Origin of the sequence: Rhodococcus sp. G-MC3, from assembly GCF_030063335.1 — a bacterium.
Classification (GTDB): domain Bacteria; phylum Actinomycetota; class Actinomycetes; order Mycobacteriales; family Mycobacteriaceae; genus Rhodococcoides.
Window position 1 is genome coordinate 227,706 of record NZ_JASISW010000007.1, and the last position, 55,263, is coordinate 282,968.

The window sequence follows — 55,263 nt, forward strand, 5'->3', positions numbered from 1 at the left end:
CCCGCCGCGGTGCCACTGAGCTCGGCTGGGACCGATGCGAGTGCTTCGCCATCGACGAGACCGATCGGCAGTCCGAATCCGAGCCCGACGAGCGCCATCGGCACCAAGATCCACCACAGTGACATATCCGGCCGAAGCGCGAGCATGCCGAGATCGCCGACCACCAGTGACGCGAGGCTCAGATGGACGACCGTCGTTGGGTGAATCCTTCCGGTGCTGACCGCTTTCGCGACGACGGCCGGAGCTGCCAGAACCGGTGCAGTCATGGCGAGCATCAGCAGGCCCGCTGACCCCGGCCCCATTCCTGCAATGCCGCTGAGCGCGCCCGGCAGGTAGGTCAGCAGTGTGACGAAACCGATCGCGCCCGCAACCGGCACGAGGCAGAGGCCGAGGAACCTCGGGTTGCGGAGCAGGGAGAGGTCGAGGATCGGCGTCTTTCCGGTTGTGTTGTCGCGCGGGGGTTTGATCGCGGGTAGCGCGGCGGTTCCGCCGAAGGCGACCGCCAGCACCGCTGCCTGGGCGAGAAATACTCCACGCCAACCGATTCCGCCGACAAGCGCACCGGCGATGGTGGGACCTAGTGCGAGGCCGAGTCCGTTGACAGTTCCGAAGGCGGCGAATGCCTTCCCTCGCGCCGCGCCGGAGTAGGCGTTCGACAGGATCGACGTGGAACCCACCAGCACCGCCGCTGCTCCGACGCCTGCCAGGATCCGGGCGCCGTCCAGGACCGCCAGCGAGGGCGCCGCTGCGCTGAGAACGCCGGCGATACCGGTCACCGCGATCCCGATGCAGAACGCATTCTTGTGCCCGATCCGATCCGATGTCGCGCCCCACACGATTGTGAACAGAGCGAATGCGAGGTTGAACCCGTTGACAACCCACTGCAGCGGTCCCGGGCTCTCGCCCAGGTCGCGCGCGATCTCCGGTAGTGCGATAGCGGTCCCGGCAATCGACATCGGGATGACGAACTGCGCCGCCAGTACGACGGGCAGGATGAACTTGGAAGGCCGAGAGTCTGTAGGACGCTGAGTAGGCATCGGTTCCCCCTAGGTACGATGAGTGTCGTATCTAGAAGAGCAGAGATCCAGGTATGATGCAAGTCGTACCTTAATGCGGCTGCGCCGCACGTGAGCGGAAATACGTCCCAGGCGACGTATTTCCGCTCACATGCGACGACGTCGCCCGTACCGAACAGGACCGACATGGCAGACGAAAACGGGCATCCCGAGCTATCGGAAATGGAGCTCGGCAAGGTGATGTCGGCGCTCGCCGACCCGCTTCGCCGAAAGGTCGTCACCGAACTGGTGGGCGATGCCGATGGCGCCGAGCGTACGTGCATGTCCTTCGAGCTCGGAGTCACCAAATCGACTCTGACGCATCACTTCCGGGTCCTACGCGAAGCGGGCCTGGTGTTCCAGGTCGACCGCGGGAACAGTCGGAAGGTGACTCTGCGTCGGCGCGAGCTGAACGACCGTTTCCCCGGGCTGTTGGATCTGATCGCGAACGAGAGCCCGTAAATCGCTGGCGCCGTTCTCGTCCCCCGGTTAGCGTCGAAGCCGTGCACATTGCCATGATCGGATGTACCGCGCCGAGCCACATCTATCCCTCGCTCGGACTGATCGCCGAGCTGGTGAAGCGCGGGCATCGAGTCACCTACGCGGTGGGCGCGTCGATGGTCGATGTCGTAGAACCTGCTGGTGTCGAGGCTGTTTCGTTCGACTCGATATTGCCGCAGGGTGAGTCCGCCTGGCCCGAGGACCCAGCATCGGCAATGCGTGTGTTTCTCGACGAAGCCATTGGATCGTTCCCGGTTCTCACTGCGTTCTACGACGAGAATCGCCCCGATCTTCTCTTGTACGACATCGGCGGCCTCGCTGCTCCGGTTCTTGGAGTTCGGTACGACCTGCGTGCAGTGCAGCTATCGCCGACCTTGGTTGCGTGGGATGGTTACGAGGTGGACATGGGCGAGATGCTCGTGTCGATTCGTGAGTCCGATGCGGGCCGCGCGTATCACTCCGCGTACGCACAGTGGTTGCAGGACAATCGGATCGAAGTAGATCCTTGGGACTGGATCTCGCACCCGAGTGAAGTGCTGTCGCTGATTCCGCGGGCGATGCAACCCAACGCCGAACGGGTTCCCGATTCCGTGCAGTTCGTCGGACCATGTCTCGACCCTGCGCGGCTGGCAGATTCGTGCTGGACAGCTCCGCCTGGTGAGAAGAAGGTTCTGTTCGTCTCGTTCGGCACCGGTTTCAACGAGCGGCCGGACTTCTACCGAACGTGTATCGCGGCCTTCGGGGAGTCGAGCGGTGCGGCCAGTTCATGGCACGTGGTGATCGCAGTCGGACACCGAGTGGATATCGGCTCGCTCGGCGAGATCCCGCCCAACATCGAGATCTATCCGCAGGTCCCGCAGCTGGCGGTGCTCGCGGCGTCGTCGGCGTTCGTCACACATGCCGGGATGGGCGGCTGCACCGAAGCACTGTGGTTCGAGGTGCCGACCGTCGCTGTACCGCAGGCCGTGGACCAGTTCGGCAACGCAGCACTGCTCGAAGAACTCGGCGTCGGTGTCCAGTTGGCAGACGGCGATGTCACTGTCGACGGCCTCCGCGGCGCTGTGCAGACGGTCGCGAATTCGGGGCAGATCAGGGCACGGCTCGCCGAGGTGGGAGCCGAGGTGCGTAGCAACGGCGGGATCGAGAAGGCCGCCGATGCTGTCGAGCTCAGGCTTTCAGCACGCTGACGCTCAGTTTTCCAGAACGCTCACGCTGAGACCGTAGGGGAGGAATCGCACCTTGCGGGCAGTGTCGGTGTTGTCCTTGTGAGCCCGCAGCGCGTCGAGTTCGGAGGCGAAAACCTGATCGATGGTCGCTGTCCCTGCGTCGTCGACGATGTAGATCGCCCACACGCCGTCGCCCTTCGCGCCCGTCGTCTCGGTTTCGGGAGCTGCAGGGGATTGCTTCGGCTTGGGAGCGGCAGCCTCACCGAAGAAGGCGCCCCATGGCCCGATGGCGCCGGATTGCCCGATGAATTTGCCTACCTGATCGACGACGTCACGGAGTCCGTCGCTCGCTTCCTTGGCGATGCGATCGAAGTCTTCGGGGTCGATGTTGAACGGTCCGTTGTTGGTCATCACTCCATAGTGCGCCTGCTCGCGCTTTATTGCTTTCGATGAACTCGCTAGTGCTTTTGATGAACTACTGCTGCAGCCGGGAGCCGATGGTGGTGTGCAGGGCCCGCAGGCTGTTCTGCCCGAGACTCACCGTCTGGGACTCGATGTGCCGCAGCAGGTGGCCGTCGTCGAGTACCTTCTCGCTGGACTGAATGAGTACGGTTCCGGCGCCGGTGAAGTCGAACTGCCGTTCTTCGCCGCTGTTGGCGCCGAGGAATCCGCGGGCCGCGCCGAGGAAGTTCTGCATCCAGCCCGCGTCGAAGTGATGGCTCGGTGACGGGCAATCCGCCCAGCCGACGAGAGCCTCGGGGTCGATTCGCAGCGGCGGCTCGGCGAACATCACCGTACCGTTCGACGACGCCAGGAACTTGCCGGTGCCGAGGAGTGTCAAAAAGCCGGGAACGATGGACTGCTTGAGATCGAGGGTGGGCTCGAAGGCCAAGAGGTTCGAGGCGCGAATCGTCAGGTTCCCGCTGTCGAGGTCGTAGGAGTTGATGTTGAACCCGCGGTCGCCGAGGATCAGCTTGCCTTGGCCCTGCGCGAGTACCCAGTCGTTCGAGTACAGCGGCGACGAGAATCGAGCCGCGACAATGGCGGGCATCGACGTCTGCCCGAGCGGTTCGAATCGAACGTTGCCGTAATAGGCGATCATTGCGCCCTTGGATGTGAACCAAGGCTGACCTGCGAGTTCGACGCAGAAGGCGTAGTCGTTGCCCGGGACGTTGTCATTGATCGGCAGCGTGTGCGGGGTGTGGATCTCCACAGGAGTAGCGCCTGCGGAATGACCGGAATTCAGGCTCATTCTTCGTCGTCCCTTCAGAACTTCTGCTCGGAGGCTTGGACCCACACGGTGCCCACACCGGTCATCTTCAGCTGGATCGCTTCGCCGCTACCGCGACCGACAGCCTCACGCCAGCCGACGTTTGCCGAGATGTCGACAGTGATGTTGCCGAGGTGGCAAACGTAGGCCTGCGGGTCCACGACGACCTGTGGGTGTTCGGGCCCGACCTGAAGCGCAATCGCTCCGCCGTGGGAGAGCACCGCGACGCTCCCCTGGCCGGTGAGCTGTGTTGTGAACAGACCTTGGCCCGTCATCGCGCCGCGGACCGCGCCGCGCACACCCCCTTGCGAGGTGAGAGCGACGATCGAACTCTGCAGGTAGCCCTCGTGCACCAGAAGCCGATCGGCCTCGACCGTCAGCATCGACGAACCATCGAGTTCAATCACCTCGACGTACAGACCGGCGTGACCGTAGAAGACCTCACCCTGACCCTCCGCGGCCATCATCGCGACGTGTTCACCGGACATCATCCGGCCCGCCATCCCCGCGACGCCACCCACTGTGACCCCCGACCGCCCGCCGGGCGCAGCGCCTGCGGATCCCCCCATCGAATGCGGGATGAAGTGGACGTCGCCGGTGTAGTAGAGCATCGACCCCTTGCGTGCCAACACGTTCTGACCCGGCGCGAGAGTCGACTTGACGACTTTGCTGTTGACGAGTTCGAGCGGCATGTCAGCGCTCCTGGGGTTGGATGTAGACGACGCCTTGGCCGTCGAAACGGAGCGAGAACGCCTCGCCGCTGCCGCCGCCGATGGCGGAACGCCACGTGACATCGGTGACGAAGCTCTGGTTCAACTGACCGCGGTGCGCGACGAATGCGTCGGGGTCGACGACGAGCGGGTACTGCGGATCGACGGCGAGCGCGATCAGCGGACCACCCGCCGACAGCAGAGCAACCGAGCCGCTGCCGCTGACCACGGTCGTGAACAGTCCCTGCCCCGAGGTCGCACCGCGGAGCCCGGAGAATTTGACCTCCGTTTTGAGCGCCCCGGTCAGCGCGAGAAGCTGTGATGCTTCGACGTGCATCGAATCGTTGGCGAGTTCGACGATGGTGATGTCCTGCGCGTCGACGGCGAAGTAGACGATGCCCTTGCCGGAAACCTCCATGAGAGAGAGGGATTCGCCGGTAGCCCTCTGTTTGAGGGCGGCGCGCAAACCTCCGCCGCCGCCCATTCCTGCGTGTTTGAAAGCAACATCGCCTTCGTACGCGACCATCGATCCAGAAATCGCACGCAGCGAATCGCCCTGCGGTGATCCCTGGTTTAGATTCGCGACGAGCACCCGGTGCCCGTTGGTTGTCAGCTGAGCCACGGGGGAACTATGCCACGCGTCGCACGAGTGTGCCAGGTTGATGATGGCTGGGCGGAAAACGGACAGGGCGGAAAATCGGACAGGGCCGCAGGGAACGGATGAGTTCCCTGCGGCCCGGTCTGCCCAGCGATCAGACGAGCGGCTTCAGAGCCTTACCGGCGAGTTCGACGACTCCCGGCTCGTGGCCGTTGGTGATCAGGTTGATGATGATGCCGTCGACGCCCTGATCGAGCACGCGCTTCTGTACCTGCTCGGCGACATCGTCCGGTGTGCCGCAAAAATGCCGGTCGGTGGCCTTCGCTCTGTCGTCGTCGGACAGGTCGGACAGGTTGACGCCGTTGGAGAGCAGGTAGTCGCTCTGCAGCTGCTTGGCCTTGTCGCCGTCCTCGTCGAGAATGACGAACGCGAGGAAGCTGGTCTCTAGGTCCTTCGGGTCTCGGTCGACTTCCTCGCACCGAGCTTCGAGCGCCTTGATCTTGCGCGGCAGTTCGCTTGCATCGCAGATGATGTTGAGATGATCGGCGAACTGTGCCGCCAGACCGAATGTCTTCTTCTCGCCGCCGCCGCCGAGCATGATCGGCAGATCGTCACGGATGCGGGGCTCGTTGATGGCGTCCTCGACCTGGTACCAGAGGCCGTCGAACGTCGGGCGCGTGCCGCGGAGCATCGGTTCGATGATCTGCAGCGCTTCGTCGAGTCGTTCGAACCGGTCGGTGAAGGTGCCGAACTCCAGGCCGAAGCTCTTGTGCTCGAGCTCGAACCAGCCTGCACCGATACCGAGGATCGCGCGGCCTCCACTGACCACGTCGAGGGTGGTGACGGTCTTGGCGAGGATCGCGGGATTGCGGTAAGTGTTTCCGGTGACGAGGGCCGAGAGCTGGATGGTGTCGGTGGCCGTGGCCAGGGCGGACAGCGCCGAATAGGCCTCGAGCATCGGCTCGTCGGGCTTGCCGATCCCGGGCAGTTGGTAGAAGTGGTCCATGACGAACGCGGTGTCGAATCCCGCGGCTTCGGCCTCGCGCGCCTGCGCGATGACCTTGGGGAACAGGTCCTTTACGGAGCCTGAGTAGCTGAAGTTGGGCATCTGGTAACCGAGACGAATAGTCACCTGGTCAACGCTACTCCCGTCGGTGATGTGTGCCACCTGGACGTAGTGACTATGCCGCGCTAAAGTCAGGCTAGCTATAGTTTACTGGAGCCAGAGGAAGGGATCTTTGCTCATGTCTTCGAATATTGGACGGTCACACACATTCGGACGCGACGCGGTCATCGTCGAAGCAGTACGGACGCCGGTCGGCAAAGGCAAAGCGAGCGGCGCACTGCACGGTGTACACCCCGCGGATCTGCTCGCGCACAGTCTGCGGGCCATCGTCGAGCGAACCGGAATCGACCCGGCGCTCATCGACGACGTCATCACCGGCGCGGTAACCCAGGTCGACGAGCAAGCGTTCAACATTGCACGTACAGCGTTGCTCGCCGCGGGATACCCGGAGTCGGTGCCGGGCACCACCGTCGACCGGCAGTGTGGAAGTAGCCAGCAGGCAGTGCATTTCGCGGCACAAGGGGTAATGTCCGGTGCCTACGACATCGTCGTCGCGGCCGGTATCGAATCGATGGGCAGGGTGCCGATGGGTTCGAACATCAGGCCCGGCGCAAACCCTCGTGGCGTTGCGTTCGCCGAGCGATACTCCGAAGGATTGATCGCCCAAGGCCACAGCGCCGAATTGATCGCGGCCAAATGGGGATTCGACCGAACGGCGCAGGATGAATTTGCGCTGAACAGTCACGCCAAGGCCTACGCCGCTGCGACCGGAGGAAGGTTCGTCAAGGAACTCGCGCCGCTGCTCGAACTCGATCACGACGAGATCATCCGCAGCGGTGGGACTCTCGAGTCGATGGCTGGTTTGACACCTTCATTCGTTTCCGATGCTGTTGCACAGCGCTTTCCGCAGATCGACTGGTCGGTCACCGCGGGGAACAGTAGCCCCCTCAGCGACGGGAGCGCCGCCTTGTTGATCACCACCAGTGACGTCGCGGCTCGGTTGGGTCTGCGCCCGTTGGCGCGTTTGCACAGCTTCGCGGTGGTCGGATCGGATCCGCTGTACATGTTGACCGGCGTCATCCCCGCCACCGAGAAGGTGTTGCAGCGTGCCGGTCTGCAGCTGAGCGACATCGACCTGTTCGAGGTCAACGAGGCGTTCTCATCGGTGGTGCTGGCGTGGCAGAAGGAGACCGGCGCCGATCCGACGAAAGTCAACGTCAACGGCGGTGCCATCGCGATCGGGCATCCGCTCGGTGCCAGCGGCGCACGCATCATGACCACGCTTGTCAACGCAATGGAACAGAACGACGCGCGGTACGGGCTGCAGACGATGTGTGAAGCAGGTGGGCTGGCCAACGCGACGATCCTCGAACGGATATAGCTCCAGCGGATCAAGATACCCGGTGCAGGGTTGGGGAATCGGGTGAACAATCGGCCTATGCCGACACTCGATCTGACCCGCCCACCGTTCTCCGGATTTGCCGTCGACGATATCGACGCAGCGCGAGCGTTCTATGCCGACACGCTCGGGCTCACTATCGTCGACGGCGAGATGGGGCTCCTCCACCTCACGCTCGACGAGTCCCACGAGGTGCTGATCTACCCGCGCGATGGACACGTGGCCGCCCCGTACACAATTCTGAACTTCCCCGTCGCCGACATCGAGACCGCGGTGGACACGCTCATCGCGAAAGGCGTTGTATTCCAGCAATACCCGGACATGGGCACCGACCAGAAGGGGATCTTCCGTCACGGTGGACCACTCATTGCCTGGTTCACCGACCCAGCAGGCAACGTGTTGTCGGTACTGCAAGCCTGATCAGGCCGTCGGAGTTCCCTGTTCGAGCGTGACCGTCTGTTCCTGGCGGTCACCTTCTGTGGTCACCCACTGCAGGCGGACGATGTCCCCTGGTTCGCGTCCGACCATTTCCTCGGCGAGTTCGTCGGACGTCCGGACCGGTCTGTCGTCGAACGCCACGATCACGTCCCCGCTCTCGAGGCCGGTGCGCATGGCCGGCGAACCGTATTCGACGGATGCGACTGCTGCGCCCTCGGACGGACCCGCGCTCCGGAAGGTCGAGACGTCTCGCACCGAGACGCCGAGATAGGGCGTCGGGCCGACATGTACTGTTCCGTCGGATCGACCCGTTCTGACCTGCGCGACGACGGCCATAGCGGCATCGATCGGGATCGCGTACGCCTCGGGAGCCTGTGTCTGTCGCGCGTCGTCGGAGAGACCCGCTGCGTCGACGCCGACGACGTTTCCCCAGGCATCGACCAGCGGTCCGCCCGAATCGCCTGGCCGAACGTCGGCATCGATCTGGATCACCCCGGTCAGTTCGTTCGTCGATCCGTCGACCGAGTTCTGTGCGGTTATGGTCTTGTTCAGCGCAACGACCTTGCCTGGCGCCGGCACCAGAACTCCCCCGCCCGAGGCATTTCCGATTGCCGTAACCGAATCCCCGACGCCAAGTTCCGTCGAGGCACCGAGCGTCGCCACCGGCAGGTCGGATGCGGTGGCGAGTTGGAGAACCGCGAGATCGCGAGATTTGTCGTACCCCAGAACCGAAGCGTCGTAGATCAGGCCGTTGCCCATGTGTACGGCTGACACTGCCGCGGCCTGCTCGACCACGTGAAAGTTGGTGACCACGAGACCTTCCGGTGCGATGACGAAGCCGGTCCCGGCGACACCGGTAGGTCCCCAGTCGGCGGAGATTGTCACGACGATCGGATCGACCTGCTCCGCTATCTGCTCCGGGCTCAGCGGCGGCGGAGGGGGTGGGGGCAGCGCGACGACTGCAGGTGCAGGAGTCTCGACGAGCAATCCCGGCGCAAGAGGTACGAGGGGCGCAGCCAGCGCGGACACAGCAAGCGTCGCCGCTACGAGAAACGCCGCCCGGCTGGTCGCCTGCATAGGTACCGATTATTGCCTGCGGCCCGCAGTCCTGTGTAGATCGGGGTGATCCGGGAGCAGCGGATGGTCTGCGCGCCTGCGCCGAGACGTGGGTCAGGCGGCGTGGTCAAGGTCTCCGCGCGCGAGATGCCACCCTGGACATGGCTGTGCGTCGCCGCAGGTGTGTCTTTCTGCGTCGCAGCTGGCCGGTGTAGCTGTGTGGCTGTGATCTGCCGGCATGCGCCGGTTCTAGGGCCCTCCGGGCTCGGGTCCGCCGGTATCGCCTGGCCCTGGTGATTGATCTGCAGGGCTGGGGTCAGGGCTAGGGTCAGGACTAGGGCCGGGGATGCCTTCGGTGCCTGGTGCGGCGGGGTAGATGTATTCGTTCGGGTGGTGATAATGGTTGACCACACCAGTTCTGGTGGGATCCAACGTCACCGGTGGATGCCACAGTGTCCGCCCCGGGTAAGGATGATCAGGTCCGGCTTTCGTGGTCGCCCAGTCGTTCTCGGATGAGCCGACGAGTCGGTGGTGCATATCGCAACCGAAGGTGAGCGAGGCGATATCGGTACCGCCCCCAGCACCCCATTCATCGATGTGATGAACCTGCGACCAGGTCGCGGGACGGGTGCACCCCGGGAACGTGCAGCCACGGTCGGAAGCGATCAGCACGATCCGCTGATCCGCGGAGGCGATGCGTCGGGAACGCCCCAAGTGCAGCGCCCTGCCGTCGTCATCGAAAATCGCCAGATAGTGATGAGCATGCGCAGCCATCCGGATCGCATCACGCATCCGCACCAAAGACCCGGTCGCGGTGACGGCGTACCCGGTGGCGGCTTCGAGATCGGCGAGGGTCATCGTGAGCACCGCGGTGACCGGTAATCCACGGTGGGTACCGAGCTGCCCGGAAGCGAGCATCTGCCGGACGATGACTTTCAGAGCATCGTGCTGACGCCGTCCTTGGCTGCGGTGATCACGTTCGGCGCGGCGTGCAGCATCGGCATCGGCGTCGTTCACCGAATCCCGATCACTGTCAGGGTCGCTCTCACCGTCAGTGTCAGTGTCATCCGGACTGGGGCTGTCGCTGTCGAACAACGACGGATCCGGTAGGTCGGCGCCGGTGTTCCCCGAGCCCGAACCGCCAGGCTCACCCGGACCTGAACCCGAGCCGCCGGTCGCCCCGCCGGTCGCCCCGTCCGCTGGGCCGTCCGCGGGGTTCTCTGCTGGGTCATCGGCTGGATCATCGACGACAGGCTTGTCGTCAGCGGGATTGCACATCCCTGGTTTCGCCCACTTCGCGAACGCCGCCTCCAGATACGCCCGCGTCTCGGCGTCGACGACGAACGTGCCCTTCGACAACCCGTCCTCGCCCTGATCGCTGAACTTGAAGAAGCACCGATTCGCGACCTGCTCCTCGTCGACAAGCTTTCCGTCGGGATCGAGAGTGTCGAAAAGCCGCTTGGCGGCCGCATCGAACTCCTCCGGACCCAACTGCCGCGCCAACTCCGCCAACTGCCGATCGGCGTTCTCCCGGGTCTCGATGTCGATGTCGCGGCTCAGGCTGGTGAAAAACTTCTTGACGATGATCTGATGTTCCTCGTCGAGGACACCATCCGCGGCGGCAGCGGCGGTCGCCGCATGCTCCGGGGCCAGTCGCTCCCCGGACATCGCCGAGCGGTGACCGAAGTGGTTCGCAAGCCGGATCCGCTGCCCCGCACGTTTCGAGGAAAACCGCATCAAACTCGACAGTGCATACGGGACCGAACCGGGGATGTCGTCGAGACCGTGCTGGGCGATGACATCAGCGATCCAGGTGTGCGAAAACCCGAACAGGGCCCGGTGCACCGCCTCGGCACGTACCAGCAGAGCACGCCGATCGGAATTGCACAGTACGACGTTGTCGATGCGGCCGAGGATCTCGACCTGCTCCTCGATGATCGCGACGACCTTCGCGAGATAGGCAGCCTCGATCACCGGCACCGACGGATCAACCGCCTCAGCCGGTTCGACACCCGAATCATGCCCGGCGGCAGTGTCGAACGGATCGCACGCCAACGGAAAGCTCTCGAACCACCGCGCGAACTTTTCTACCTCGAACTCGGCATCGGTCGGCGACAGTTCGCACGGCGAATGCAGATTCTCGAACCAATCCTCGGAATCGCCCCAGTGCCGTTCGGGATCGAGAATAGACAACACAGCATCCGCTGTGTCGGTCACCCCTGCGTGCTCGTCCCCCGAATCCATACGACAAACATAACCCAAATCCAGGCAAATGTCGAACACATGTTCGAATAAATCTGAGCTACGAGGACAAGCGCTCCGGTGTCTCGCGCTCGATGCCGTCCAATGGCTGGTTGATCTCGGCCCACACCGCGTCGAGCGAGAGTCCAACAACAGCGGCGATGGCCGCGATGGTCGGGAAAGCTGGGGTGGCAACGCGGCCCGACTCGATTTTTCGGAGTGTCTCCGGCGAGACTCGGGCGTCGAGCGCAATTTCGAGCATCGTCCGATCGCCTCTGGCGCGACGCAGCAGGGCGCCGAGGCGTCGTCCGCGCTCGACCTCGGCAAATGTGAGTGGCAACCTGACCATGAGTCCGATACTAGTACGGGATAGTTTGGCCGGTATAGTTATTGGATCGCTACAACAGACCGAGGAAGGCACCGCATGATCGAGATTCTGAACCCCGCCCAGCTGGACCGAGCACGGGAGACAGGTGCCCTGGTCGGTCATATCCTTCACACTCTGAAAGAGAAGTGCACGGTCGGCACCAACCTCCTCGAGATCGACCGCTGGACCCAGGAAATGATCGTCGACGCCGGCGCGACCTCCTGCTACGTGGACTACGCACCGTCGTTCGGCCGCGGCCCGTTCGGCCACTACATCTGCACAGGCGTCAATGATGCAGTGCTGCACGGGCTCCCGCGCGACTACTCCCTCGTCGACGGCGACCTGCTGTCCCTCGATCTCGCCGTAGTCCTCGGTGGGGTTGCGGCCGACTCCGCGATCAGCTTCATCGTCGGCGACACAAAGCCTGCAGAGAGCGTCGCGATGATCGACGCGACCGAACGCGCGCTTGCTGCAGGGATCGCAGCAGCAGGCCCCGGAACTCGCATCGGCGACATTTCCCACGCCATCGGATCGGTTCTGGGCGAGGCGGGTTATCCGATCAATACGGAGTTCGGTGGCCACGGCATCGGGTCGACGATGCATCAGGACCCGCACATCTCCAACACGGGACGCCGAGGCCGTGGGTACAAGCTGCGCCGCGGGCTGATGCTGGCATTGGAGCCGTGGGTCATGGCTGATACCGCTGAGCTCGTCATCGACGACGATGGTTGGACGCTCCGAAGCGCAACCGGCTGCCGTACCGCGCACAGTGAGCACACGATCGCTATCACCGACGACGGAGCAGAGATCATCACCGCCGCCAAGCGCTGAAAGCAGCCGATGCGCGCTGCTCATCCAGGGAACAGGGTGACGGACTCGATGTCGAGACCACTTGGCGCGAACCGAACGAAGACGACGCCGTTGCCCGTGGATCTCTCGACGGTCGCACTCACCGTCCGGCCTGCCGCGATGAATTTGCGGTAGGACCCGCTCAGGCTCTCGCGCGAAATGGGCTCGCCGGAAGCAAGTTCTACTTCCAGCGTCCCGTCGCCGTCGAGAGCCGACTGTGCTGCACGCTTCCCTTCCTCGCCGACGCCTTTCAGTCCGCGCATGAAACCGAGCGCCCCGCCGAATCCTTGGTTTCCGATCAGCTGCGGCGTCAGCTTTGCGGACGCGGTCAACCCCGCCATTCCTGCGCCGAGCAGCCCTCTGATCATCTTCGCGAGTTCCCAATGTGCTTCGAGGCGGGCGATTTTCAACACACCATTTTCGTCGACGAGGTCGTAGCGCAGGTGCATCGGTACGTTCAGCGTGGCCCCGGTGGACATGATGGTCTCGAGCGTGAGATCTCGGACTATGGACATACCGGAGACGATGTCGTTCTCGACGTGGAAATTGATGGTGTTGGGGGCGATGAACGTGTCGTAGAACCGGGCGATCGCCGCCTTTCCGACGTGTGGCTTGGAGCCCACCGGATCGTTGACGATGCCTTCCGCGGAATACAGATCCACCCATGCGTTCCTGTCGCCCGCTGCAACAGCATCGGGTGATCCTTGGACAGTGGCCAGCAGTTCCTCGGCGGTACGCACGACTTCGAAGCTACTGCGTGTACCGGGCGTCGGTTGGCAGTTTGCGCCGACTGCTCGCGGCACATCCGAGCGCGGGGTGAAGTCGGTGACGAACTCGCCGTACTGGGTCGAACTGCAGTAAACGGCGAAGCTGTTGCGTCTTCGTCCTCGAAGTGATGGAAGTCGGCCAGCACTTGCTCGGTCCTCCTCATCACCGACTCCGGAAGGTTGTAGCCGATGTAGAGCATCAGGAATTTCGCGCCGGCGATATCGAGCAGGTCGTGGTGCATGTCCGCACACGAACACGTGCAAGGTGAGATCGTTCGTGTTGACCGATATTCCCTGCCAAAGCAATTCGGCCGAGTGGACGGCTGGGGGCGTCGCTGTGTAGCAAAGGTAGGGATAGTCGTCCCGCCCTGATGTCAGGGACTGCGCCGCAGAACTCTCGGCACCTCGGGTGACGCCGTCTCCAGATATACCGCTACTCACGCCTGCCGGCATGTTCGATGTGGGTCGGCCACGGCATCGGTGCCGACGAGCCCGCGGGCGAGAACTACAGGTCCAATTGTCGGCGCGGCCTTCGCTCTGCCCAGAGGTAGCGACGCAGTAACGGGTCGTCAGTTTTGACGTTGTAATGCCTCTGCTGCTCGTGTCAGCCGAGCCGCTGCGTCCCTGACCCGATCGATCTTCCGTGTCAGCGCATCTCCCTCGAACGCCTCGGTACGTCCACCGATGCTGATCGACGCGACGACTGCACCTCCTCGGCCCAGAATCGGCGCGGCCACCGCCGCTACGCCGGAGAGGTAATCGGAGTTGCTCACCGAGTATCCGAGGGCCTTGACGGAGTCGAGATGTTTTGTGAGGGCGGCTGCGTCGGTCAATGTCCGGTCGGTGTAGGTCGTGAGGTCGTCCCGAATCCAGCGTTCGCGCAACCTCTCGGAATGTGCGAGCATCACTATCGGACCAGCTGCAGCGTGGTAGGGCAGTACCGAACCGATATTTATGCCCGCGACCACCAGAGGGTTGTTTCCTTCCACGCGGTCTATACAGACTGCACCCTCGTCGGCAGGGACCATCAAATACGCTGTGTCGCCGAATGCTTCGGCGAGTTGCGCCATGTATGGCCGTGCTGCCGTCCGGATGTCGAGGTGTGCGAGGGCAGCGGAGCCGATCTCGAAAACAGGCATTGCCACGCGGTACTCCCCGTCCGAGGTTCGATCGATCCACCCGGCGTGGATGAGCGTCGTCATCAGACGATGCACAGTAGTTTTGTTCATTCCGCTTGCCAACGTCAGGTCGTTCAAGGTCCAAGCAGAATTTGCGGCATCGAAGTGCTCGAGGAGACTGCATGCCTTCAGTACGGCTCCGACGATGTCGCGGCCCGACTGGACCACTGCCTGATTTTCGGGCTCGATAGGCGCAGCCACAGGTCCCCACTTTCAAATTCGATGCCCGATCGGTCCAGTCATCATACGAAGCCGGGTCTTGGTGAAGTCGCCTTGACATGTGACTCGTGCCACTCTACATTCCGAATGACGATATGCGGAATGAATTCCGCAGTGCGAAACGCGGTGCTGTGAAATGGATGGGGTGAACATGTCAGCTTCAACTCTCAAGGAACTCACGGAAGGCGGTCTCGTGTATGCGCCGGGCGTGTGGGACGGACTCACCGCACGACTTGCCGAACAGGCTGGATTCAGCGCGCTGTGTGCGTCGGGGTTTGCGGTGTCAGCCGCTCTCGGCCTGCCGGACGCCGAGCTCTACACGATGACCGAGAATCTGACCGCGGTTCGAACTATCCGTGAATCCTCGAAGCTCCCGCTCGTCGCGGATATCGACACCGGCTACGGCAATGCGGTGAACGCCGCGCGGACCGCGTCCAAATTCGTTGATGCCGGTGTCCAAGGAATGTTCATGGAGGATCAGGTGTCTCCGAAATCTTGCCCGATATGCGTCGGTGACCCCGTGGCGCTGGTCGACATCGCCGAAGCAAGCGGCAAGATCCGAGCGGTGCGCGACTCGATTCCCAGTTCCATCTTGCTGATCGCACGCACCGACTCCATGGGCGACGATGCGATCCGCCGCGCCCATGCCTATGTCGACGCCGGTGCAGACATGATCATGCCGGTGACCAAGACGTTCGAGACGATCGAGGAATGGGAACGATGCCACGCCGAGGTGGGAGTTCCATTGATGGCTACCCTCACTGCGTCGACGTGGACCGAGCGCGATTTCACCCCCGAGGTGCTCGATCGGATCGGAGTTCGACTCGCACTACTTCCGACCCAGGTGCTCATGGCGGCCACCGGAGCCGCACAGGAGGCGTTGCGACGACTCGCCGGCGGGGAGGCGCCTGCGTCTGTCAGTGCGGACGCGCTCTCTCATCACGAGTTCGTCGACCTCATCGGATTCTCTGAGGTCGAAGCGAAGCAGCGCAAATATCTTCCCGCCGAATCGGTTCGGTGACCGGTATGGGATACACGATGACCGAGAAGATACTGGCCAGAACATCCGAAGCGGCAAATGTGCGAGCCAGGGAGAACCACGCCGTGCGCCCGGCTCGAATGATCGCCTATGACTTTCCCGGGTACACCGACGTGATGTTTCGTCAGATGCGGGACGATTTCGGCATAACCGAGTTGTCCGATCCCAGCCGCTACGTGGTGTTCATCGATCATATGCTGACCAAGAACGACGAAAAAGAAGCCGAAGTTCATCGGGTCACCCGCGACTGGTGCACGTACTACGGAATCGAGCTTCACGAGGGCCGCGGGATCGGGCATCAGTTGACTGCCGAACTGGGACTCGCCATTCCAGGGGACTTCCTCGTGCACTTCGACGGCCACATCAGTGGCATCGGAGCCTTCGGCGCGCTCGGCTGGGGAATTCGTCGTGACCTTATCGAGGCATGGGTGACCGGCCAGGTGCACGTCGATATTCCCGCAACCACTCGATTCGACCTCGTCGGTGACTTCTCGCCAGGAGTCGACAGCCGCGACCTCGTTCACACAATCATCGATCTCGTAGGTGCAGACGGATGCGCTCATCAGGTGATGGAATTCGGCGGCCCCGGTGCACGGTCGATGAAGATCGATCACCGCCAGGGCTTGTGTGGCATGGCGATGTTCACGGGCGCAGTCTCCGCGGTTTTCGAGCCTGACGAGCTCTCTCTCGCTTACTCGAATAATGTTGTGCGGCAACGATTCGATCCGGTCTACCCCGACGCTGACGCCGAGTATGTAGCTCGTCACACGATAGATCTGGCGACGGTGGTGCCTCGCGTCGTGCAGCCGGGGTCGGCTCGTGCAGCGAATACGAAAACCGCGTCCGAGGTCTCCGGTACGCCTATAACGAAGGCATTCATCGGATCCTGCGCCAGTGGCCGAATCGAAGACCTCAGAGCTGCAGCATTGGTTCTCGACGGACGAACGATCGCACCCGGCGTCGAACTGAACGTCGTACCGACGTCACAGAAGGTGCACGAGCAGGCCGAGAGCGAGGGCATTCTCGATGTTCTGCGTGCTGCCGGTGCGAACATCGCTGTGTCGAGCTGCGACTTTTGCTTCGGGTACCAGAAACCTTTGCAGGCAGGCGAAAATTGCATTTCGACAGGTGTGCTGAATATCTCGGGAAGAATGGGAAGCTCGGATGCCAACATCTACATGGGATCGCCGTACACGGTCGCGGCCAGCGCGCTCGCCGGCGCGCTACATGAGTGGACACAGTCGGAGGTAGTGCGGTGAGCGCATATCCCCCACCGCCGGACGTCATCGACGGTACTGTCGCCTGGATCTTTGGCGACGACTTCGATATCGACCTCGTCGTCGGAGTCTCCAACATCAAGTCTTACGATCCGATCCATCTTCGTTCGGCGTGCATGACTGCATACGACTCGACATTCGTCGACCGGGTTCGACATGGAGACATCATCGTCGGCGGCCGCAACTTCGGGTACGGTCATCCGCACTATCCGCCGATGGTCGCGCTTCGCAATGCTGGAATCGCCGCAATCGTCGCCGAATCCTTCTCTCCCGGTTTTTGGCGGGGTGAAACTTTCAACGGTATGCCGCTCATCGCCATTCCCGGTGTGGCCACAGCGGTGGCGATCGGAGATGCCGTGAAGCTGGACTGGCGTGCGGCGTCGCTTCGCACAGCCGGAGACACCGAACTGATCGGCACACCACCGAACGCCAGAACTGTCAAGGTCATCGAGGCCGGCGGTTCCTACGAACTTCTCCTCGCCGAACACTCACTCGCACAGCAAGGACAGTCGACATGACCAACGTGGAACATCCTTCCGCCAAGCCGACCACGAATATCTCCGAAGGTAAGGCCGCCAACACCACGGCGCGGCGTGCCGCGATAGCAGGTGGCGTCGGAACGCTCATCGAGTACTACGACTTCGCGGTGTACGGATTTCTTGCCGTCGTCATTGCGCCGCTCTTCTTCCCCTCTACGAGTCCCGGCGTTTCCATTCTGGCCACGCTCGCCGTATTCGGAGTCGCATACGTGGCGCGCCCGCTCGGTGGAATCTTCTTCGGCCGGCTCGGTGACCGACGTGGACGCAGATCTGCGCTCGTCATCACCGTCGTGTGTATGGGCATCGCCTGCGGCGTGCTGGGTCTCCTTCCGACACATTCGTCGGTAGGCTTCCTGGCTCCCATTCTGCTGGTAATAATTCGACTGGCGCAGGGCTTCTCGGCCGGCGGAGAGATCGGCGGTGCCGCGACGTACATTGCGGAATCGGCACCGCCGAATCGTCGGGGATTCTTCGGCTCGTTCACGCCGATCGGATCCACGCTCGGATTCGCTGTCGCTGCAGCGGTGGTCGGCCTCGTGGCTCTCGGAACTACCGACGAGCAGATGTCGTCCTGGGGTTGGCGCATTCCGTTCCTTCTGGCCCTTCCACTTGCTGCGGTCTGCCTTCGGGTTCGTCTGAAGCTCGAGGACACCCCGGAATTCGAGGAGATGGCCGAGAAGAATCAGGTCGCCGAGAGTCCATTGTCGGATGTCGTCAAGAAGAATCCCTACTCGGTGCTTCGGGTCATCGGTATCGCCATTGCAATGAACGGCTCCGGGTACATCGGGCTCACCTATTTCAGCGTGTACCTGATCAACGATCTCGGGTTTTCCAAAGATTCGGTGTACTGGACATCGGCAATCAGTATTGCGTTGGCGTGCGCCACGTTCCCGCTCAGCGGCATGCTGACCGATCGCTTCGGACGTAAGCCCGTGCTTCTCACCGGCTACCTCGCGTACATTGTGATTGCGTTGCCCGCGTTCATGATTCTGGGATCCACGGCCAGCATCGTGGTGGTCGGCGTCGTGTATTTCGTGTACATGGTTCTGAACGGCATGGTTCAGGTTCCTGCATTTCCGTTGTTCACGGAGCTGTTTCCCCGTTCGGTTCGGTACACCGGGGTATCGCTCGGATTCAATATCGGCACTATTGCAGCCGGTGGCACAGCACCCTACGTCGCTGCTCAGTTGGTCGAATCAACAGGCAACAGCATGTCCCCTGCGTACTGGGTGATGGGAGTTTGTGCGATCGGCGTAGGCACCGTGCTCACGATTCGCGAGACTGGAAATTCCTCGCTCCCTGTGTGATGCGGTTGCCGTCAGATCTGGTGAATCCACGAGACGAACAGAATAACGCCGCCCACGCTGAGCAGGATGGAAACGACGGTGATCCACCAGGGACAAGTCCGAGAGAAGAGTCGCTCTCGAAGTCTGGCGATCAGTTGTAGCAGGACGACGGCGACCGGCAGCAGCAGGATGCCGAGTAGATGGACCGCCCACGCACCTACGAGAGTTGGACCGCCCCAAGAATACTCGTAAGAATCGTCGGTGATCAAGCCGTAGAACAGCGCCCGAAACATAGCCACTGCTGTCAATCCGAGGAGTAACCAGGCAACGAGAACGACGGGGACGAACAATGCGACCTTCGTAGGCGGGCCCGCCGGGCACCACAGCGCGTTGCTCGCTCGCCGGAGATGTTCTCGCACGTTGGGTGTGAACCGCATGACGATGACGCTACGACACGATCTCGCCTGTGTCGTAGCTCCACGGGGTGACTTCGTACCCCTACTGGGGTATGGCGACACTGGGGTATGGCGACACTGGGGTATGGCGACCTAGGCTGTTCCGCATGTCACCGCTCCGTCCTTCGTCATTGCGTTCGTCAGCAGCAGGAAGGCGAGCGCCCGAGCGCGCGGCACCGGAAGTCAGGGTCGGCATCTCGGGTTGGACCTACGCCCCATGGCGTGGGGATTTCTACCCGAAGGGACTGCCCCATCGGCGGGAGCTCGAGTACTCGTCGGAGCACCTGACCTCCATCGAGATCAACGGCACGTTCTACGCCATGCAGAAGCCGTCGAGCTTCGTGAAATGGCGCGACGAGACGCCGAAAGATTTCGTGTTCTCCATCAAGGGCGGTCGCTACATTACCCACGTGAAGAGGCTTGTCGGTGCCGAACCTGCGCTGGCCAACTTCTTCGCCACCGGGGTGTTGAGTCTGGGCTCGAAGCTCGGCCCGTTCCTGTGGCAGCTCCCGCCCAACTTCCAGTTCGACGCGGCAAAGCTCGAAGCGTTCTTCGATCTGCTTCCCCGAACAACAACGGAGGCTATCGAACTTGCCGAGCAGCGCGATGACAAGTTGGCCGAGGATCGCGTCAGTCTCGTTGCGGACGTTGACAAGCCGCTGCGTTATGCACTCGAAGTGCGGCACCCAAGTTTTGACACACCGGCAGCCGTCGAACTGCTTCGTGAGAAGGACATTGCGTTCGTCGTTGCGGACAGTGCAGGCAAGTACCCGTACGTCGAGACGCCAACATCGAACTTCATGTACGTCCGGCTTCATGGCGCCGAGGAACTCTATGCGAGCGGATACGACGACGATGCACTGACGGTGTGGGCCGAGCGTATCGCCGAATGGACGACGCAGAAGCTCGATGTGTTCGTGTACTTCGACAACGACGTCAAGGGCTACGCGCCGCATGACGCTATGCGCCTGATCGAGCGTCTGTAACTCTTTCTAGAGTTAACTAGCGCCAAGCAAAGAGTGCTGTAGATGATGCAATCGACGGCACATCATGCTTCCCTGCTCCCGTTCATGATCGTCATGAGCAACTCGCGCGGCAGCGCCAACGGGGGCATCGAATCCAGATGTATTGCGTCGTCGCCCTGGTCGCTCTTGAACTCGGCAACCTCGTCATGCAGGCGTTCCATTGTCACGTCCAGCTCGTTGGCCTTGGTAGCGGCCTCGGTGAGCTCGGTCAGCAGCGGCGCAGGAATGGTGCCGTCGTATTTGTAGAAGATCTTGTGTTCGAGGCTGGCCCAGAAATCCATTGCGATCGTTCGGATCTGGAGCTCGACCGGGACTGGTTGTACACGATCGCTCATGAAGACCGGTATCTCGACGATGACGTGAAGGCTCTTGTAGCCGTTGGGCTTCGGGTTCGCAATGTAGTCCTTGACCTCCAGAACTTTCACGTCAGACTGACTGCTCAGCATGTCCGCGATGCGGTAGGTGTCGGAGATGAAACTGCAGGTGATTCGGATACCGGCGATGTCGACGATGTTGGTGCGAATATCGTCGAGCGTAAGTGGGCAGTTCTTACGTCCGGCTTTGGTGACGATGCTTTCCGGCGTCTTGAGTCTGGAGCTGACATGCTCGATCGGGCTGTACCGATGGATGTGAGTGAACTCCTCTTTCAAGATGGTGATCTTGGTCATCAGCTCGTCGATACCGAACTTGTAACTCATCATGAAGCGCGTGAAGTCGTTTCGTAACTGCGCGAAATCCATCGCCGCTGGGTCGATGCTGTCCATAGTGAAAGATTCTGTACCAATGATCCGACTTGGCTGCATCAGCGCTGGTCACCGGCCGCTGGGTCACTGCCGGCTGGGTCACTGCCTGCTGGCTCACGTCCGGCGGCTGCGCCGCCGGCACGCGAGTCGAAGCTGGCGTCGGAGCACCGGGGGCCGAGCGGCGGCGTGAAGGTGATGTGCCCGCATGTTCTGCAGGCGTGAGTGCGGTGGTGTCCGCGGCCGCAGGAACATGCCCTCGACCCGACCAGCACGGTTCGCGGGACGAGGGCATGACCGCGAGCGCACGTCTCCGGTGCGCTCTCGACCCATCGATCGCCCAATCGATGGAGCGTTGCTGGGGTGTCGGGAACATCCACGTGCGACACCTGCCTGTGAGGTATGGACCGTCCGGTGCCGGGGGAGGTTCCGGACGGCTCGATCAGGTTAACACGTATTCGAACGTATGTTCCCATCGGACCGCCCGCTCTCTGGGTTTGCGCTGATCCAATCTTTCTAACGCTGTTTCGCAGGTGCGGTGGCTCATCGATGGTCTCGACGCGGACCGGTATCAGGCCGCGATGAGTTCTCGCGTCGAGGCGTGTCGATACAGGCAAGTACGTCCACCCCTTGAACATCGGAGAATGCCATGACCGCACCGACCGCAACAACTGCAAGGACCAACTCTCGCATCGCAGCCCGCATCGGCTGGGTGCTGACGGGGTTGATCGCAATCTTCCTGATCATCGACGGAGTGTCCAAGCTGTTGAACGTCGACGACGTCAAGAATGCCACCGTCGAGCTCGGTCTGCGGGACGAGATGACGCCGGTCATCGGCATCGTGCTCCTGGTGTCCCTAGCGCTGTATCTGGTGCCGCGCACCGCATTTCTCGGTGCTGTTCTGCTGACCGGTTACCTCGGCGGAGCGGTGCTGACCAACTGGCGAGTCGACAAGCCGCTCTTCAGCACCGTCCTGTTCGCCGTATATGTGGGCATCGTCGTATGGGCTGCGCTGTACCTCCGCGAACCGAAGGTGCGCGCAGTCATGCCGTTCGTACGTTGATGTCCGGATAAGCCCTCATATATTTCGACGGCATACGTCACCGGTAGGGGCCGAAGCAACGATTCAGCCGAGGCGCTGCCCGTACACGTGGTCGACCGTCATCTTCATCAGCACTCGGCGGTCGGTGACCATGACGGATCGGTACTCGTCCCAATCGGGGTGTTCCCCGGCCGCGGAGCGGTAGTAGTCCACCAGAGCGTTCACCTCGGGACTGTCGGGGCCCGCGCCGGGACCGACGAGGGTCGCTTCGCCTTCGGCTGTGGCCCAGGACCTTCCGTCCGCACTGGTGACCTCGAGCGTCGCCCGCGGATCGTTGCGCAGATTCTTCGTCTTGGCGCGTCCGTCCGTCATCGAGACGTAGATGACGCCTTCGGCTCGGTCGTAGAACGGCGTAACCGGCGACAGCTGCGGCCGACCGTCGGACTTGATGGTGGCCAGGACGCTGACCCGGCCCTCGGCCAGCAGGGCGTATGGGTCGAATTCTTCGCTCATGGTGCCTCCACGTCTTGAATTGCTACTTCACCGGTCGTATCGCTACTTCTCTGCGCGAGCTGCGAGGAACGCCTCGGGATCGATCAGGTCGGCCTGTCCGACTATAGAACCCAGATCTGCGATCCGCTCGATCCCGACGAGCACCATCTCCTCCTCGACGGTGCCTTCGGCGTAGCCGTAGTAGCAGGTCGACGTTGTGTGGTTGTGGTCCTTGTCGATGCGATTGGCGCGACCCTCGATCTGACGGATCTCGATGGGCGTCCACCGTGGATCGTGAATCAGCGTCACCCGCGGCGCGGCCGTGGACACTGCCAGGAGCGGAGCCTGCGGAGTGACCCCATTGCGCGACTCCGGCAGCAGTAGCTCGTTGGAGTGCAGGTTGATGGCGCTGGTGGTCGTCGAGATGATGACGCGGGCAGCGCCGGTCTGGAAGCGTCGGATCTCGGCTTCCTGCGCGGGACTGCTCATGCCGCCGTCCACGACGGCGACATCCTGACCTTCCTCGCGCAGTGTCTTCGCCAACGCAGCGACCGATTCACGGTAGAACATCGAGACGAACACCTGGTTGCCGTCGCGCACCCACGCACGGACCTGATCGGCCGAGGACTGAATGCGCAGGTAAGAACACTTCTGTCGAAAACGAAGGGCGGCAGCCCTCGTGCTCGGGTTCTTCTGCAGGACCCGTCTACCGCCGACGGACTTCCACAATGGCAGACCGACTTCCTTGCGGTAGTCCACCCAGGCCGAGTTGTAGAGGCGTTTCTCGGCAGCGGTGAGTTCCTGGCCGAGTGGCTCGCGCGGAGTCGGCGGCGACGGACGCGAGATAGACCACGGCACAGCCCCGCCGGCCAGCCACCGGTGGATGGTGCCGATGTCTCGTTCGCGTCGCGCAGCATCTTCCGGTTCCCATCGCCAGGTCTTGAGCCCGGTGCCGGCTTTGCCCTCCTTGATCGCGAAGCCCGACTCCTCCAGGAAGCTCGCCCACTGAGTTGTGACGGCGTAGCCGAGGGCATCTTCGCCGGTGATGATGTCGCCGTCCGCCCTGCTCTGCTCGATGGCGCGTGCCATGTACGCGAAGTGCATCGGCTGATAGCCGGGGGTTGCGGACATCCATACGACGGCCCGCGCCGCTTCTTGATAGCGCCACAGAATCTGCGACTGCTGCGACTCGATGTTCATCAGAGCGTGGGACTCGTCGGCGACCACGATGTCGATCTCGAAGCGCAGCTCACCGAGGGTGATGGTCCGTTTGTTCTGCGTTTTCTTTCGTTTCCCGAGATCGGTGTCCTCGGGGACAGTCAGCAGCTTCTTCGTCGACTGATAGGTGAGCAGCAGCCAGCGCTTACGATCGGTCGGATCAAGGTCGGCCTCGGAGTCAGCGATGGTACGACGCCAGCCTGGGAGCGCCCCTTTGGGAGCAACGACCAACACTGTGGAGATGGCGGGATCGTCCATCTGGCGAACCGCTTCACAGACGGCGAGGGTCTTGCCGAGGCCCGTCGAATCCATCTGGGCGAAGTACGGAAAACCGTTGTCCATGGCGCCCAGCTGCCGACGCACCGATTCGAGCTGCGTCTCACGCGGCGTCATCGACCGCTCATGAACCACCTCGGAGCGCCAGGTGTCGTTGGCGTCGTCCTCCACCCACCGCTGCAGGCTGTACGGCATGGACTCGAACGAGGCGAGACCGACCGGAAGCTCGGTGCCGTAGAACGCGAACACGCGAGGCCCCGGATGCCAGCGAGCGCCCGACGCCGATGCCAGTGCCCGATCCTCGAAGGGAACGTCGAGAACCCACACCCGTTCCCCCGGATCGGGTAGCCGCAGCTCGGGCGAGGCGGTCTTGCGTACCGGCTTCCGGCGCGTCGTGGTGCGCTTCTTCGCCGTGGCTGTTGTCTTGGAAGCTGTTGTTTTGGAAGCTGTGCCGTTCGAGGCCTTGAACTTTCGTGCCGCTGCGCTCTTGCCCGCGCCGACGGTTCGCGCGGTGGTGGTGGGTTTACGTCTACGGGGAGGCACGAAAACACCGTAGAGCACCTCACCGACACGTCGCCTCACCGACACAAGTGGTCAGGCAGGCGGTGCGAAGAACTCGAGAGCGATGTTGTCGGGATCGCGGAACGAAATGCCCGACCCATAGTGCGCGTTCTTGATTCCGGTGTGCGCGATGCCGAGATCGTCGAGTGTGCCCGGCCACTCCGCAAGCTCTTCCTGGGTACACGCGAATGCGATGTGATCGAGGCCGATCCGGCGTTCGTCGAAAGGCCCCTCCCCCGCTGACCCCTTGTGAGTGTGCAGACCGAACAGCATGCCACCGGCCAAGGCGAAGACGGAGTGGTGGAAGTTGCCCGATTCCTCGTCCTCGTCCAGCACTGGTTCGGTACCGAACAGGGCGGAGTACCACTGCGTGCTTGCGCCTAGATCGGACACGGTGACGGCCACGTGGGCCAGCCCGGGAAATTCGGTCATGTCGGAACCTTCCTTCGGCAACATCTCTCGTGAATCAGGTTATTCCTCATGGTCTTTTCATATCGGTGCTTCGTGCCGTATCCGTCCGTTCGGGTAGTGGAGAGTCGCCGCCTCTAGATGCCGCTACAGCGCACCCGCCGTACTGTTCGACTTACCTACGTAGAGCAAGAAATGACGGGAGCACAGTGACCGAGAGCAAGAGCCGGGCCGTGGTGCTCGTGCACGACCGAGACCCCGACCTGGGCTACCGCAACATCGGTACCCTCGTCCCCGAACTGAGGGGACGTGGCTACCAACTCGACGTCCATTCCTTCGACTACGGACTCGGTACCGAACCGCCGCCGCTCGATGGTGCCGCGATGGTTGTGGTCATGGGGTCGCCCGACGCCGCCTATGACGAATCGCCCTGGATCACTCCGGAAATCGAGTACCTGGAGAGCGCCATCGAGCTGGACGTCCCGATCCTCGGTGTCTGCTTCGGCGGGCAGTTGCTGGCGCGAGTGTTGGGAGGGTCCGTCGCGAAGTCCCGGTACCCCGAACATGGTTTCACCGAGATCGAGACGGCGGAACCTGCGCTGGAGGGGCCGTGGATGGAGTATCACGGCGATACGTTCGTCGCTCCCGAGACGGCGACGGTGATTGCGCGGAACGGTGCAGGTCAGCAGGCGTTCGCGCATGGTCCGCACCTCGGGCTGCAGTTCCACCCGGAAATCGACCCGGATGTCTTCGAATCCTGGGCCGATGCCTGGGTACGCGATCATATCGAGCAGGACGAGGAGCTGGTCGAGGAAATCACACAGGACCTGAAAACGGGTGCGGCCGCGGCTCGGGCCCGCTGCAGCGCGCTGCTCGACGCCTGGATTGCAGGAGACCTGGCCAAACGAATAGGCGGGTAGATCGCTACGGCCCCGTACTACGGTGGGGTGATGAACTTCAGTGACCATCAGATCGGCATTTATGCGCAAGGCATGTTCACCGATCAGAGGCCGCAGATCACCACGAATCTAGCGAAGCTGGAAGAGCAGGCTGCGGCGACTCTGACGTCGGAGGCGCTGGGCTACATCGTTGCCAGTGCAGGCAGTGGTTCGACGGCCCGTGCGAACCGAGCGGCGTTCGACGAATGGGCCATCGCGCCGCGGATGCTCAGAAGCGCCGCGGAGCGCGACCATTCGTGCACGGTCCTCGGCACGAGAATGCCCGCGCCGTTGCTGATCGCCCCGGTGGGTATCCAGACGTTGGCGCATGAGGAAGGCGAGCTCGCGACCGTCCGCGCTGCGGCTGCGCTCGGAGTGCCGTACATCCACTCGACGCAGGCGTCGCACTCGTTCGAGCAGGTGGCCGAAGCAGGTGGTGATGCACCGCGGTGGTATCAGTTGTATTGGCCCACCGACGAATCCGTTCTGCTGAGTTTCCTGGAACGTGCGAAGAACACCGGCTTCACCACGCTCGTGCTCACTCTCGATACGACACTGCTTGGCTGGCGTCCGGCGGACCTCGATCGTGGGTACCTTCCCTTCCTGGCGAACCTGGGGATCGAGAACTACCTCACCGATCCGGCGTTCAAGGCCGGCCTGGAGCAGTCCGCCGAGGCCAATCCGGTTGCTGCAGCGATGCACTGGGCTCAAATGTTCCCCAATCCAGGGTTGAACTGGTCGCAGTTGGAATTCCTGCGCCGGCATTGGGACGGCCCGATCGTGCTGAAGGGCGTCTGCACCGTCGGCGACGCCCAGCTCGCAGCCTCGCATGGTGTGGATGGCATCGTGGTCTCCAACCATGGCGGGCGCCAGATCGACGGCGCTCGTGCGTCGTTGAATGCGCTGCCGGGGATCGTCGATGCCGTCGGAGACCAGCTGACGGTGCTGTTCGACTCCGGAGTCCGCACCGGTGCGGACATGGTCAAGGCGCTTGCGCTCGGCGCCGATGCAGTGCTGCTCGGGCGACCGTTCCTCTATGGCCTCGCACTCGATGGACAGGCAGGCGTCGAGCACGTACTGCGCTGTCTACTCGCTGAATTCGATCTTGTCACCAGCTTGTCCGGGCACACGTCAGCGTCGGAACTGAGCCGGGAATCGCTGCTGGAGGTGCGGCCATGACGCCGAGATGGACCGAGCACGCAATCTGGTGGCATCTCTACCCACTCGGGTTTGCCGGCGCGCCGGTGCGGGACTGGGACGGCACTTCGCTTGCCGGCGAGCACAAATTACTCAAAGTGGTCGAATGGCTGGACTATGCAGTCGAACTCGGCGCTTCGGGAATAGCACTCGGACCGATCTTCGCCTCCGAAGGACATGGATACGAGAGCGTCGATCATTTTCACATCGACTCCAGGCTCGGCGCCGACTCGGACTTCGAGACCCTCGTCGACGAGGCGCACAGCCGTGGCATGAAAATCATGCTCGACGGTGTCTTCAGCCATGTGGGTCAGAAGTTTCCGAAGTTTCAGGAAGCGTTGGCCGGCGACGCCGATGCTCGATCATGGTTCCATCTCGATGGAGAGGGCAAGCACCGCAGCTTCGAGGGCCACGATGAATTGGTCGCCCTGAACCATTCCAGCACAGCAGTACAGCAGTACGTCGTCGACGTCATGTCGCACTGGCTCGGTCTCGGTGCCGACGGTTGGCGTCTCGACGCGGCCTACGCTGTGCCGCTGCGCTTCTGGGCATCAGTCTTGCCGAGGGTCCGTGAAAAGCATCCGGACGCATACTTCCTGGGCGAGGTCATTCACGGCGACTACTCGCAGATCGTGACGGGAAGTTCGCTCGACTCGGTGACCCAATATGAACTGTGGAAAGCCACGTGGAGCGCAATCACGGAGAAGAATTTCTTCGAGCTCTCGCACGCGCTCGGTCGACACAACGACTGGCTGGAGACGTTCGTGCCTGCGACATTCGTCGGGAACCACGACGTGAACCGCATCGCGAGCACCATCACCGACGAGCGACATCTTGCGCACGCACTCGTCGTACTCTTCACGATCGGTGGAATGCCGATGATCTACTACGGCGACGAGCAAGGATTCCACGGGGTCAAGGAGGAGCGCGTCGGCGGCGACGACGATGTCCGCCCTGAATTTCCCATGAACAGAGAAGGACTCGCTGCTGACGGATGGCCGATCTTTCATCTGCATCAGGAACTGATCGGGCTGCGAAGACGCCATTCGTGGTTGCATTCGGCCCGCACCGAGACTGTCGATCTGACCAATACGGCACTGTTCTACCGAGCATTCAGTGGTGAGGAGCGCATCCACGTCGTCCTCAATCTCGGCGACGACGCCGTCGACTACCGGCTGAGCGGGGAGGTTCTCGCAGGCGAGGCCTCGGTCAAGGGCGGTAGGACGGTGGTTCCGGCGCATGGGTGGGTTGTCATAGGTTGAGCGCGCTGGCAGCCTTTGCGTGCTCGAAGAAGTTCAACACGCTGGGCAGCCGATCTTCCGAGACGGTGAACTTGATCCGCCCGCCGGTGTAGCGGATGTCGCCGTTCGGCATCCTCAGTCCGACAGTGAACCGCATGCCCGCCTTGGTCGGCTTCGCATCGACTCCGAGGTGATCGACGTGCCAGCGGCTGTGACCACCGGAGGCAACAGTCTCGGTGGCGTCGAATACATCGACGGTGCGGTGATCGAGTACAAGCAGGACATTCTCGTCGAGCGGGCATTCCAGATAGGTGCGCTCCGTCATCGTAGGAGCTTATATCCGACTCTAGTCTCGAAGATAGAGAGCGATAGGGACTACAATCGATTCTCGACACGGGGTGCCGCTTTCACATGAAGCGGCTGAGAACACACCCGTCGAACCTGATCTGGTTAGCACCAGCGACAGGAGTTGAGCCTGCGAAACGGGCCCACTCCTTTAGGGATGTCGGCATCCGTCACCGGGTGCATTGCCGTCTCTGTCGAAGGTCCGACCGACTGACGAGAGGCACCAGCATGAACTACCACGACTTGGAACTACAGGACCAGACGGTTCTGGTCACCGGCGGTGGGCGCGGACTCGGATCCGCAATCGTCCGCGCATTCGCGGCCCAGGGCGCACGGGTCGTGGTCGACTACCGAAACAGCCGGGAGGCAGCGGAAAAGTTGGCGGCCGAGGTCGGCGGCCTTGCAGTACAGGCCGATGTGACCGACGCCGATCAAATCGACGCTCTGTTCACCGCTGCCGAGCAGCACTTCGGCACCACGATCACCACCGTCGTCAACAATGCTCTCGCCGACTTCTCGTTCAATGGTGACGCACGGAGCACGGCTGACTCCATCACCTGGGAGCAGTTCGACGCTCAGTTCCAGGGGGCGGTCCGCGGAGCGTTGACGACGACCCAGCGCGCTGTACCCGGCATGCGCGCCGCCGGATTCGGCCGGATCGTCAATGTGGGCACCAACCTGTTCCAGAACCCCGTTGTGCCGTACCACGACTACACCGCCTCCAAAGCTGCGCTGCTGTCGCTGACCCGCACACTGTCCGCTGATCTCGGTGCCGACGGCATCACCGTCAACATGGTCTCGGGCGGACTGCTGCGCACCACCGATGCCAGCGCCGCGACGCCGGAGGCAGTCTTCGACATCATCGCGGCATCGACTCCGCTGCAACGCGTGGTCACGCCCGCAGAGTTTGCCGACGCTCTGCTGTTCTTCGCGTCGCCGTGGTCGCGCTCGGTCACCGGGCAGAACCTCGTGGTGGATGGCGGTCTGGTCAAGAACTGACCGGGACAGTCGACACATGTTGCATTTCAACGCATTTCTGCACAGCTGCGGGCACCACAGTGCTGCGTGGCGTCACCCGCGTTCGCGCGTCGAGGATCTGGGTGACATCCGCTACTACGAGGAACTCGCACAGACCGCCGAGCGCGGTAAGTTCGACGCTGTCTTCTTCGCCGACGGCCACTCTGTTCGCGACCCGGCTGGTGCGGGCACGTGGTTCCTCGAACCGATCACCGCGTTGACGGCGATGGCGCGGGCAACGAGACGCATCGGGCTTGTCACGACCATAAGCACGACTTTCTACACGCCGTTCCACGCTGCGCGTCTGCTGGCGTCGCTCGATCACATCAGTGGTGGGCGAGCGGGCTGGAACGTCGTCACCTCCATGTTCGACGCCGAAGCACGCAATCATGGGTACGACGAGATCCCCGCTCGGGCCGAGCGATATGCGCGTGCCGAGGAATTCGTCGAAGTGGCGCTCGCGCTGTGGGACAGCTGGGACGCCGACGCTCTGGTTCTCGATCGCGCCGGAATGTATGCCGATCCCGAGGCTGTTCATCCGATCGATCATGTGGGTGAACACTTTTCCGTGGACGGACCGTTGACGGTGCCGCGTTCGCCGCAGGGGCGTCCGGTGCTGTTCCAGGCCGGGGCGTCGGGACAGGGACGCGATCTTGCAGCGCAGTACGCCGAGGCAATTTATGCGGTTGCCTATGACATCGAGTCCGGGGCGAGCTATTACGCCGACGTGAAAGCCAGGATCGACAAGGCAGGCCGTGACCCTTCGGCAGTGGGCATCATGCCGGGGTTGGTCACCTATGTCGGTTCGACGATGGCGGAGGCACGCGCGAAAAAGGCAGAGCTGGACGCACTGTTGCCGGTCTCCCAGTCGTTGCGTCAGCTCGGCATGTTCGTCGAACAGGATTGCAGTGGCTGGGAACTCGATGCTCCGGTCCCGGTGCTGCCACCCATCGGGGAATTCACGGGCCCGCACGGCCGGTACGAGACGATTCTGCGGATCATCGCCAAGGACTCTCCCACCGTTCGCGAACTTCTGGGCACCCTCGCTGCGGGCGGTGGACACGCGACGATGATCGGCACTCCCGAATCCATCGCCGACGATATCGAAGCCTGGGTGCATCGGGGCGCTGCAGACGGCTTCAACCTGATGCCTCCCCTGTACCCGGACAGTCTGACCGATTTCGTGGACGAAGTAGTGCCAATCCTGCAGTCCCGTGGCGTGTTTCGACGGGAGTACTCAGCCGACACGCTGCGTGGTCATCTAGCTTGAGTGCCCGGCCATGCCCGGCATCGGGGGTCGGGCTACCTCAGCGCAGCGAGGCTATGTAACTCTTCGTCAGGGCAGCGATTTCCGACGCGTGAGAGATCGGTGACCAGTGTCCGGCGGGAATCTCGTTGCGCGTCAGGTTCTTGACCCACTTGCCGGTGTCCTCGTACGAGAACGGGCGAACGGCGACATCCTCGGTGTTGATCACCAACTGCACGGGGACCTCGACGTAACGTTCACGTGGCTTCGTCAGGCGCGGAATGATGTTCGCGCGATACCGGTTGGTTCCGGTGACCGCGTCGGACCACAGCGTCGAGTTCTGCGTCACGAGTGCGGGATCCACGTTGGAGAACTCTTGGAGGAACGCGGGCCATCCCTTGGCGAACTGACGTTTGATTCGCAGCGTCGACAGTCCGGGAATGTGGAACGTGACGGTGTACCAGGACGCGCGTGTCTGCGCGAGCAGCTGCCGTAGCCCGGCCCATGTCGGCTTCGTCAGTCTCGACCGTGACCATTTTCCGAGATGGTCGAGGTTCGGACCGGAAACGGATGTGTACGACAAGATTCGATCGATCGCGCGAGGTTCGGCGACGGCCTCCCATACCTCGACTGCGCCCCAGTCGTGGGCGAGTACGTGGACCGGCTTGTTCGGGCTGACGGCGTCGAGCACCGCGTAGAAGTCCGACGCCAAGTTCGCCAGGCGGTATGCCGACTGCTCCTGCGGCACCGTGCTCTCCCCGGCGCCCCTCGTGTCGTAGCTGATGATGCGGTACTCGTCGGCGAGCAGTGGGACGATGTGGCTCCAGAGTTCGTGGGTGTCCGGCCAACCGTGGACGAGAACGATCGTCTCGCCGTCGGGGTTGCCGGTCTCGAACACGGCAAGGCTCAGGCCCTCGTTGACGACTGTTGTTCGTTCCACGGTGGTGCTCATACGAGCCGACTTTAGTATGAACACTGGTTACATGTACATGGTCTGTCGGTACCGGCTGCAAGAATCGCCAGGTGATTCCGATGCCTGAGTGGCCACCCACCGTCCGCGCGATCGCGACTGCCACCGACCATGCCGTGACCGCCGCTCGCGCCAGGTCCAACGCCGACTTCGCTGACGCCGTGGGCGCACTCGCGTCCGAGGATGCGGCCAGGGTCGGACTGATTCACGCCGAGATCGTGCGCTCGCTACTCGAAGAGTTGCACTCCGACGGGCTGACCGGGGAGAACGTGCAGGATGCGTTGGCGAGCACGGTCCGCTCGGCGGCTCAATGGATCCCCGATCTGGATGTGCCAGGGTTCGTCGAGGTCCTGACGGGCGCGCTCGGAGTGGCTGACGCCGAGGAGAAGCGTCCGGCTCCTCGGCCTGAGCATGCCGTCCTCATCATCACGGACCTGCTGGTCAGACGCAAAGCTTCTGCCGAGATCTATATCCGCCGGGCAGTCGCCGAAGTGCGGCGTGCGCAGACGATCGAGATGCCCTAGCGGTAACTAACTATATCTAGCAAAAGTCCGAGAGTGCTGTAGAGGACGCTATCCAAGGTAATCGCTTTCATGCGTGGAGCATGTTCGCGGCACCGATGATCGCCCGGATCGACGACTCTGCGCTGTCGTGCCCGATTGCCATCGACCACTCGTGACGTCCGTCGTACTCGCAGAGGACGAAAGTCGCGGTTTCAGCGGTGTCGCCCGTCCCCATCGTCTGCTGGTGGAACGAGGTGATCTCGATATGAAAGCCGGCGTCGTAGAGCATCGAGGTCAACGCATCGATCGGGCCGAAAGAGGTGGCCGTCGCAGAACGGATGTAGGCAGGTTCGCCCGCGGTGTGGTTGGACGCGGTGTGGTTGGAGGCGGTGTGGTTGGCGGCGATTCCGAAGGTGGCCTCGAACGTCGTCCGGCCGCCGCGGGCGCGGCTGGTGGTCCAGTTGCCGAGTCGGATGGGTCCGCTTGTTCTGCAGAAGGTGTCCGTGAAGGTCGTCCAGCTCATGTTCGCGGCGCGGTCGCGTAACGCGGCAGGGAGGAATGCGGCGAATGTGTCGTCGGAAGAGAAAGAAGTGAGAGCGTTCATGGGAGTGGTCTTTCCGAATGTGAAGGAAGGACCGGGGTAGCACAACGACCCGCAGCGGGGGTCGGTCCGAATCAGACCCCGCTACGGCGGTGTACTACGAGAGTGCTCTTCACGAGTGTCAACCTAGCCGCCCGGCTCGAAGATGCGCAAGCATCGGGCTTTCTACTTCTATCTAGCGAAAAGATAAGATAGCAATATATCGCCGCAGACACTCGATACCACTCCATAAGGCTCTCTAGGACACGCACTAGATGTCCGCATAATTCGCTATCACGCTTGTTACTTTGGCCCCATGGACCCCGTGCGTAACCCATACGCTCCCGGCGCAGGTCAGCGCCCACCCGAGCTCGCCGGTCGATCGAAGCAGCTCGACGCCTTCGATGTCGTACTCGAACGCATTACCCGCGGCCGACCCGAGCGAAGCGTCGTACTGACGGGGTTGCGAGGCGTCGGGAAGACGGTGTTGCTCAATCACCTGCGATCCGCAGCCGTCGCACGCGGCTGGGGAACCGGAAAGATCGAAGCCAGGCCCGATCAGGAGCTGAGAAGGCCACTGTCCTCGGCGCTGCACATGGCGGTCCGCGGTATCGCGGCCTCGCACCGAGATCCCGAACGCGTCGACGAGTTCCTCGGCGTCCTCAAAGCATTCGCGCTGCGGGCGAGCGTCGACAAGGGCATGCGCGAGCGCTGGCAGCCGGGCATCGACGTGCCGGCGAAGACCGGTCGCGCCGACTCGGGTGACATCGAGATCGACCTGGTAGAACTGCTGCTCGACGCGTCATCCCTTGCCGCTGACGTGGGCGTCGGCATTGCAATCTTCATCGACGAGATGCAGGATCTCGGACCTGCCGACATCTCCGCCCTGTGCGCTGCGTGCCACGAGCTCAGTCAGGATGCGGCGCCGCTGATCATCGTCGGCGCTGGGTTGCCGCATCTGCCTGCAGTTCTGTCGGCGTCGAAGAGTTACTCGGAGCGGCTGTTCAGTTACCACCGGATCGGTCGACTCGAACGGACTGCCGCTGACCTCGCGCTGATCGCGCCGGCTGACCGTGAGGGCGTCGAGTACACCCCCGAAGCGCTCGACGCCCTGTACGCATCGGCCGACGGGTACCCGTACTTCGTGCAGGCCTACGGCAAGGCGACGTGGGATCTGGCGGCGGAATCGCCGATCACCGCGGAGGATGTGCGCGTAGCCATGCCTACCGCCGAGGAAGAGCTCGCGGTCGGCTTCTTCGGTTCGCGCTACGAGCGAGCGACGCCCGCCGAACGCGAGTACATGCGCGCGATGGCCGACCTGTCCAGCGACGATGCGTCGGTGCCGACGTCCGCCGTGGCGACTGAGCTGAAGCGCAAGCCCGCGTCGTTGTCCCCTGCCCGCGACGGCTTGATCAAGAAGGGGCTGATCTACTCGGCCGAGCGCGGGACCATCGCGTTCACAGTCCCCCACTTCGGGCGGTATCTGAGGGCTCAGACTGACGAGTAGGGCGCTTCGCGCCACGTGTGCGGAAATACGTCCTCTGCGACGTATTTCCGCGCACGTGCGGCGCAGCCGCCTCAGGCGTTGATGCGGGACATATCCCCGTCGTAGTACGCGATCAGCCGCTTGTCCATCACCCTGCGCCACAGGGGCGGGACGAGCGCGCAGAAGATCATTACGGCATAGCCGGCGGGCAACTGCGGGGACTCGTCGACCGTGCGCAGCGACTGGTACCGGCGTACCGGGTTCGCGTGGTGATCGCTGTGGCGCTGCAGGTGGTAGAGAAACAGATTGCTCCACAGGTGGTCGCTGTTCCAGCTGTGGGTGTGGTTGCAGCGCTCGTAGCGGCCGCTCGGCCTCTTGCGGCGCAGCAACCCGTAGTGCTCGAGGTAGTTCGCCGCCTCGAACAGAACGACCGCGACGATTGCCTGGATGACGAGGTACGGCGCGATCTGCCAGCCGAACACCCCGATCAGCACCGCGAACAGCACGATGGAGATCGCTGCCGCGTTGAACAGGTGATTGTGTGCGGTCCACTTCGTCGAGCCGACGCGATGGAGGCGTCGTTGTTCCAGATCCCACGCCGAGACGATGCCGCCGATCATGCTGCGGGGCAGGAATCTCCAGAAGCTCTCGCCGTACTTGGCCGACGCGGGGTCCTCGGGAGTGGCCACGCGGACGTGGTGGCCATGGTTGTGTTCGACGTAGAAGTGGCCGTAGAACGACTGTGCAAGGGTGACTTTGGACATCCAGCGCTCGACGTTTTCGCGTTTGTGGCCCAGCTCATGTGCGGCGTTGATGCCGACACCACCGACGACACCGACCGTGATGGCAAGCCCGATCCGTTCCGGCACGCCGAGCGGTCCGTAGGTCCACAGATAACACGCTGTCACCAGACCTGCGTATTGCAATGGAATCAACAGGTAGAGGCACCAGCGGTAGTACTTGTCGTTCTCCAACGCTTCTGCCGCTTCCAACGGCGGATTGCTCTTGTCGACTCCGGCGAAAGCATCGACCAGCGGGATCGCGACCCCCATTATGATCAACCCGAGCAGCCAGAATGCGCCAGGGCCGAGCCAGGAGACCAGGCCCCAGGCCATGAAAGGGCTGAGGGGAATGACGAGACCGAGCGGCCATAGGTATCGCTTCGGATCACGCCACGCGTCTGTGCCGCTCGCTCCTGTGGGCACGCTCATAGAGGTGCTACCCCCTCTCGACCTGTCGACCACTGAAATCTACCGATCACATCGCAGTTTACTTGGACTAAACATTAACAGTAACTATCGAGCAAATCTTTCGACCGATCTTGTATTCATCGGCACAACACCGTGGTCGGATGGGACAGATCACCCCCCCAACGTGAGGAGTAACACCCCGTGCAACGAACAGAATCCACGTTCACCGGCGCCCGAGGAACCCCCATCGTCTACGACGTGTGGACTCCGGACACCGAATGCACCGGTCTGCTTGTCCTCTCGCACGGGCTTGGTGAACATGCTCGCCGATACGATCATGTCATTGCACGGCTCGGTGACCTCGGTCTCACGGTGTATGCGCTCGATCACCGCGGTCACGGTCGTTCGGGTGGCAAGCGGCTGGAGCTCACACGGTGGGCTGACTTCACCGACGACCTCCACGAACTCTTTCGAATCGCCAGGGCAGCGCACCCGGCGACCAAGAATTTCCTGCTCGGCCACAGCATGGGCGGTGCGATCGCGCTGTCCTACGCGCTCGATCACCAACAGGATCTCGATGCGCTCATGTTGTCCGGGCCGGCCGTCGTCCTCGGCGACAGCACCCCCAAAATTCTGGTCTTCGTCGGCAAGATCCTCGGCCGAATCGCCCCCGGCGTGCCGGTCCAGTCCCTCGACTCGGCCGATGTCTCCCGCGATCCCGACGTCGTCGCCGCCTACGACAACGATCCGCTCGTCCATCACGGCAAGATCCCGGCTGGGCTGGCCGGCCAGTTCGTCGGGGCCATGGAGAGCTTTCCCGCGCGAGTGCCGTCGTTGACGCTTCCGGTACTTCTACAACACGGGAGCGACGACAAACTCGCGGACGTCTCCGGTAGTCGGATGATCGCCGAAAAGGCGGGTTCCAGCGATCTCACGATCGAGGTGTACGACGGCCTCTATCACGAGGTGTTCAACGAACCCGAGAACGAGCGGGTGCTCGACGACCTGATCCGGTGGTTGGCGCCACGTGTGCGTGAGAGCGAGTAGTTTCTCACTCGGGGTAGAAGATTCGCGGGCTTGAACATTCGCGGGGCGAAAAATCGAGGAGGGGTTTCACTTGGCGCAGACGGCGTTGGTTCTCGGTGGTGGCGGAGTGGCGGGTATCGCGTGGCAGACGGGACTACTGCACGGCTTGTCCGATGCCGGGGTCGACGTGACCGCCCCGGATTGGTCGGACACGGTTCTCGGGACTTCGGCGGGATCCACCGTCGCAGCCCAAGTAACCAGTGGTATCACGTTGAGCGACTTGTACTCTCGGCAGGTCGATCCCGCTCAGCAGATCGAGGAACCCCGGCCAGACGTGGCGATCGAGGAATTGAACGACATGCTCGAACGTGCCACCGAGCGAGCGGCGGGCGACCGGCAGAAATTTGCACGCTACGTCGGCGAAGCCGCCCTTGCTGCATCGACGCCGACGGAAGCCGACCGTCGAGTCGTCATCGGGCATCGGTTGCCAGGCCGCGAATGGCCGGAACGGGATCTCCGGATCGTGGCGGTGGACGCCGAGTCCGGACGCCACCGAGTGCTCGACCGGGACTCCGGAGTGCGCCTTGTCGACGCTGTCGCTGCGAGCTGTGCGATTCCTGGCATGTGGCCGCCGGTCACCATCGGAGTCCACCGCTACATCGACGGAGGCGTCCGGTCCAGCGAGAACGCAGACCTGGCAGTCGGTTTCGCGCATGTTCTGGTTCTTCAGGTCGGTGTGTTCCCGGCTGCCCCTGCTGACGTTGCCGCTGACGAAGCCGCGGTCGATAATTCAATCGATCGTGAGCGTGCGTTCCTTTCTTCGCGCGGTGCTGTCGTCGAGATTCTGAGCCCGGACGAAGCCAGCCTCGCCGCGATCGGGCCCGACCCGACGGATCCCCGCGTCCGTGCCGCAGCGGCGGAGGCGGGATTCCGGCAGGGCGCGGCCCTCGCCGAGCAGGTGCGTGCCTTCAAGGCCGACTGAACAGAGCGGTCAGGATTGAACAGAACTGTCAGGATTGAACAGAACTGTCAGGATTGAACAGAACTGTCAGGACTGGACCAGCTGTCAGGACAGGTCGAACAGGTCTGCCCCGTTGTGGTAGCAGACGTCTCGCACCCAGTCGTCGCCCAGATCGAGTCGCTGCACGGCGGTCAGCGCATCGAGGTAGGAGTATGGAATATTCGGGAAGTCGCTTCCGAACAGTATGCGGTGTTGCAGGTCTCGCAGCCTGGGCTTGTCGGCCTCGGGAAACGGCCACGAGGCTTCCGAGAAATCGGTGAACGCCATTGTCGTGTCCAGCCTCACCTCGTCGAATCTCTCGGCGAGATCGAGGAACTCGCCGTATTCCGGCATTCCCATGTGAGCGATGATCAGCGGTAGTCGTGGGAACCGGCCGAGCAATTCCGCGATGGGTCCTGGTCCGGTGTGTGCTCCTGGCGTCGGTCCGGACCCGCAATGGATGACAACGGGGATCGACGCATCCTGGATCGCTCCCCACACCGGTTTCAGCAGTGGATCGTTCGGAGAATAGTTGCCGACCTGGATGTGCGACTTGAAGATTCGTGCACCGCCCTCGATAGCTTCCTCGACGTAGGTGGCAGCGGACTGTTCCGGGTAGAACGTCGCGGTTCGGACGCAGTCCGGGGTGCGCCGCGCGAACTGGGCGCCCCACTGGTTGAGCCACGCAGCCATCTCCGGCTTGTGCGGATAGATCATCGATGTGAACCCACGAACACCGAACGCCCGCAACGTGTTCAGTCGAACATCCTCGCTGTCGCGGTATTGGATGGGCCACTGTTTCCCCGTCGGCAGGAGCGAAGCCTGCGGAGTGACCACTTCGGATGAGTTACCGACGCTGTCGAAGTAGGCCCACACCTTGTCCATGACGTTCTTCGGCATGAAGTGGGTGTGCACGTCGAAGAGACCGGGAAGCCCCAGTTCCTCGGCGAAGGACCGAACGTCCGCGATCTCCCGGCCCTGGGTCTGCCAGGAATCTTCTATGTCACCGTGCGACATGCGCGTCGAACCACTCCAAGGTCTGCGCCCACGCGTCGGCAGCGGCCTCGGCGTTGTAGACGGCGGGGCGGTCGTTGCAGTTGAACCCGTGCTCACCGTGGGCGTAGCGCGTGATGTCGGTGGACACCGGCGATGTTGCTGCAGCGATGCGCAGTTCCTCGACCTCCTCGGTGGGAATGCTCGTGTCGAGGTCTCCGAAGAATCCGTGCCACGGTGTCTGCACAGCGTCGGCCACCGGCAGCATTGCCGGATAGCCGAAGCGGCCCGTCGAGATACCGCCGCCGTAGAATGTTGCGGCTGCGCCGAACTGGCGTCGTACTGCGGTCTGGAAGGCAACCGTCCCTCCCATGCAAAATCCGACGATCGCAGACTGCGTCGGCTCGAATCCGCGTTCGGCGAGTTCGCTGAATCCGGCGTCGACGTCGCTGTCGATCTCGGACGCGACCAATGCGCCGATCGACGCCATTGCCGATTCCATGTCCGTGTAGTCGTGGATCTGCTTGTCCTGACGGTGGAACAGATGCGGAGCCGTGGCGACCCAACCGGCGTCGGCGAAGCGCTGGCACACGTCGACGATGTGGTCGGTGACGCCGAATGCTTCCTGGATGACGACGATGCCGCCGCGGGGAGTCCCGGACGGGACGATAGTGGTGAGGGGGGTGCTCATCCTTCGATTGGATCACAGCCCGATAGCGGTCCTGGTGGAGCCCACGGGGCGACTACTGTCTCCACGCGAAAGCTGCCCCTGAGCGTCCGGTTGTACGGTGACTAGCGAAGAAGTCGACTCGATGAGAGGACAGTTCATGCGTGCGGTGCACATCAGCAGTCTCGACGGCCCGGAATCGGTGCAGATCGTGGACGTCGACGAACCGACAGCGCGAGAGGATGCGGTGGTCATCGACGTGCATGCGGCGGGAGTTGCGTTCCCGGATGCGCTGTTGACGCGAGGTCTGTACCAGTACAAACCAGAATTGCCGTTCGTGCCGGGTAGTGAGGTGGCAGGCATCGTGCGGTCGGCGCCGGAGGGTTCCGGATTCTCCCCGGGCGACCGGGTCGCGGCGCTCACCGGACTGTCCGACGGCATGGCCGAGGTCGCCGTCGTGTCGCCGGATACGGTCTTCGCTCTGCCCGACGCGGTCTCGCTGACGGCGGGAGCAGGCTTGCTCTTCAACGATCTGACGGTGCATTTCGCGCTGAAGCAACGTGGTCGTCTGGCCGAGGGTGAGACCGTTCTCGTCCACGGCGCTGCGGGCGGCATCGGAACGTCCGCGCTGCGGATGGCCCCTGCGCTCGGTGCAGCGCGCGTCATCGCTGTCGTGAGCACCGAGGCAAAAGCTGACACGGCACGTGCCGCCGGAGCGACGGATGTGGTGCTGGTAGATGACCGGGATCGACGACGCGGATGGAAGGACGCCGTCAAGGAACTCACCGGTGGCAAGGGCGTCGACATCGTCGTCGATCCGGTCGGCGGAGACAGGTTCACCGACAGCATCAGAAGCCTTGCCCCGTCAGGCCGCATTCTGGTGCTCGGCTTCACCGGCGGGGAGATTCCGACGGTGAAGGTGAACCGCCTCCTGCTCAACAACGTCGATGTCGTCGGCGTGGGCTGGGGTGCATGGTGGATGACGCGGCCCGGTTACCTGAAGACGCAGTGGGCCGATGTGGAGCCGCTGTTCGCCTCGGGTGCCCTTACCGCTCCCGAGCCGTCGGTCTTCGCGTTCGACAAGGCTGGTGAGGCAATCGCTTCCCTCGAAAATCGCACCGCTGCAGGCAAGGTAGTGCTCGAACTCGGTTAGTCCGGCAGTTCCACGCCGCGCGCCTGCGACAGGGCAGCCACCTCGGCGGGAAACACATTCTTGAAGACGAACGGATCGGTCCCGAGCGCCCAGTTCGGGGCCAATTCGATCGCGTACCGCTCGAAGTAGCCGAGCTGCTTGCCGACGAGAATGAGCTCCTCGGGACTCGAGGTGCGGTACTGCTTTCCCATGCCGACGAGTGCCTTGATGAAATCGGTGAGGCTGAAGTGCGCCAACGTATCCGAGAGCATCGGGGCGAAGACGGCTTGCAGAATGAGTCCGACTTCGGCATCGGTGCCTACGTCCGGGGATACGATTCCGAGTCGCTTGACGCTTCCCGCGAGACGGGTGAAGTCACCATCGATGACGGTGGCGTGAAACAAGTCCTGTAGTAGCGATCGCCATTGTTCGTCGAGTTCGCCCATCACGCCGAAATCCAGGAACGACACTCGCCCGTCGTCGAGCACCCACACATTCCCGGCGTGGACATCGCCGTGGAAAAGACCGTGCAGCACAAGCGCTTCCATCCATACCTTGGCGGCGCGCCGTACGATCAGTTCGGATTGCTCTCCCGGAGAGTACTGGTCGAGCGGCGATCCATGCATGCGTTCCATGCAGATGACGCGATTGCCGCAGTACTCGGCAATGATCTCGGGGGCGGTGACGAACTCGTTGTCACCGAACGCCGAGATGGCTGCTCGAAATGATGCTTGGCGACGTGCCTCCACGACGCTGTCGAGTTCGGCGAACGTTGCCGCGTGCAGATCGACGATGATGGCAGAAGCGTTGGCAGTTTTGAAGAATGCGATGTACTTCTCGAGCGCACGCGCTCCGACGTAGGCGATACGTAGATCGATCTTCATCCGGTGATAGATGCCCCGGCGCTGCACTTTCATGACGGCTTCGCGGCCGTCCTCCAGCACGCAGAGATGCACCTGGGCGACCGAGGCGGAGGAGAGCGCTGTGTCGTCGAACCTCTGGAAGAGTTGGTCTATGGGACGCCCGAGATCGGCTTCGATGATGGCGCGCGCCTTGGAGCCGGGGAACGGCGGTACCTCGTCGAGACATCGAAGACAGTTATCGGCAAGGACTTTCGGGAACAGGCCGGGAGAGGAGCCCATCAACTGCCCGACCTTGACGAATGTCGGACCGAGCGAGAAGAACGCGTCGACGATGCCCTCGGATGCGTGCACCGCCCATCCTCGTCGTGGATGGCGAACCCACTTGCCCACTGCGAGAACTTGATAGAACGCCAATACGAATCCGATGACGATGAGTCGCAGAAGCTCTCGAATTCCGAACTTGCGCAACGGGGGTGCCGGTGTTGTGCTCATCGCGTCACTCCAAGCGCCGCGGTCTCGAGGCGGGTGAGCAAACGTTCGAAGCTCAATCCGTCGTCCGATGCCCGCGCGAGAACAAGAGCGCCCTGAATTCCGGCGACGATTTCCTCGGCCAACCCGCGCGAATCCTCGCCGTGTCCGAGTTGACGCAACACCGGCGTCAGCGCGTCGATCCAGTCGCTGAAGTACTTGGCCACCCGAGATCCGAACAGTGCGCGTTCCATGCCGAGAGAGAAGGCACCGAACAGGCAGACTCGGCGTCCGGACTGAAAGTATTTCAGGGTTTGCGCGAACATCTGCTGGGAACGAAGGCGTGCATCGGTTGCGGCCTGCAACGGCGCGAACACGTTGACCTGGAACCAGGCGTCGACATCGTCGAGAACCGCCTCGGCCATCTCGGTCTTTCCCCGCGGGAAGTAGTGATAGAGGCTGCCTTTGCCGAGGCCGGTCGTCCTGGTGATGACCGACAGCGAAGTACCGTTCCAGCCGTGATCTCCGAAGACGCCCGCGAGAACGGGGACCACGGTCGATCGTGACGGAGTTTCACCTTGTGCAGCGGCTCGTGCCACAGTTGCTCCTCGAGGGGGTGTTCCATACAGCGCTGTGTGGGACGGTTCCGACTGTACTCATCGGTACAACGAGCAGAACGGGAGCATCCGATCAGGAGCACACGTGAACTCGTGGCAGGAAGCCTTTTCGGCTTCGCTGCCGCGCAATACTTGGTGCTCGAGGCTGTTGTAGCCACTGTCTCCGATGGTTACTCCTACATTCGGGACACGGTCAGCGAGCTCGGGGTGCCCGGCACCTCAGACGCCTCTGCCGTGATGAACGTGGCGTTCGGTGTGTCGGCGGTGTCGGTGCTGGCCGCGGGCATCTGCTCGGCCGGGCTGCTCGGAAGCCGAAGGACGCCGTATCTGGCGGCGATCGCGGCGTACTCGGCGGGCACCGCGCTGGTCGCTACCGTCCACGCGGGCGATGGGAGCGCCCATGTGGTCGGTGCGGTCATGGCGATCACTGCCGGCAACGTCATCGCGCTTGTGGTCGGCACTGGAGTACCTGCCTGCCCGCAGTGGTATCGCGCGGGGAGCGTCGCACTCGGTCTCGTGGGGTTCGCGGCGTCGGCGTGCCTGATCGCCGGGATCGGCCCGGTCGGAGTGGCCGAGCGGACCGCGATCTACACGTTCACCGGTTGGGAGATGCTCACGGCTGCAGTTCTGCTCCGTACTGCTGAACAACACCGAACCGGGGCTTCTCCTTCGCGAGGAATGCTCGCACGCCTTCGCGGCCGTCACTAGAGCCGAAGGGCTGCTCGAACAACGGAACAGACCGCCGGGCCGGAGGATTGGGCTCGTCGCCGAACGTCCGTGCCAGTGCCTGCTTGTTCAGTCGCACGACGATTCTGACGGTCTCATCGGCGACGCATTGCCGCAGCAGTGGGTTGAGCTGTCGTGCTGCGCCGCGTGTCATCGCATTGACAGGCGGGTTGTCGAGGGTGAGAACGGCGATGCCGTCGGAAAAGTCGAAATGTACAGCGGCCATCGGCCCACTCTGATAACCGGTTTCTGCCGTGAGCAGAAAGCGGCCGGTCCACCGGCGCATCAGCCCCGGACCTTCTAGCCTGAGCACATGGCCGACGAACGGTATGTGACTGCTGACAAGTCCGCGAAAGTTCTGCCGCTGCGACCCCGCGAGCCCGCCGCGCGTGAACCGGCTGTTCGTGAGCCGGCTGTTCGTGAACCGGCTGTTCGTGAACCGTTGATGCGCGATGGTCTCGGCCGGGTGCTTCGACGGTTGCGGCAGGAGCAGGGTCGTACCCTCGACGAGGTCGGCGCGGAGGCGCGAGTGTCCATGCCCTACCTGTCCGAGATCGAGCGCGGGCGCAAGGAGGCGTCGTCGGAGGTTCTCGCCGCCCTGTGCGGAGCGCTCGACATCACTTCGTCCACCCTTTTGATCCTGACAGGCCGCGAGCTCGCCGGAGCATCGGCGATCCGGCGAGTCTCACGTGGCCCGGCGCCGGTCACGATGATGGCAGCTTGACCTTCGGTTCCAGTTCGGCTGCGTCATTTCTGTTCGTCGCGATCAGGTCTGCGAGCCCGTAATCGACGGCTTCGACGGCGGTGAAGATCTTGTCCCGGTCCGTGTCCCGCCTGATCGTCTCTGCAGGCCGCCCGGTTTTGAGGGCGAGGATGGTCTCCATTTCCGAACGCACGCGGACGATTTCGTCGCGTTGAAGCGTCAGATCCGAGATGGTTCCTTCGCCACCGCCCGACGGTTGATGCAGCAATATTCGGGCATGCGCCAACATGATTCGCTTCCCCGGTGCTCCCGACGCCATCAAGACCCCCGCTGCCGACGCGGCCTGCCCGACGCAGAAGGTGGACACGTCGGGCCTGATGTATTCCATCGTGTCGTAGATCGCGGTCATCGCGGTGAACGATCCACCGGGTGAGTTGATATACAGGCTGATGTCCATGTCAGGATTGTCGGATTCGAGGTGGAAGAGTTGCGCGATAACCACATTCGCGACTCCGTCGTCGATCTCGGTGCCGAGAAAGATCACGCGTTCGGACAGTAACCTGCTGTAGATGTCGAAGGCGCGTTCACCGCTGGGGGTTCGCTCGATGACGGTAGGAATCGTGTATTGGCTCATGATGTTCGCAGCCCTACCTTGTGTTGGGTCGCCGAAGGCCGGATGTCGTCCAGACTGGTGACAATATTGTCGATGAGTCCGTAGTCACGAGCTTGGTCGGAGGTGAACCATCGATCGCGTTCACTGTCGGCGGTGACGGTGTCGATGTCGTGTCCGGAGTGTTCGGCATTGAGCTTGTGCATCAACGCTTTCGTGTATTCGAGATTCTGCGCCTGAATCTCGATGTCGACTGCTGTTCCGCGGATGCCTGCCGACGGCTGGTGCATCATGATCCGAGCGTGCGGCAAACTGAATCGCTTGCCTTTCGTTCCAGCGGTCAGCAGGAACTGCCCCATGCTGGCGGCGAAACCCATTGCCACAGTGGAAACATCGTTGGGGATCAGGCGCATCGTGTCCAAAATCGCCAGCCCGGCGCTGACCGATCCGCCGGGCGAATTGATATACAGGCCGATGTCGCGGTGAGAATCCGACGCCGACAGCAGAAGCAGCTGGGCGCAAATACGTCCGGCTACGGCGTCGTCGACCGCGGCGCCGAGCACGACGATCCGCTGGTCCAGTAGTCGGGAAGCAAGTTGGTCGTCGAACGGCGACGTAAGTTGTTCGTGGTCGGCCATCGTGGCGGTCCTTTCGCTGCGGTTCATATGGCGGGGGTTCATGTGGCGGGGATGCGCCACCAACACTGGCCAGCTCCGGGTCCGAGGGGAAGGATTCTCTGCTCAGGGCAGATGTAGCTCACAGCAGAGCGCCACCGAGGTGGCTTTGACCAGGCGATTGGGACTGGGGGCCGGGTGCATGTACGGTAAAGGAACAACGACGCGGGGTGGAGCAGCTCGGTAGCTCGCTGGGCTCATAACCCAGAGGTCGCAGGTTCAAATCCTGTCCCCGCTACAAATGCAGTACCTCTTTACAAGCAGTATCTCTTTACAAGCAGTATCTTTCGCAAGCAGTACTGAATACCCCGGAGGCTCAGCTTCCGGGGTATTTCTTTTGCGCCGGCGGCGTTTCTGTTCGAGCTGCGGCTACTGCAGTCTGAACCGCACGATGTCCGTGATGTTGTCGAGTCCGTCGGTCAACGCCGCGATCCGGGTCGACGCACTTGGCGCCTTGAGGATGTCCTGGCGGTCGGATTGGCCCATCGGAACCATCGATGCAAGCGTGAACAGTCGCTCGCCTGCACCGGCCGGGAGTTCCGAGAAGGCAGGTTCCCCGGGTGGCTCCGAACCTTCGGCTTCGGCCAATTTACCGATCAGGTGGTAGAGCTCGCGGATCTTCTCGTGCAGCGCGTCGAACTCCGCGTCAGGGACCGGTGCGTCGTCGTCGGGCCATTTCCGTGCGTCGGCGCGCGGATACGGGTCGTCCTCCAGCCAAGCATCGACGCGAATACGTTCGGCACCTATGCATTCGACGATATGACGACCGTCGCCGATGTCCTGGTGCGCGACGATATGTGCCATGGTCGCGATGTCGTGCCGCGCGTCGCCGCCGCCCGCTTCGTGGCCGCGCTCGATGAGAACGACCCCGAAACTCGGGTCTTCGGTTGTCAGGCAGTCCCGCAGCATCTCCTGGTAGCGAGGCTCGAAGATGTGTAGCGGTAACTGCTCACCCGGTAGCAGTACGCTACCGAGCGGAAACATGGGTATGACGGCCACGGTGTTCTTTCAGTCGTTCATTCAGTCCGAAATCGCTGCCTGCGTGCGTTCCTCGACGACTCGGTTTGCGGCGAGGAACTCGTCGAGGATGCGGAAGAACAGCTCGGGCTCGTCCAGCTGAGGAAAATGGCCCGCGTTGGAGAAGATCTCGACCTTCGAGTTGGGAACTTCGCGCCGGATGTTGTCGGCGTGCGAGGCCGGGATCATTCGGTCCTTGCCGCCCCAGATCAACAGGGACGCCAGGGCGCCGAACTTCTCGAAATGCTGCTTCGCGCTGACTGTTTGGCCTCGTGGCCCCACCACAGCGCGGGTCGAAGCGAGAAACGCCTCGCGAGAGCCCTTGTCGGCGACGGTCTGGAACGAGCGCCAGGTTTCTTCCATGCTCTTACCCGGGCGGACGGGCAGTCCCCATTTGCCGAGTTGGCCGATGACGGATTCGGTGTTCTTGCGAACCCAATCGGACGCCAGCACCGGAAGTACGAGTCCACTGCCCGGTAGTGTCGCGGCCTTGAGCGCCAAACTCACCTCTGGGCCGAGTCCGCCGCTGCTGACGAGAACGAGGCGGTCGATGCGCTCGGGGAACAGGTAGACGAGTTGCATGACGATTCCGCCGCCGAGCGAGTGGCCGACCATGGGCGCTGATGCGATGTCGAGATGATCCATCAGATCGCGAATGGTTGCGGCGTGCGAGCTCAGCGAGTAGTCCCCTGACGGCTTGTCCGAGCTGCCATGGCCGAACAGGTCCGGTGCGATGACACGGTACTTCTCCGACAGGCGTTCGATCTGGCCTGCCCAAGATTGGTGGGATCCGAGCAGTCCGTGCACCAGGATCACCGGCGGTCCGTCACCGACGTCGACGTAGCGGAGTACATCTTTGTGAAGTTCGACGGAGTCGAGTTCGTAGGGCGAAATCTGTTCGGTCATCGTTCGTCTACCTCCTCGAGGCGCATCGGGAGCATTCGTGCTCAACCTACGCGTATCCACCGATCCAGAACAGTCGATGCTCCGGTGAGCTGCGATAGCGTCGGTCAGCGTGGGTGTGTTGCTGCGCGCAATGGTCACTGTGTCGAATCCAATGTTGTGTCGAGGATGGCCGCGACGGTGGCGACCACCGGTTCGCGGACGAGACCGATGTGGTGGCCTTGGACCTCGGTGATGTCCAGTTCGCCGGTTGCGATAGCGCTCCACGAGCGCCGTTCGGGTGTATTGCTTTCGGTGACGACCACGGTGACCGGTCCGTCCCACGGCTTCGGTGTGTGTCGTTTGAGAGCCATGCCTCCGATGATTCCGAATGCCAGCCATCGCTCGGTGGCCGGGAAGCGAATCAGTCCCGCGGATGCGACTCGCCACGCTCGCTCCAGCACGACCGCGGGGCTGGATTTGAACACTGGGTTGCCCTGATCGGGCGGAGCTGCCACCAAATCGGTGCCGTTGGGAAGTTTGTCGAGCAGCCAGCGGAACAAGCGAGGGTCCAGCAGAATGACCCGCTCGACGCTCTCGCCCCGGGAACTCAGAATCTCTGCCATTTCCAGCGCGATCCATCCGCCGAGCGAGTGGCCCGCCAGTGTGTAGGGCCCGTGCGGCTGCACTTTCTGGATCTCACGGACGTAGGCGCGTGCCGCCCCGGCGATGGTCCGATGTGGCAGTGCTCGGGTTTCGAGTCCCTTCGCCTGCAGCGCATAGATTGGGCGGCCCCCCAGTCGACGGGCAAGCGGAGTCAGCCCCACGGCCGGCACGCCTGCACCTGCGACAACGAACAGCGGAGTCCCCGTGCCCTCCGACCGCAAGGGGACGAGTATCGGGTTGTTGCTCGACCTCGCCGTGTCGCGATCGGCCGCAGCATGGCGGTCGTCGATGACTCTCGCCAGAGTGCGGACCGTCATGGCGTCGACGAGATCTTCGGCAGCCAGTTCGACGTGAAATGCCACCCGGATCTCGGCGAGGATCTTGATGGTCACGAGCGATGTCGCACCGAGCTCGGCAAAATCGTCGTCCCGGTGCAACGAGGTCACGTCGAGTTCGCGGGCCACGATGTGAGCAAGCCAATTCTCCGTTGCGCCGACCAGCACAGCGGTACAGCCCTGCGGATCGCGGTGTGCGGAACTGGGAAGCGCGGCTCGGTCGACCTTGCCGCGCTCGGTGCGCGGCAGCGCATCGAGTCTGGTGATGTACTTCGGCACCATCCACTCCGGAAGTTGCTCGCGGAGTGCAACGCGAGCATCTGCCTCCGTGCACGCATCCCCAACGAAGAACGCCTCCAACTCGGTGATCGAATCGTCCTCGCAGGCTGCGACGAAGGCGTCCGAGAGCCCGTCCAGTGAGCGCAGAGCGCTCTCGACCTCGGCCGGTTCCACTTGGTACCCGCGAATATTGACGGCGTCGTCGACGCGGCCGACGAGTTGCAGTACGCCGCGGTCGTCGATACGTCCGACATCACCGGTCCAATAGCGCCGATGACCCGAGTCTGTGGTGAATCGTTCGCGAGTCTGTTCGGGGAGGTCCAGGTAGCCAACGGCAAGGCACTCGGCCGTGAGTCTGATCTGGCCGAGTTCACCTTGTCGAGCAAGCTTGCCATCGGATCGCACGATGTCGAGCGACTTACCGTTCGGCGACATGCCCGCTGCCAGGAAACCCTGCGGGAGCGGATCGTTGACCCGGTATTTGTGGAATGCGACGGCTCCCGCTTCGGTGGTGGCGTACCAATTGACGAACGTCGCCACACTGCTCGAATCGCCGCGAAAGGCGATGACGTCCCGAGCGTGAAGCGGTTCTCCGTAGGTGGTGACGAACTTCAGCGACGGAATGATGTTGTCGGGCACGGCGTGCACCGCCCCTGGACGAGAGCTTGGTGAATGAGAACTGGAGGTGACGGCGGCGATGCTGCGCACGAGTGATGGGGAGCAGTGCAACGTTGTCAGTGAGTGCTCGGAGATCCATTCGATGAGACCGTCCGAATGGGTGTTTCTCGGGTCTCGGCAGTAGACGGTCGCGCCGCTCAATATGCCTGCGAACACGGTGTTGATTCCGGCGCCGAAGCTGACCGGCAGGGCATTCCCGACTCGATCCGATGGCGACAATCCCAACGCCGCACCAACCTCGTACGCCTTGCTGAGGCACATCCGATTGCTCAGGAGAACGCCCTTGGCTGTGCCCGTCGAACCGGACGTGAACGCAATGAGGGCGATGCGCTCACCGGTGGCGACCGGAAGCGGAATCGACGACTCCTCGACGTTCTCGATGTCGCTGCCCTGGACTCTTACCGCATTCGACTGGTCGACGATGTGGTCTCGGCGGATATCGGGAAGCTTCGGGTCGAGGGGGACGAGACCACGCCCTGCGGCGATGACTCCCAGCATCAGAGTTATCGCTTCTACGGTGCACGTGGTTTCGATCGCGATGGGCCGCGCGACGTCCGGTGCGATCCTGGCGATCTTGCGCGCGAGCGCGTAAGTCCGGTGCAGCAACCTGTCGAAGGTCACTGCACCGTCCTCGGCCACGAGTGCTGTTGCATGTGGCGTGGTGTAGGCGACTTCGCACAATCTGTCCATCAGTGTGTCCCGAGCGTTCGGCCTGCACAGTGGTGCCAACGCGGGATACGTACGCGCGTCCAGGTCCTGGATCGACATGGCTCTCCTTGCGCGTGCGTGCAGAATGGTCGGGTTCTCGGATGAAAACCATCATCAAGTCTGTTTTACACCTTCAAGGTAGCCGCGTGGTCCTTTTACGCGCAACTTCTACGGACAGATCGTCCGAGAACGTGTGTCAAGCCCCGGTGATCGCCTCCAGAGGGCGCGTGCGAGCGGCCTGAATTGCAGGCCACAGTGCTGCGAGTACGCCGACGACGGCCGATCCGACGAGCATCGCCAGCAGTTGGCCCCAGGGCACGGTCAACGTGCTCAGTCCTTCGTCTCGGAGCGTCCGGACGAATCCCCAGCCGAAGACCACACCGAGGGCCAGCCCGACGATCGCCCCGAACAGGGCAATGAGCATCGACTCTAGGTAGATGGTCCTCCGTACCTGCGGACGTTGCATGCCGACAGCGCGCAGCATCCCGATTTCGCGGCGCCGTTCGACCACCGACAACGCGAGGGTGTTGACGATGCCGAGGATCGCGATGACCACTGCGAGCGCCAGCAGGCCGTACAGCACTGCAAGCAGGGTATCGATCTGCTGACTCTGCGAGCCCTTGAATTCCTCGCGGTCCTGCACCTGTACGACGATGAACGGCTTGGTTGCCGCTTCCAGATCGGTACGTAGCGTCTCCAGGTCGGTACCGGGCGCGGCGCCGACGAGGACGACGATGTCGGACCGCAGAATGCTCGGTATCACCTGTTCGTAGACATCCTCGGACACCAGCCAGTTGCCGAGAAGTTGGCTGTCCTGATAGACGCCGGTCACGGTGACGGGTACTTGCTTGCCGTCGACGGTGTCCAGTCGGGTGTTGGTTCCGAGTTGCCAGCCCTTCTCTTCCGCGTAGGTCTGCGACACGGCGATGCTGTCCCCGCTGAGTTCGCCTGTCCCGGCGGTGACGGTGAGATCGAACAAGCCGGCGGGACTTCCGTCCAGTGCGACTCCGAAAGTCGACTCGTCGTCGATGTCCACCGACACCGGGTGCAGGATGGCGACATGGTCGACGCCCGGCACGGAACGCGCGGCGATGCCTGCCCCTGTCGGAACTCCGATCTGTTGCGGGCCACTGAAGATGTAGTCGGCCTCGATACCGTTGTCGACGAGGGCGTCGACGCTTGCCTTCGCAGTCGATCCGAGCACTCCGATCACCGATACGAGCATCAGACCGAGCATGAGGGCGAACGCGGTCGCCGCGGTGCGCCGCGGGTTTCGGACGGAGTTGGTGCGTGCGAGTCGGCCGATCGGTCCGAACGGCTTCGTGAGTACCGAACCGAGTGCTCCGACGATCGGCCTCGACAGCGAGGGCGCGGCCAGCGAGACCGCGATGATGATGGCCACAGCCCCTGCGCCGACCGTTGCTGCGGCGCCGCCGCCGGTGGACTGTGCACCGACGACAATGCCTGCGGCTCCGATCGCTGCGAGCACGGCGCCGATGATCGTCCGCGTTCGTAGGCTGTCTCCGGCGGAGGCGAACTCTTCGCGCATGGCGGCGACCGGGGGAATCTTCGCGGCCCTGCGTGCGGGCGCGTAGGCGCTGAGAACCGTCACGATGATGCCGACGGCAAACGCAACGATCACGGTTCTCGGTTCGAGAGCCAATGTGCCGCTGGGCAATCCGAGATCGAATGCATTCAGTAGTGCGCGGAGGCCATAGGCCAGGCCGATGCCGCCCGCGAAGCCGAGTGCGCTACCGATAGCACCGACGACGAGTGCTTCGAGCACGACGGACCGGCTGACCTGGCTTCGGCTCGCGCCGATAGCCCGCAGCAGTGCGAGCTCGCGAACGCGCTGGGCCACGATCATCGAGAACGTGTTGTAGATGATGAACGTGCCGACCAGCAGTGCGATTCCGCCGAAAGCGAGAAGGAAGTAATTGACGAACGAGAGCGCCTGCTCGATTTCTGCCTGCGCTTCTGCGCGGACGTCGTCGGCCGTCTGAACCTTCAGATCCGGCAGGGCGGCAGCGACCTCGTCGCGTAGTTCGTTCTGAGCTACTCCAGTGCCGGCGATGTCGTAGTACTGGACGTGTGTACCGTCCGAGAACAGTTCGTTCGCTTGGCTTTCCGTGAACTGTAGACCGATGTACCCACCGGATTCGACAGCAGTGTCGTAGACGCCGGTGACCACGACATCGATCGTGCCCTTGGATGGCACGAGGACCTGAGTTCGATCGCCGACGCCGAGGCCGGAACGGGTGGCTCCGCCTTCGTTGATCGCGACCTCGCCCGGTGCGATCGGGGCCGTTCCCTGAGCGAAGACAGCGTCCTCGCCCAGGCGCTGGTCCGCTGGGATGTAGGCCTCACCGATGGTCGGGGCGCCACCCGACTGGACAGCCGACCCGGACTTGTCGAGGAGCACGATCTGACCGCTCACGTAGGGCACCACGGCGCGGACGTCTCGAAGCGCCGAGATGACGGCGGCGTCGTCGACGGGTACCCCGCTGGAGCGGGCGTCCTCGGCGCTCACGCGGACGTCTGCGCCCTGGGCCGTGTCGGAGAATATCGAGGAGAACGTGCGCTGCAGGGTGTCGGTGAACACGAAAGAGCCTGCGACGAAAGCAGTTCCGAGCACAACGGACAGAACTGTCAGGGCAAGTCGGACCTTGTGGGCGGCGAGGTTTCGCAGTGAAACCTTCCGCATCGGATTGCTGGTCGACATCTCAGACCGTCTCCAGCTGCTTCATGCGGTCCAGAACCGTGTCGGCGGTGGGGTTCGCGAGGTGGTCGATGACGGCACCGTCGGCGAGGAACACCACCCGATCGGCGTAGCTGGCGGCACGCGGGTCATGGGTGACGATGACGACGGTCTGATCGAACTCGTCCGCGGCGGCGCGCAGAATGCCCAACACCTCACCCGAGGAACGCGAATCGAGGTTGCCGGTCGGCTCGTCGCCGAAGACGATGTCCGGTCGACCGGCCAGGGCGCGGGCGCAGGCGACGCGCTGCTGCTGACCGCCGGACAGCTCGCTGGGACGGTGATCGAGTCGATCGCGCAACCCCAGGCGGTCGACGACGGTGTCGAGCCACTCCTGATCGTGCGCACGTCCCGCGATGTCGAGTGGCAGCGTGATGTTCTCGAGCGCCGTGAGCGTCGGGACTAGATTGAACGACTGGAACACGAAACCGATTCGGTCTCTGCGCAATCCCGTCATCTGCTTGTCGCTCAAATCGGTCAGCTCGGTGTCACCGATCGTGACGGTGCCCGAGGTGGCGCTGTCCAGCCCGGCGAGGCAGTGCATCAGGGTTGATTTGCCCGAACCCGACGGTCCCATGATGGCCGTGAACTCGCCGCGGGCGAACTCGACGCTCACCTCTCGCAGTGCATGAACCTGTGTGTCCCCCGTGCCGTACGTCTTCGTGAGTGCTTTCGCGCTGGCGGCGATATCGGTCATGCTGACAGTGTTTCAGTGTTTTCGGCCCTCCACTATCGGGGGACACCCTGATAGTGGAGCTTTACTATGGCCATATGCGCATCGGAGCCCACGTTCGTGACAGTGCCGACCCTCTCGGTTCCGCAGCAAGCTTCGGAGTCGATTTCGTACAGATGTTCCTGACGGACCCGCAGAAGTGGGAGAAGCTGAAGCCGCATCCTCAGGGCGAGGAGCTGAAGGCGAGCGCCGTCGACGTCGTCGTGCACAGCTCGTATGTGCTCAACGTCGCGAGCTTGAACAACCGAATTCGCATCCCGTCACGCAAGGCCGTTATCGAACAGGCGGCGGCAGCAGCCGAGATCGGGGCGATCGGACTCGTCGTGCACGGCGGTCACGTGCGCGACGGCGAGGACACCGCGAAGGGGTTCGAGAACTGGCGAAAACTGTTCGAGCGTCAGGCGGGTGAAGGCGGCTTCGGTGTCCCGATCTTCATCGAGAACACCGCAGGCGGCGACTTCGCGATGGCACGCCGTTTCGACGACATCGCACGGCTGTGGGATGCGGTCGGCGAGTTCGGGGCAGGCTTCTGCCTCGACACCTGTCATGCGTGGGCGGGCGGTGAAGACTTGGTGGGCGTCGTCGATCGAATCAAGGCCATCACCGGTCGAATCGATCTGGTGCACCTGAACAATTCGCGCGACGAGTTCGACTCGGCACGAGACCGTCATGCCAATCTCGCCGGCGGAACCATCGACGCGGAGGTTCTGACGGCCGTGGCCGAGGCATCGGGAGCCCCGGTCATTCTGGAAACGCCCGCCGAAGGACTCGCTGACGATGTGACACTGCTGAAGGGGCTCTGACGGGGATCTCCCCACTACTCTGACGGGGCTCTCCCCACTAGACGAACGTGGCGAGTGTCTTTTCCCAGAAGCGCTCGAAATCGTCGACGTCGCTTCGTGTGAAGATCCGGCTGTTCCAGCGGAATTTCGCATCGACGGTGGTCACTCCGTCGGACTCGTTGACATCGCACGTCACGGTGAGGCTGTGCTGCAGAGCCAATTCATCGTCGGGGAGTCGGGAGCTGCTGCCGTACCTGAACGCGATCTGTGCTCCGGATTTCCTGGCGAGTGCAGCGGCGGTGTGCTTCGCAGCCTCGAAATCGTTGCCGTCATAGGGAGCAACCGCAACGCGGCGACGGACCTCGGCTGCGAGAACGGCAGCGTCTCCGCTGGTCGGCAGACGCACCGGGAACAAAGGCGTGTCCGAGTTCGCTTCGATATCGACGAGCACTCCGGAGACGCAGCTACGGCAGCGGTCACTCTGCCACGCACCGACGGTGGCCGCGAGAACAGTGAGCAACATGGTCGCGGAGGGATGTTCTGCGCCGGCCCTTGCATACTGAGTACTGGTCTCGGTGACGACGGAGGAGCCGATCGTGTCGATCGTCGGATCTGTCCGACGACAACCGAAAGAGCGTTCCTCGGGTGTCAGCACTGCTGTCCAATAGGGAATCTGCGCTGAGAGGCCGTCGTGGTCGATCGTCACTGTGAGCACCGCACCGCCTTCGAATCTCGCGTCGTCATATCGCTAGCCTTACCTAACCTTTTGCCACTGTAGCGATGAACGCGTTCGATAGCGAGTGAACATTCAGAACAGCAGGTGAGGAACGATGGGCGGCTGCTCGAGATCGCCGGAGTCGATGTTGCTCAGCAGAGAATCCGACCAATTCAGAAGACCCGCCACGTCGAGTCCGTACGGCGGATCCACCTCGTAGCCGCGGATACGGTCGTGGCCCTGACCGAGCAGCGACACGGCGCCGACGAGGTTCCCGCGC

59 protein-coding genes, 1 tRNA gene and 1 riboswitch (2 of these 61 running past the window's edge) are annotated in these 55,263 nt (G+C 62.8%); of the genes, 25 read left to right on the forward strand and 35 right to left on the reverse strand.

The window, feature by feature from the left end:
• A protein-coding gene (locus QMK17_RS10250; RefSeq protein ID WP_283508770.1) for an MFS transporter crosses the window boundary here: on the reverse strand, positions 1-1,037 show its 5' portion. It extends 289 nt beyond the left edge of the window; the window shows 1,037 of its 1,326 coding nt (coding positions 1-1,037); the start codon lies at positions 1,035-1,037; its stop codon lies off the left edge, out of view.
• Between the two features lie 165 nt (positions 1,038-1,202).
• On the opposite strand from QMK17_RS10250, the gene QMK17_RS10255 reads away from it, so the two are divergent.
• Both QMK17_RS10255 and QMK17_RS10260 read left to right on the forward strand, forming a co-directional pair.
• The gene (locus QMK17_RS10255; RefSeq protein WP_283508771.1) at positions 1,203-1,517 is read left to right on the forward strand and encodes an ArsR/SmtB family transcription factor; all 315 of its coding nucleotides are present in this window, start codon (positions 1,203-1,205) and stop codon (positions 1,515-1,517) included.
• A 41-nt stretch (positions 1,518-1,558) separates the two neighbouring features.
• A complete protein-coding gene (locus QMK17_RS10260) occupies positions 1,559-2,743 on the forward strand; it encodes a macrolide family glycosyltransferase (RefSeq protein WP_283508773.1) in 1,185 nt (394 codons plus the stop codon).
• A 3-nt stretch (positions 2,744-2,746) separates the two neighbouring features.
• Here QMK17_RS10260 and QMK17_RS10265 read toward each other — a convergent pair whose 3' ends face one another.
• From QMK17_RS10265 to QMK17_RS10285, 5 genes are all read right to left on the reverse strand, one after another.
• Positions 2,747-3,133, reverse strand: a complete 387-nt coding sequence (locus QMK17_RS10265; RefSeq protein ID WP_283508775.1) for a hypothetical protein — start codon at positions 3,131-3,133, stop codon at positions 2,747-2,749.
• Between the two features lie 64 nt (positions 3,134-3,197).
• Positions 3,198-3,974 (reverse strand): AIM24 family protein, encoded by a 777-nt coding sequence (locus tag QMK17_RS10270; RefSeq protein ID WP_283508777.1) that lies wholly within the window; start codon positions 3,972-3,974, stop codon positions 3,198-3,200.
• Between the two features lie 14 nt (positions 3,975-3,988).
• On the reverse strand, positions 3,989-4,684 hold the full coding sequence (locus tag QMK17_RS10275; protein ID WP_283508779.1) for an AIM24 family protein: 696 nt from the start codon (positions 4,682-4,684) through the stop codon (positions 3,989-3,991).
• A gap of 1 nt (position 4,685) precedes the next feature.
• Positions 4,686-5,324, reverse strand: a complete 639-nt coding sequence (locus QMK17_RS10280) for an AIM24 family protein (RefSeq protein WP_442972728.1) — start codon at positions 5,322-5,324, stop codon at positions 4,686-4,688.
• 130 nt (positions 5,325-5,454) lie between these two features.
• Complete coding sequence (locus QMK17_RS10285; RefSeq protein WP_283508781.1) at positions 5,455-6,432, reverse strand: LLM class F420-dependent oxidoreductase; 978 nt, start codon at positions 6,430-6,432, stop codon at positions 5,455-5,457.
• A gap of 112 nt (positions 6,433-6,544) precedes the next feature.
• Here QMK17_RS10285 and QMK17_RS10290 point away from each other — a divergent pair, with 112 nt between their 5' ends.
• Both QMK17_RS10290 and QMK17_RS10295 read left to right on the forward strand, forming a co-directional pair.
• Positions 6,545-7,747 carry a thiolase family protein gene (locus QMK17_RS10290; RefSeq protein WP_283508782.1) on the forward strand — a complete coding sequence of 401 codons (1,203 nt, stop codon included), beginning with the start codon at positions 6,545-6,547 and terminating at the stop codon, positions 7,745-7,747.
• Between the two features lie 57 nt (positions 7,748-7,804).
• A complete protein-coding gene (locus QMK17_RS10295) occupies positions 7,805-8,185 on the forward strand; it encodes a VOC family protein (RefSeq protein WP_283508784.1) in 381 nt (126 codons plus the stop codon).
• On the opposite strand, the gene QMK17_RS10300 is transcribed toward QMK17_RS10295, so the two are convergent.
• The 3 genes from QMK17_RS10300 to QMK17_RS10310 form a co-directional block, all read right to left on the reverse strand.
• Positions 8,186-9,280: a S1C family serine protease gene (locus QMK17_RS10300; protein WP_283508786.1), complete on the reverse strand. Its 1,095-nt coding sequence runs from the start codon at positions 9,278-9,280 to the stop codon at positions 8,186-8,188.
• A 228-nt stretch (positions 9,281-9,508) separates the two neighbouring features.
• The gene (locus tag QMK17_RS10305; RefSeq protein WP_283508787.1) at positions 9,509-11,503 is read right to left on the reverse strand and encodes an HNH endonuclease signature motif containing protein; all 1,995 of its coding nucleotides are present in this window, start codon (positions 11,501-11,503) and stop codon (positions 9,509-9,511) included.
• Between the two features lie 58 nt (positions 11,504-11,561).
• The gene (locus tag QMK17_RS10310) at positions 11,562-11,849 is read right to left on the reverse strand and encodes a helix-turn-helix domain-containing protein (protein ID WP_283508789.1); all 288 of its coding nucleotides are present in this window, start codon (positions 11,847-11,849) and stop codon (positions 11,562-11,564) included.
• 75 nt (positions 11,850-11,924) lie between these two features.
• Here QMK17_RS10310 and map point away from each other — a divergent pair, with 75 nt between their 5' ends.
• Positions 11,925-12,698 carry a type I methionyl aminopeptidase gene (map, locus tag QMK17_RS10315; protein WP_283508790.1) on the forward strand — a complete coding sequence of 258 codons (774 nt, stop codon included), beginning with the start codon at positions 11,925-11,927 and terminating at the stop codon, positions 12,696-12,698.
• A gap of 20 nt (positions 12,699-12,718) precedes the next feature.
• Here the strand turns inward: map and QMK17_RS10320 are convergent, their stop codons facing one another.
• Positions 12,719-13,456 (reverse strand): nuclear transport factor 2 family protein, encoded by a 738-nt coding sequence (locus QMK17_RS10320; RefSeq protein ID WP_336620142.1) that lies wholly within the window; start codon positions 13,454-13,456, stop codon positions 12,719-12,721.
• A 596-nt stretch (positions 13,457-14,052) separates the two neighbouring features.
• On the reverse strand, positions 14,053-14,862 hold the full coding sequence (locus QMK17_RS10325; RefSeq protein WP_283508792.1) for an IclR family transcriptional regulator: 810 nt from the start codon (positions 14,860-14,862) through the stop codon (positions 14,053-14,055).
• Between the two features lie 169 nt (positions 14,863-15,031).
• Between QMK17_RS10325 and QMK17_RS10330 the strand changes: the two genes are divergently transcribed.
• The 4 genes from QMK17_RS10330 to QMK17_RS10345 are packed head-to-tail and all read left to right on the forward strand — an operon-like array spanning position 15,032 to position 19,042.
• The gene (locus QMK17_RS10330; RefSeq protein ID WP_283508793.1) at positions 15,032-15,901 is read left to right on the forward strand and encodes an isocitrate lyase/PEP mutase family protein; all 870 of its coding nucleotides are present in this window, start codon (positions 15,032-15,034) and stop codon (positions 15,899-15,901) included.
• A gap of 17 nt (positions 15,902-15,918) precedes the next feature.
• Positions 15,919-17,178, forward strand: coding sequence for an aconitase family protein (locus QMK17_RS10335; protein WP_283508794.1), 1,260 nt, complete (start codon positions 15,919-15,921; stop codon positions 17,176-17,178).
• Positions 17,175-17,714, forward strand: a complete 540-nt coding sequence (locus QMK17_RS10340) for a 3-isopropylmalate dehydratase (protein WP_283508796.1) — start codon at positions 17,175-17,177, stop codon at positions 17,712-17,714. The genes QMK17_RS10335 and QMK17_RS10340 overlap by 4 nt, the downstream gene beginning before the upstream one ends.
• A complete protein-coding gene (locus tag QMK17_RS10345) occupies positions 17,711-19,042 on the forward strand; it encodes an MFS transporter (protein WP_283508797.1) in 1,332 nt (443 codons plus the stop codon). Before QMK17_RS10340 ends, QMK17_RS10345 begins: the two co-directional genes overlap by 4 nt.
• An 11-nt stretch (positions 19,043-19,053) precedes the next feature.
• Here QMK17_RS10345 and QMK17_RS10350 read toward each other — a convergent pair whose 3' ends face one another.
• Positions 19,054-19,458, reverse strand: a complete 405-nt coding sequence (locus tag QMK17_RS10350; RefSeq protein ID WP_283508798.1) for a hypothetical protein — start codon at positions 19,456-19,458, stop codon at positions 19,054-19,056.
• Positions 19,459-19,583: 125 nt separating this feature from the next.
• Here QMK17_RS10350 and QMK17_RS10355 point away from each other — a divergent pair, with 125 nt between their 5' ends.
• Complete coding sequence (locus tag QMK17_RS10355; RefSeq protein ID WP_283508800.1) at positions 19,584-20,462, forward strand: DUF72 domain-containing protein; 879 nt, start codon at positions 19,584-19,586, stop codon at positions 20,460-20,462.
• Positions 20,463-20,524: 62 nt separating this feature from the next.
• Here QMK17_RS10355 and QMK17_RS10360 read toward each other — a convergent pair whose 3' ends face one another.
• Both QMK17_RS10360 and QMK17_RS10365 read right to left on the reverse strand, forming a co-directional pair.
• Positions 20,525-21,265, reverse strand: a complete 741-nt coding sequence (locus tag QMK17_RS10360; protein WP_283508801.1) for a GTP pyrophosphokinase — start codon at positions 21,263-21,265, stop codon at positions 20,525-20,527.
• Between the two features lie 38 nt (positions 21,266-21,303).
• On the reverse strand, positions 21,304-21,621 hold the full coding sequence (locus QMK17_RS10365; protein WP_283508802.1) for a hypothetical protein: 318 nt from the start codon (positions 21,619-21,621) through the stop codon (positions 21,304-21,306).
• Positions 21,622-21,890: 269 nt separating this feature from the next.
• Between QMK17_RS10365 and QMK17_RS10370 the strand changes: the two genes are divergently transcribed.
• On the forward strand, positions 21,891-22,304 hold the full coding sequence (locus QMK17_RS10370; protein WP_283508803.1) for a DoxX family protein: 414 nt from the start codon (positions 21,891-21,893) through the stop codon (positions 22,302-22,304).
• Positions 22,305-22,367: 63 nt separating this feature from the next.
• Here QMK17_RS10370 and QMK17_RS10375 read toward each other — a convergent pair whose 3' ends face one another.
• From QMK17_RS10375 to QMK17_RS10385, 3 genes are read right to left on the reverse strand one after another with little or no spacing between them, the layout of a single operon-like run.
• Positions 22,368-22,796, reverse strand: coding sequence for a PPOX class F420-dependent oxidoreductase (locus tag QMK17_RS10375; RefSeq protein ID WP_283508805.1), 429 nt, complete (start codon positions 22,794-22,796; stop codon positions 22,368-22,370).
• A 42-nt stretch (positions 22,797-22,838) separates the two neighbouring features.
• A complete protein-coding gene (locus QMK17_RS10380) occupies positions 22,839-24,812 on the reverse strand; it encodes a helicase-related protein (RefSeq protein WP_283508807.1) in 1,974 nt (657 codons plus the stop codon).
• A gap of 51 nt (positions 24,813-24,863) precedes the next feature.
• Positions 24,864-25,262, reverse strand: a complete 399-nt coding sequence (locus QMK17_RS10385; RefSeq protein ID WP_283508809.1) for a VOC family protein — start codon at positions 25,260-25,262, stop codon at positions 24,864-24,866.
• A gap of 185 nt (positions 25,263-25,447) precedes the next feature.
• Between QMK17_RS10385 and QMK17_RS10390 the strand changes: the two genes are divergently transcribed.
• The 3 genes from QMK17_RS10390 to QMK17_RS10400 are packed head-to-tail and all read left to right on the forward strand — an operon-like array spanning position 25,448 to position 28,635.
• On the forward strand, positions 25,448-26,158 hold the full coding sequence (locus tag QMK17_RS10390; protein ID WP_283508811.1) for a type 1 glutamine amidotransferase: 711 nt from the start codon (positions 25,448-25,450) through the stop codon (positions 26,156-26,158).
• Positions 26,159-26,188: 30 nt separating this feature from the next.
• Positions 26,189-27,355 (forward strand): alpha-hydroxy-acid oxidizing protein, encoded by a 1,167-nt coding sequence (locus QMK17_RS10395; RefSeq protein WP_283508812.1) that lies wholly within the window; start codon positions 26,189-26,191, stop codon positions 27,353-27,355.
• Positions 27,352-28,635: an alpha-amylase family glycosyl hydrolase gene (locus tag QMK17_RS10400; protein ID WP_283508814.1), complete on the forward strand. Its 1,284-nt coding sequence runs from the start codon at positions 27,352-27,354 to the stop codon at positions 28,633-28,635. Before QMK17_RS10395 ends, QMK17_RS10400 begins: the two co-directional genes overlap by 4 nt.
• On the opposite strand, the gene QMK17_RS10405 is transcribed toward QMK17_RS10400, so the two are convergent.
• A complete protein-coding gene (locus tag QMK17_RS10405; protein ID WP_283508816.1) occupies positions 28,625-28,939 on the reverse strand; it encodes a hypothetical protein in 315 nt (104 codons plus the stop codon). The genes QMK17_RS10400 and QMK17_RS10405 overlap by 11 nt on opposite strands.
• Before the next feature lie 59 nt (positions 28,940-28,998).
• Positions 28,999-29,098, forward strand: a riboswitch (TPP riboswitch).
• An 89-nt stretch (positions 29,099-29,187) separates the two neighbouring features.
• On the opposite strand from QMK17_RS10405, the gene QMK17_RS10410 reads away from it, so the two are divergent.
• Both QMK17_RS10410 and QMK17_RS10415 read left to right on the forward strand, forming a co-directional pair.
• Entirely contained in the window at positions 29,188-29,958 is a 771-nt protein-coding gene (locus QMK17_RS10410) for a 3-oxoacyl-ACP reductase (RefSeq protein ID WP_283508818.1), read from the forward strand.
• A 16-nt stretch (positions 29,959-29,974) separates the two neighbouring features.
• Positions 29,975-31,246, forward strand: coding sequence for an LLM class flavin-dependent oxidoreductase (locus QMK17_RS10415; protein WP_283508820.1), 1,272 nt, complete (start codon positions 29,975-29,977; stop codon positions 31,244-31,246).
• A 37-nt stretch (positions 31,247-31,283) separates the two neighbouring features.
• Here QMK17_RS10415 and QMK17_RS10420 read toward each other — a convergent pair whose 3' ends face one another.
• Positions 31,284-32,174, reverse strand: coding sequence for an alpha/beta fold hydrolase (locus tag QMK17_RS10420; protein ID WP_283508822.1), 891 nt, complete (start codon positions 32,172-32,174; stop codon positions 31,284-31,286).
• An 80-nt stretch (positions 32,175-32,254) separates the two neighbouring features.
• On the opposite strand from QMK17_RS10420, the gene QMK17_RS10425 reads away from it, so the two are divergent.
• Positions 32,255-32,716 (forward strand): hypothetical protein, encoded by a 462-nt coding sequence (locus QMK17_RS10425; RefSeq protein WP_283508823.1) that lies wholly within the window; start codon positions 32,255-32,257, stop codon positions 32,714-32,716.
• A 67-nt stretch (positions 32,717-32,783) separates the two neighbouring features.
• Here QMK17_RS10425 and QMK17_RS10430 read toward each other — a convergent pair whose 3' ends face one another.
• Positions 32,784-33,299, reverse strand: a complete 516-nt coding sequence (locus QMK17_RS10430; protein WP_283508825.1) for an alpha-isopropylmalate synthase regulatory domain-containing protein — start codon at positions 33,297-33,299, stop codon at positions 32,784-32,786.
• Between the two features lie 292 nt (positions 33,300-33,591).
• Here QMK17_RS10430 and QMK17_RS10435 point away from each other — a divergent pair, with 292 nt between their 5' ends.
• Positions 33,592-34,782, forward strand: a complete 1,191-nt coding sequence (locus QMK17_RS10435; RefSeq protein ID WP_283508826.1) for an ATP-binding protein — start codon at positions 33,592-33,594, stop codon at positions 34,780-34,782.
• 71 nt (positions 34,783-34,853) lie between these two features.
• Here the strand turns inward: QMK17_RS10435 and QMK17_RS10440 are convergent, their stop codons facing one another.
• The gene (locus QMK17_RS10440) at positions 34,854-35,972 is read right to left on the reverse strand and encodes an alkane 1-monooxygenase (RefSeq protein ID WP_283508827.1); all 1,119 of its coding nucleotides are present in this window, start codon (positions 35,970-35,972) and stop codon (positions 34,854-34,856) included.
• Between the two features lie 180 nt (positions 35,973-36,152).
• On the opposite strand from QMK17_RS10440, the gene QMK17_RS10445 reads away from it, so the two are divergent.
• Positions 36,153-36,998 carry an alpha/beta hydrolase gene (locus QMK17_RS10445; protein ID WP_283508829.1) on the forward strand — a complete coding sequence of 282 codons (846 nt, stop codon included), beginning with the start codon at positions 36,153-36,155 and terminating at the stop codon, positions 36,996-36,998.
• Between the two features lie 70 nt (positions 36,999-37,068).
• Positions 37,069-37,959 (forward strand): patatin-like phospholipase family protein, encoded by an 891-nt coding sequence (locus QMK17_RS10450; protein WP_283508830.1) that lies wholly within the window; start codon positions 37,069-37,071, stop codon positions 37,957-37,959.
• Between the two features lie 84 nt (positions 37,960-38,043).
• On the opposite strand, the gene QMK17_RS10455 is transcribed toward QMK17_RS10450, so the two are convergent.
• Together QMK17_RS10455 and QMK17_RS10460 are read right to left on the reverse strand one after the other, a co-directional pair.
• Entirely contained in the window at positions 38,044-38,994 is a 951-nt protein-coding gene (locus tag QMK17_RS10455) for an amidohydrolase family protein (RefSeq protein WP_283508832.1), read from the reverse strand.
• Positions 38,981-39,661, reverse strand: a complete 681-nt coding sequence (locus QMK17_RS10460; RefSeq protein WP_283508833.1) for a dienelactone hydrolase family protein — start codon at positions 39,659-39,661, stop codon at positions 38,981-38,983. Before QMK17_RS10460 ends, QMK17_RS10455 begins: the two co-directional genes overlap by 14 nt.
• A gap of 136 nt (positions 39,662-39,797) precedes the next feature.
• On the opposite strand from QMK17_RS10460, the gene QMK17_RS10465 reads away from it, so the two are divergent.
• Complete coding sequence (locus tag QMK17_RS10465) at positions 39,798-40,790, forward strand: NADPH:quinone oxidoreductase family protein (protein WP_283508887.1); 993 nt, start codon at positions 39,798-39,800, stop codon at positions 40,788-40,790.
• Here the strand turns inward: QMK17_RS10465 and QMK17_RS10470 are convergent.
• On the reverse strand, positions 40,787-42,124 hold the full coding sequence (locus QMK17_RS10470; RefSeq protein ID WP_283508834.1) for an ABC1 kinase family protein: 1,338 nt from the start codon (positions 42,122-42,124) through the stop codon (positions 40,787-40,789). The genes QMK17_RS10465 and QMK17_RS10470 overlap by 4 nt on opposite strands.
• Positions 42,121-42,699 carry a TetR/AcrR family transcriptional regulator gene (locus QMK17_RS10475; protein ID WP_442972729.1) on the reverse strand — a complete coding sequence of 193 codons (579 nt, stop codon included), beginning with the start codon at positions 42,697-42,699 and terminating at the stop codon, positions 42,121-42,123. The genes QMK17_RS10470 and QMK17_RS10475 overlap by 4 nt, the downstream gene beginning before the upstream one ends.
• 111 nt (positions 42,700-42,810) lie before the next feature.
• Here QMK17_RS10475 and QMK17_RS10480 point away from each other — a divergent pair, with 111 nt between their 5' ends.
• Positions 42,811-43,425, forward strand: a complete 615-nt coding sequence (locus tag QMK17_RS10480) for a DUF998 domain-containing protein (RefSeq protein ID WP_283508835.1) — start codon at positions 42,811-42,813, stop codon at positions 43,423-43,425.
• On the opposite strand, the gene QMK17_RS10485 is transcribed toward QMK17_RS10480, so the two are convergent.
• The gene (locus tag QMK17_RS10485) at positions 43,331-43,729 is read right to left on the reverse strand and encodes a hypothetical protein (protein ID WP_283508837.1); all 399 of its coding nucleotides are present in this window, start codon (positions 43,727-43,729) and stop codon (positions 43,331-43,333) included. The two genes, QMK17_RS10480 and QMK17_RS10485, sit on opposite strands and share 95 nt — an antisense overlap.
• Before the next feature lie 27 nt (positions 43,730-43,756).
• On the opposite strand from QMK17_RS10485, the gene QMK17_RS10490 reads away from it, so the two are divergent.
• Positions 43,757-44,167, forward strand: a complete 411-nt coding sequence (locus QMK17_RS10490) for a helix-turn-helix domain-containing protein (protein ID WP_442972730.1) — start codon at positions 43,757-43,759, stop codon at positions 44,165-44,167.
• Here QMK17_RS10490 and QMK17_RS10495 read toward each other — a convergent pair.
• On the reverse strand, positions 44,148-44,780 hold the full coding sequence (locus tag QMK17_RS10495; protein WP_283508839.1) for an ATP-dependent Clp protease proteolytic subunit: 633 nt from the start codon (positions 44,778-44,780) through the stop codon (positions 44,148-44,150). The two genes, QMK17_RS10490 and QMK17_RS10495, sit on opposite strands and share 20 nt — an antisense overlap.
• Positions 44,777-45,394, reverse strand: coding sequence for a ClpP family protease (locus tag QMK17_RS10500; protein WP_283508841.1), 618 nt, complete (start codon positions 45,392-45,394; stop codon positions 44,777-44,779). The genes QMK17_RS10495 and QMK17_RS10500 overlap by 4 nt, the downstream gene beginning before the upstream one ends.
• A gap of 200 nt (positions 45,395-45,594) precedes the next feature.
• On the opposite strand from QMK17_RS10500, the gene QMK17_RS10505 reads away from it, so the two are divergent.
• Positions 45,595-45,668, forward strand: a tRNA-Met gene (locus tag QMK17_RS10505).
• 131 nt (positions 45,669-45,799) lie between these two features.
• Here QMK17_RS10505 and QMK17_RS10510 read toward each other — a convergent pair.
• The 5 genes from QMK17_RS10510 to QMK17_RS10530 form a co-directional block, all read right to left on the reverse strand.
• The gene (locus QMK17_RS10510) at positions 45,800-46,429 is read right to left on the reverse strand and encodes an LON peptidase substrate-binding domain-containing protein (protein WP_283508843.1); all 630 of its coding nucleotides are present in this window, start codon (positions 46,427-46,429) and stop codon (positions 45,800-45,802) included.
• A 21-nt stretch (positions 46,430-46,450) separates the two neighbouring features.
• Entirely contained in the window at positions 46,451-47,341 is an 891-nt protein-coding gene (locus QMK17_RS10515; RefSeq protein WP_283508890.1) for an alpha/beta fold hydrolase, read from the reverse strand.
• A gap of 146 nt (positions 47,342-47,487) precedes the next feature.
• The gene (locus tag QMK17_RS10520; protein WP_283508844.1) at positions 47,488-50,055 is read right to left on the reverse strand and encodes a non-ribosomal peptide synthetase; all 2,568 of its coding nucleotides are present in this window, start codon (positions 50,053-50,055) and stop codon (positions 47,488-47,490) included.
• A gap of 136 nt (positions 50,056-50,191) precedes the next feature.
• On the reverse strand, positions 50,192-52,699 hold the full coding sequence (locus tag QMK17_RS10525; RefSeq protein ID WP_283508893.1) for an ABC transporter permease: 2,508 nt from the start codon (positions 52,697-52,699) through the stop codon (positions 50,192-50,194).
• Positions 52,700-52,718: 19 nt separating this feature from the next.
• Complete coding sequence (locus QMK17_RS10530) at positions 52,719-53,450, reverse strand: ABC transporter ATP-binding protein (protein WP_283508845.1); 732 nt, start codon at positions 53,448-53,450, stop codon at positions 52,719-52,721.
• A gap of 74 nt (positions 53,451-53,524) precedes the next feature.
• Between QMK17_RS10530 and QMK17_RS10535 the strand changes: the two genes are divergently transcribed.
• Complete coding sequence (locus QMK17_RS10535; protein WP_283508846.1) at positions 53,525-54,289, forward strand: deoxyribonuclease IV; 765 nt, start codon at positions 53,525-53,527, stop codon at positions 54,287-54,289.
• Between the two features lie 37 nt (positions 54,290-54,326).
• Here the strand turns inward: QMK17_RS10535 and QMK17_RS10540 are convergent, their stop codons facing one another.
• Positions 54,327-54,983: a hypothetical protein gene (locus QMK17_RS10540; protein ID WP_283508848.1), complete on the reverse strand. Its 657-nt coding sequence runs from the start codon at positions 54,981-54,983 to the stop codon at positions 54,327-54,329.
• A 93-nt stretch (positions 54,984-55,076) separates the two neighbouring features.
• Positions 55,077-55,263: the 3' portion of a DUF309 domain-containing protein gene (locus QMK17_RS10545; RefSeq protein WP_283508849.1), read on the reverse strand. Its footprint extends 359 nt past the window's final position; only the last 187 of its 546 coding nucleotides appear in the window; its start codon lies beyond the right edge, outside the window; it ends in the stop codon at positions 55,077-55,079.

Bases quoted from the DNA above. Each gene is read 5' to 3' on its own strand.
- QMK17_RS10255 (WP_283508771.1), top strand. From the start codon at position 1,203: ATGGCAGACGAAAACGGGCATCCCGAGCTATCGGAAATGGAGCTCGGC.
- QMK17_RS10265 (WP_283508775.1), bottom strand. From the start codon at position 3,133: ATGACCAACAACGGACCGTTCAACATCGACCCCGAAGACTTCGATCGC.
- QMK17_RS10270 (WP_283508777.1), bottom strand. From the start codon at position 3,974: ATGAGCCTGAATTCCGGTCATTCCGCAGGCGCTACTCCTGTGGAGATC.
- QMK17_RS10275 (WP_283508779.1), bottom strand. From the start codon at position 4,684: ATGCCGCTCGAACTCGTCAACAGCAAAGTCGTCAAGTCGACTCTCGCG.
- QMK17_RS10290 (WP_283508782.1), top strand. From the start codon at position 6,545: ATGTCTTCGAATATTGGACGGTCACACACATTCGGACGCGACGCGGTC.
- QMK17_RS10295 (WP_283508784.1), top strand. From the start codon at position 7,805: ATGCCGACACTCGATCTGACCCGCCCACCGTTCTCCGGATTTGCCGTC.
- QMK17_RS10300 (WP_283508786.1), bottom strand. From the start codon at position 9,280: ATGCAGGCGACCAGCCGGGCGGCGTTTCTCGTAGCGGCGACGCTTGCT.
- QMK17_RS10305 (WP_283508787.1), bottom strand. From the start codon at position 11,503: ATGGATTCGGGGGACGAGCACGCAGGGGTGACCGACACAGCGGATGCT.
- QMK17_RS10310 (WP_283508789.1), bottom strand. From the start codon at position 11,849: ATGGTCAGGTTGCCACTCACATTTGCCGAGGTCGAGCGCGGACGACGC.
- map (WP_283508790.1), top strand. From the start codon at position 11,925: ATGATCGAGATTCTGAACCCCGCCCAGCTGGACCGAGCACGGGAGACA.
- QMK17_RS10330 (WP_283508793.1), top strand. From the start codon at position 15,032: ATGTCAGCTTCAACTCTCAAGGAACTCACGGAAGGCGGTCTCGTGTAT.
- QMK17_RS10335 (WP_283508794.1), top strand. From the start codon at position 15,919: ATGACCGAGAAGATACTGGCCAGAACATCCGAAGCGGCAAATGTGCGA.
- QMK17_RS10345 (WP_283508797.1), top strand. From the start codon at position 17,711: ATGACCAACGTGGAACATCCTTCCGCCAAGCCGACCACGAATATCTCC.
- QMK17_RS10350 (WP_283508798.1), bottom strand. From the start codon at position 19,458: ATGCGGTTCACACCCAACGTGCGAGAACATCTCCGGCGAGCGAGCAAC.
- QMK17_RS10355 (WP_283508800.1), top strand. From the start codon at position 19,584: ATGTCACCGCTCCGTCCTTCGTCATTGCGTTCGTCAGCAGCAGGAAGG.
- QMK17_RS10360 (WP_283508801.1), bottom strand. From the start codon at position 21,265: ATGGACAGCATCGACCCAGCGGCGATGGATTTCGCGCAGTTACGAAAC.
- QMK17_RS10370 (WP_283508803.1), top strand. From the start codon at position 21,891: ATGACCGCACCGACCGCAACAACTGCAAGGACCAACTCTCGCATCGCA.
- QMK17_RS10375 (WP_283508805.1), bottom strand. From the start codon at position 22,796: ATGAGCGAAGAATTCGACCCATACGCCCTGCTGGCCGAGGGCCGGGTC.
- QMK17_RS10385 (WP_283508809.1), bottom strand. From the start codon at position 25,262: ATGACCGAATTTCCCGGGCTGGCCCACGTGGCCGTCACCGTGTCCGAT.
- QMK17_RS10395 (WP_283508812.1), top strand. From the start codon at position 26,189: ATGAACTTCAGTGACCATCAGATCGGCATTTATGCGCAAGGCATGTTC.
- QMK17_RS10400 (WP_283508814.1), top strand. From the start codon at position 27,352: ATGACGCCGAGATGGACCGAGCACGCAATCTGGTGGCATCTCTACCCA.
- QMK17_RS10405 (WP_283508816.1), bottom strand. From the start codon at position 28,939: ATGACGGAGCGCACCTATCTGGAATGCCCGCTCGACGAGAATGTCCTG.
- QMK17_RS10410 (WP_283508818.1), top strand. From the start codon at position 29,188: ATGAACTACCACGACTTGGAACTACAGGACCAGACGGTTCTGGTCACC.
- QMK17_RS10415 (WP_283508820.1), top strand. From the start codon at position 29,975: ATGTTGCATTTCAACGCATTTCTGCACAGCTGCGGGCACCACAGTGCT.
- QMK17_RS10420 (WP_283508822.1), bottom strand. From the start codon at position 32,174: ATGAGCACCACCGTGGAACGAACAACAGTCGTCAACGAGGGCCTGAGC.
- QMK17_RS10425 (WP_283508823.1), top strand. From the start codon at position 32,255: ATGCCTGAGTGGCCACCCACCGTCCGCGCGATCGCGACTGCCACCGAC.
- QMK17_RS10430 (WP_283508825.1), bottom strand. From the start codon at position 33,299: ATGAACGCTCTCACTTCTTTCTCTTCCGACGACACATTCGCCGCATTC.
- QMK17_RS10435 (WP_283508826.1), top strand. From the start codon at position 33,592: ATGGACCCCGTGCGTAACCCATACGCTCCCGGCGCAGGTCAGCGCCCA.
- QMK17_RS10440 (WP_283508827.1), bottom strand. From the start codon at position 35,972: ATGAGCGTGCCCACAGGAGCGAGCGGCACAGACGCGTGGCGTGATCCG.
- QMK17_RS10455 (WP_283508832.1), bottom strand. From the start codon at position 38,994: ATGTCGCACGGTGACATAGAAGATTCCTGGCAGACCCAGGGCCGGGAG.
- QMK17_RS10460 (WP_283508833.1), bottom strand. From the start codon at position 39,661: ATGAGCACCCCCCTCACCACTATCGTCCCGTCCGGGACTCCCCGCGGC.
- QMK17_RS10465 (WP_283508887.1), top strand. From the start codon at position 39,798: ATGCGTGCGGTGCACATCAGCAGTCTCGACGGCCCGGAATCGGTGCAG.
- QMK17_RS10470 (WP_283508834.1), bottom strand. From the start codon at position 42,124: ATGAGCACAACACCGGCACCCCCGTTGCGCAAGTTCGGAATTCGAGAG.
- QMK17_RS10485 (WP_283508837.1), bottom strand. From the start codon at position 43,729: ATGCGCCGGTGGACCGGCCGCTTTCTGCTCACGGCAGAAACCGGTTAT.
- QMK17_RS10490 (WP_442972730.1), top strand. From the start codon at position 43,757: ATGGCCGACGAACGGTATGTGACTGCTGACAAGTCCGCGAAAGTTCTG.
- QMK17_RS10495 (WP_283508839.1), bottom strand. From the start codon at position 44,780: ATGAGCCAATACACGATTCCTACCGTCATCGAGCGAACCCCCAGCGGT.
- QMK17_RS10500 (WP_283508841.1), bottom strand. From the start codon at position 45,394: ATGGCCGACCACGAACAACTTACGTCGCCGTTCGACGACCAACTTGCT.
- QMK17_RS10520 (WP_283508844.1), bottom strand. From the start codon at position 50,055: ATGTCGATCCAGGACCTGGACGCGCGTACGTATCCCGCGTTGGCACCA.
- QMK17_RS10525 (WP_283508893.1), bottom strand. From the start codon at position 52,699: ATGCGGAAGGTTTCACTGCGAAACCTCGCCGCCCACAAGGTCCGACTT.
- QMK17_RS10530 (WP_283508845.1), bottom strand. From the start codon at position 53,450: ATGACCGATATCGCCGCCAGCGCGAAAGCACTCACGAAGACGTACGGC.
- QMK17_RS10535 (WP_283508846.1), top strand. From the start codon at position 53,525: ATGCGCATCGGAGCCCACGTTCGTGACAGTGCCGACCCTCTCGGTTCC.